General features: G+C 62.9%; 54 protein-coding genes, 4 tRNA genes and 1 other RNA gene (1 of these 59 cut by a window edge). 22 read left to right on the forward strand and 37 right to left on the reverse strand.

The window, feature by feature from the left end; translation table 11 throughout:
* Positions 1–1,431 (forward strand): hypothetical protein (locus K3152_RS05305; protein ID WP_221573102.1); only part of this gene is annotated, 1,431 nt, incomplete at its 5' end.
* A 66-nt stretch (positions 1,432–1,497) separates the two neighbouring features.
* Here the strand turns inward: K3152_RS05305 and K3152_RS05310 are convergent.
* The 5 genes from K3152_RS05310 to efp all read right to left on the reverse strand — a co-directional run bounded on the left by K3152_RS05310 (position 1,498) and on the right by efp (position 4,069).
* The gene (locus tag K3152_RS05310) at positions 1,498–2,091 is read right to left on the reverse strand and encodes a hypothetical protein (protein WP_221573103.1); all 594 of its coding nucleotides are present in this window, start codon (positions 2,089–2,091) and stop codon (positions 1,498–1,500) included.
* Between the two features lie 92 nt (positions 2,092–2,183).
* Positions 2,184–2,268: transfer RNA gene (locus K3152_RS05315), tRNA-Leu, on the reverse strand.
* 40 nt (positions 2,269–2,308) lie between these two features.
* On the reverse strand, positions 2,309–3,130 hold the full coding sequence (locus K3152_RS05320) for an inositol monophosphatase family protein (protein ID WP_221573104.1): 822 nt from the start codon (positions 3,128–3,130) through the stop codon (positions 2,309–2,311).
* 10 nt (positions 3,131–3,140) lie between these two features.
* On the reverse strand, positions 3,141–3,494 hold the full coding sequence (locus tag K3152_RS05325) for a hypothetical protein (protein ID WP_221573105.1): 354 nt from the start codon (positions 3,492–3,494) through the stop codon (positions 3,141–3,143).
* Positions 3,495–3,505: 11 nt separating this feature from the next.
* On the reverse strand, positions 3,506–4,069 hold the full coding sequence (efp, locus tag K3152_RS05330; protein WP_040965963.1) for an elongation factor P: 564 nt from the start codon (positions 4,067–4,069) through the stop codon (positions 3,506–3,508).
* Positions 4,070–4,210: 141 nt separating this feature from the next.
* Here efp and K3152_RS05335 point away from each other — a divergent pair, with 141 nt between their 5' ends.
* Positions 4,211–4,573, forward strand: coding sequence for a hypothetical protein (locus K3152_RS05335; protein WP_345719767.1), 363 nt, complete (start codon positions 4,211–4,213; stop codon positions 4,571–4,573).
* A gap of 3 nt (positions 4,574–4,576) precedes the next feature.
* On the opposite strand, the gene K3152_RS05340 is transcribed toward K3152_RS05335, so the two are convergent.
* From K3152_RS05340 to thiE, 4 genes are all read right to left on the reverse strand, one after another.
* Positions 4,577–5,278, reverse strand: coding sequence for a M23 family metallopeptidase (locus K3152_RS05340; RefSeq protein WP_221573106.1), 702 nt, complete (start codon positions 5,276–5,278; stop codon positions 4,577–4,579).
* 18 nt (positions 5,279–5,296) lie between these two features.
* Positions 5,297–6,523 carry a L,D-transpeptidase family protein gene (locus tag K3152_RS05345; RefSeq protein WP_247713237.1) on the reverse strand — a complete coding sequence of 409 codons (1,227 nt, stop codon included), beginning with the start codon at positions 6,521–6,523 and terminating at the stop codon, positions 5,297–5,299.
* A gap of 93 nt (positions 6,524–6,616) precedes the next feature.
* Complete coding sequence (locus K3152_RS05350; RefSeq protein WP_221573107.1) at positions 6,617–7,189, reverse strand: YdcF family protein; 573 nt, start codon at positions 7,187–7,189, stop codon at positions 6,617–6,619.
* Positions 7,186–7,809, reverse strand: coding sequence for a thiamine phosphate synthase (thiE, locus tag K3152_RS05355; protein ID WP_221573108.1), 624 nt, complete (start codon positions 7,807–7,809; stop codon positions 7,186–7,188). The genes K3152_RS05350 and thiE overlap by 4 nt, the downstream gene beginning before the upstream one ends.
* 106 nt (positions 7,810–7,915) lie before the next feature.
* Here thiE and K3152_RS05360 point away from each other — a divergent pair, with 106 nt between their 5' ends.
* On the forward strand, positions 7,916–8,986 hold the full coding sequence (locus K3152_RS05360; RefSeq protein WP_221573109.1) for a leucine-rich repeat domain-containing protein: 1,071 nt from the start codon (positions 7,916–7,918) through the stop codon (positions 8,984–8,986).
* A 9-nt stretch (positions 8,987–8,995) separates the two neighbouring features.
* Here K3152_RS05360 and K3152_RS05365 read toward each other — a convergent pair whose 3' ends face one another.
* Complete coding sequence (locus K3152_RS05365; RefSeq protein WP_221573110.1) at positions 8,996–9,883, reverse strand: fructose bisphosphate aldolase; 888 nt, start codon at positions 9,881–9,883, stop codon at positions 8,996–8,998.
* A 123-nt stretch (positions 9,884–10,006) separates the two neighbouring features.
* On the opposite strand from K3152_RS05365, the gene K3152_RS05370 reads away from it, so the two are divergent.
* Entirely contained in the window at positions 10,007–10,765 is a 759-nt protein-coding gene (locus K3152_RS05370; RefSeq protein WP_221573111.1) for a flavodoxin family protein, read from the forward strand.
* Here the strand turns inward: K3152_RS05370 and K3152_RS05375 are convergent.
* Genes K3152_RS05375 through tkt form a run of 4 tightly spaced genes read right to left on the reverse strand, consistent with a single transcriptional unit; the run spans position 10,762 to position 15,620 of the window.
* Positions 10,762–11,400 (reverse strand): 2OG-Fe(II) oxygenase family protein, encoded by a 639-nt coding sequence (locus K3152_RS05375; protein WP_221573112.1) that lies wholly within the window; start codon positions 11,398–11,400, stop codon positions 10,762–10,764. The two genes, K3152_RS05370 and K3152_RS05375, sit on opposite strands and share 4 nt — an antisense overlap.
* 4 nt (positions 11,401–11,404) lie before the next feature.
* Positions 11,405–12,604 carry a phosphoglycerate kinase gene (locus tag K3152_RS05380; RefSeq protein ID WP_221573113.1) on the reverse strand — a complete coding sequence of 400 codons (1,200 nt, stop codon included), beginning with the start codon at positions 12,602–12,604 and terminating at the stop codon, positions 11,405–11,407.
* 13 nt (positions 12,605–12,617) lie between these two features.
* Complete coding sequence (gene gap / locus K3152_RS05385) at positions 12,618–13,625, reverse strand: type I glyceraldehyde-3-phosphate dehydrogenase (protein ID WP_221573114.1); 1,008 nt, start codon at positions 13,623–13,625, stop codon at positions 12,618–12,620.
* A 15-nt stretch (positions 13,626–13,640) separates the two neighbouring features.
* Positions 13,641–15,620 carry a transketolase gene (gene tkt / locus K3152_RS05390; protein ID WP_221573115.1) on the reverse strand — a complete coding sequence of 660 codons (1,980 nt, stop codon included), beginning with the start codon at positions 15,618–15,620 and terminating at the stop codon, positions 13,641–13,643.
* Between the two features lie 183 nt (positions 15,621–15,803).
* Here tkt and K3152_RS05395 point away from each other — a divergent pair, with 183 nt between their 5' ends.
* The 6 genes from K3152_RS05395 to K3152_RS05415 all read left to right on the forward strand — a co-directional run bounded on the left by K3152_RS05395 (position 15,804) and on the right by K3152_RS05415 (position 18,918).
* The gene (locus tag K3152_RS05395; RefSeq protein ID WP_221573116.1) at positions 15,804–15,986 is read left to right on the forward strand and encodes a hypothetical protein; all 183 of its coding nucleotides are present in this window, start codon (positions 15,804–15,806) and stop codon (positions 15,984–15,986) included.
* Positions 15,983–16,318 carry a cell division protein ZapA gene (locus K3152_RS05400; protein ID WP_221573117.1) on the forward strand — a complete coding sequence of 112 codons (336 nt, stop codon included), beginning with the start codon at positions 15,983–15,985 and terminating at the stop codon, positions 16,316–16,318. The genes K3152_RS05395 and K3152_RS05400 overlap by 4 nt, the downstream gene beginning before the upstream one ends.
* 10 nt (positions 16,319–16,328) lie before the next feature.
* Positions 16,329–16,496: non-coding RNA, 6S RNA (ssrS, locus tag K3152_RS14380), on the forward strand.
* A gap of 150 nt (positions 16,497–16,646) precedes the next feature.
* Positions 16,647–17,219, forward strand: coding sequence for a 5-formyltetrahydrofolate cyclo-ligase (locus K3152_RS05405; protein WP_221573118.1), 573 nt, complete (start codon positions 16,647–16,649; stop codon positions 17,217–17,219).
* Positions 17,216–17,431, forward strand: coding sequence for a DUF2842 domain-containing protein (locus tag K3152_RS05410; protein WP_221573119.1), 216 nt, complete (start codon positions 17,216–17,218; stop codon positions 17,429–17,431). The genes K3152_RS05405 and K3152_RS05410 overlap by 4 nt, the downstream gene beginning before the upstream one ends.
* Positions 17,432–17,481: 50 nt before the next feature.
* On the forward strand, positions 17,482–18,918 hold the full coding sequence (locus tag K3152_RS05415) for an MFS transporter (protein WP_221573120.1): 1,437 nt from the start codon (positions 17,482–17,484) through the stop codon (positions 18,916–18,918).
* Between the two features lie 54 nt (positions 18,919–18,972).
* Here the strand turns inward: K3152_RS05415 and K3152_RS05420 are convergent.
* Positions 18,973–19,049 (reverse strand) — tRNA-Asp (locus K3152_RS05420).
* Between the two features lie 190 nt (positions 19,050–19,239).
* Between K3152_RS05420 and K3152_RS05425 the strand changes: the two genes are divergently transcribed.
* On the forward strand, positions 19,240–19,392 hold the full coding sequence (locus K3152_RS05425; protein WP_221573121.1) for a hypothetical protein: 153 nt from the start codon (positions 19,240–19,242) through the stop codon (positions 19,390–19,392).
* Positions 19,393–19,404: 12 nt separating this feature from the next.
* On the opposite strand, the gene K3152_RS05430 is transcribed toward K3152_RS05425, so the two are convergent.
* The 6 genes from K3152_RS05430 to thyA form a co-directional block, all read right to left on the reverse strand.
* Positions 19,405–19,983: a YdeI/OmpD-associated family protein gene (locus K3152_RS05430; RefSeq protein WP_221573122.1), complete on the reverse strand. Its 579-nt coding sequence runs from the start codon at positions 19,981–19,983 to the stop codon at positions 19,405–19,407.
* Between the two features lie 17 nt (positions 19,984–20,000).
* A complete protein-coding gene (locus K3152_RS05435; RefSeq protein WP_221573123.1) occupies positions 20,001–21,299 on the reverse strand; it encodes a dihydrolipoamide acetyltransferase family protein in 1,299 nt (432 codons plus the stop codon).
* 5 nt (positions 21,300–21,304) lie between these two features.
* A complete protein-coding gene (locus tag K3152_RS05440; RefSeq protein ID WP_221573124.1) occupies positions 21,305–22,366 on the reverse strand; it encodes an alpha-ketoacid dehydrogenase subunit beta in 1,062 nt (353 codons plus the stop codon).
* Complete coding sequence (locus tag K3152_RS05445) at positions 22,363–23,196, reverse strand: alpha/beta hydrolase family protein (RefSeq protein ID WP_221573125.1); 834 nt, start codon at positions 23,194–23,196, stop codon at positions 22,363–22,365. The genes K3152_RS05440 and K3152_RS05445 overlap by 4 nt, the downstream gene beginning before the upstream one ends.
* The gene (locus K3152_RS05450; RefSeq protein WP_221573126.1) at positions 23,193–24,509 is read right to left on the reverse strand and encodes a 3-methyl-2-oxobutanoate dehydrogenase (2-methylpropanoyl-transferring) subunit alpha; all 1,317 of its coding nucleotides are present in this window, start codon (positions 24,507–24,509) and stop codon (positions 23,193–23,195) included. The genes K3152_RS05445 and K3152_RS05450 overlap by 4 nt, the downstream gene beginning before the upstream one ends.
* A gap of 103 nt (positions 24,510–24,612) precedes the next feature.
* On the reverse strand, positions 24,613–25,575 hold the full coding sequence (gene thyA, locus K3152_RS05455; protein WP_221573127.1) for a thymidylate synthase: 963 nt from the start codon (positions 25,573–25,575) through the stop codon (positions 24,613–24,615).
* 113 nt (positions 25,576–25,688) lie between these two features.
* Here thyA and K3152_RS05460 point away from each other — a divergent pair.
* Positions 25,689–25,765, forward strand: a tRNA-Pro gene (locus tag K3152_RS05460).
* A 19-nt stretch (positions 25,766–25,784) separates the two neighbouring features.
* On the opposite strand, the gene K3152_RS05465 is transcribed toward K3152_RS05460, so the two are convergent.
* The 5 genes from K3152_RS05465 to K3152_RS05485 all read right to left on the reverse strand — a co-directional run bounded on the left by K3152_RS05465 (position 25,785) and on the right by K3152_RS05485 (position 31,406).
* Entirely contained in the window at positions 25,785–26,165 is a 381-nt protein-coding gene (locus K3152_RS05465) for a GtrA family protein (RefSeq protein WP_221573128.1), read from the reverse strand.
* 1 nt (position 26,166) lies between these two features.
* Positions 26,167–26,901, reverse strand: coding sequence for a class I SAM-dependent methyltransferase (locus K3152_RS05470; protein ID WP_247713238.1), 735 nt, complete (start codon positions 26,899–26,901; stop codon positions 26,167–26,169).
* Between the two features lie 4 nt (positions 26,902–26,905).
* Positions 26,906–27,892: a glycosyltransferase family 2 protein gene (locus tag K3152_RS05475; RefSeq protein ID WP_247713239.1), complete on the reverse strand. Its 987-nt coding sequence runs from the start codon at positions 27,890–27,892 to the stop codon at positions 26,906–26,908.
* A gap of 119 nt (positions 27,893–28,011) precedes the next feature.
* A complete protein-coding gene (locus K3152_RS05480) occupies positions 28,012–29,883 on the reverse strand; it encodes a glycosyltransferase family 39 protein (protein WP_221573129.1) in 1,872 nt (623 codons plus the stop codon).
* Positions 29,880–31,406: an AEC family transporter gene (locus K3152_RS05485; protein ID WP_221573130.1), complete on the reverse strand. Its 1,527-nt coding sequence runs from the start codon at positions 31,404–31,406 to the stop codon at positions 29,880–29,882. Before K3152_RS05485 ends, K3152_RS05480 begins: the two co-directional genes overlap by 4 nt.
* Before the next feature lie 130 nt (positions 31,407–31,536).
* Between K3152_RS05485 and K3152_RS05490 the strand changes: the two genes are divergently transcribed.
* Positions 31,537–32,886, forward strand: coding sequence for an oligosaccharide flippase family protein (locus K3152_RS05490; RefSeq protein WP_221573131.1), 1,350 nt, complete (start codon positions 31,537–31,539; stop codon positions 32,884–32,886).
* On the opposite strand, the gene K3152_RS05495 is transcribed toward K3152_RS05490, so the two are convergent.
* On the reverse strand, positions 32,859–33,923 hold the full coding sequence (locus K3152_RS05495) for a polysaccharide pyruvyl transferase family protein (RefSeq protein WP_221573132.1): 1,065 nt from the start codon (positions 33,921–33,923) through the stop codon (positions 32,859–32,861). The two genes, K3152_RS05490 and K3152_RS05495, sit on opposite strands and share 28 nt — an antisense overlap.
* A complete protein-coding gene (locus K3152_RS05500) occupies positions 33,920–34,825 on the reverse strand; it encodes a glycosyltransferase family 2 protein (RefSeq protein WP_221573133.1) in 906 nt (301 codons plus the stop codon). Before K3152_RS05500 ends, K3152_RS05495 begins: the two co-directional genes overlap by 4 nt.
* 92 nt (positions 34,826–34,917) lie before the next feature.
* On the opposite strand from K3152_RS05500, the gene K3152_RS05505 reads away from it, so the two are divergent.
* Positions 34,918–35,952 (forward strand): glycosyltransferase family 2 protein, encoded by a 1,035-nt coding sequence (locus tag K3152_RS05505; protein ID WP_221573134.1) that lies wholly within the window; start codon positions 34,918–34,920, stop codon positions 35,950–35,952.
* On the opposite strand, the gene K3152_RS05510 is transcribed toward K3152_RS05505, so the two are convergent.
* Entirely contained in the window at positions 35,949–36,830 is an 882-nt protein-coding gene (locus tag K3152_RS05510) for a glycosyltransferase family 2 protein (protein WP_221573135.1), read from the reverse strand. The two genes, K3152_RS05505 and K3152_RS05510, sit on opposite strands and share 4 nt — an antisense overlap.
* A 94-nt stretch (positions 36,831–36,924) precedes the next feature.
* Between K3152_RS05510 and K3152_RS05515 the strand changes: the two genes are divergently transcribed.
* Positions 36,925–37,956 carry a DUF354 domain-containing protein gene (locus K3152_RS05515; RefSeq protein WP_221573136.1) on the forward strand — a complete coding sequence of 344 codons (1,032 nt, stop codon included), beginning with the start codon at positions 36,925–36,927 and terminating at the stop codon, positions 37,954–37,956.
* On the opposite strand, the gene K3152_RS05520 is transcribed toward K3152_RS05515, so the two are convergent.
* The gene (locus K3152_RS05520) at positions 37,953–38,909 is read right to left on the reverse strand and encodes a glycosyltransferase family 2 protein (protein ID WP_221573137.1); all 957 of its coding nucleotides are present in this window, start codon (positions 38,907–38,909) and stop codon (positions 37,953–37,955) included. The genes K3152_RS05515 and K3152_RS05520 overlap by 4 nt on opposite strands.
* 107 nt (positions 38,910–39,016) lie before the next feature.
* Positions 39,017–39,970 carry a sulfotransferase gene (locus tag K3152_RS05525; protein WP_221573138.1) on the reverse strand — a complete coding sequence of 318 codons (954 nt, stop codon included), beginning with the start codon at positions 39,968–39,970 and terminating at the stop codon, positions 39,017–39,019.
* An 89-nt stretch (positions 39,971–40,059) separates the two neighbouring features.
* Here K3152_RS05525 and K3152_RS05530 point away from each other — a divergent pair, with 89 nt between their 5' ends.
* Complete coding sequence (locus tag K3152_RS05530) at positions 40,060–40,533, forward strand: low molecular weight protein-tyrosine-phosphatase (protein WP_221573139.1); 474 nt, start codon at positions 40,060–40,062, stop codon at positions 40,531–40,533.
* Positions 40,520–41,326, forward strand: coding sequence for a fructosamine kinase family protein (locus K3152_RS05535; RefSeq protein ID WP_221573140.1), 807 nt, complete (start codon positions 40,520–40,522; stop codon positions 41,324–41,326). Before K3152_RS05530 ends, K3152_RS05535 begins: the two co-directional genes overlap by 14 nt.
* On the opposite strand, the gene K3152_RS05540 is transcribed toward K3152_RS05535, so the two are convergent.
* Together K3152_RS05540 and recG are read right to left on the reverse strand one after the other, a co-directional pair.
* Positions 41,323–42,000: a hypothetical protein gene (locus tag K3152_RS05540; RefSeq protein ID WP_221573141.1), complete on the reverse strand. Its 678-nt coding sequence runs from the start codon at positions 41,998–42,000 to the stop codon at positions 41,323–41,325. The two genes, K3152_RS05535 and K3152_RS05540, sit on opposite strands and share 4 nt — an antisense overlap.
* Before the next feature lie 52 nt (positions 42,001–42,052).
* Positions 42,053–44,116, reverse strand: a complete 2,064-nt coding sequence (gene recG, locus K3152_RS05545) for an ATP-dependent DNA helicase RecG (RefSeq protein WP_221573142.1) — start codon at positions 44,114–44,116, stop codon at positions 42,053–42,055.
* Between the two features lie 174 nt (positions 44,117–44,290).
* Between recG and K3152_RS05550 the strand changes: the two genes are divergently transcribed.
* From K3152_RS05550 to mfd, 3 genes are all read left to right on the forward strand, one after another.
* The gene (locus tag K3152_RS05550) at positions 44,291–44,713 is read left to right on the forward strand and encodes a hypothetical protein (RefSeq protein ID WP_221573143.1); all 423 of its coding nucleotides are present in this window, start codon (positions 44,291–44,293) and stop codon (positions 44,711–44,713) included.
* A gap of 85 nt (positions 44,714–44,798) precedes the next feature.
* Positions 44,799–45,068, forward strand: coding sequence for an FAD assembly factor SdhE (locus K3152_RS05555; RefSeq protein WP_221573690.1), 270 nt, complete (start codon positions 44,799–44,801; stop codon positions 45,066–45,068).
* Between the two features lie 55 nt (positions 45,069–45,123).
* Positions 45,124–48,615: a transcription-repair coupling factor gene (mfd, locus tag K3152_RS05560; protein ID WP_221573144.1), complete on the forward strand. Its 3,492-nt coding sequence runs from the start codon at positions 45,124–45,126 to the stop codon at positions 48,613–48,615.
* On the opposite strand, the gene K3152_RS05565 is transcribed toward mfd, so the two are convergent.
* Positions 48,612–49,931, reverse strand: a complete 1,320-nt coding sequence (locus K3152_RS05565) for a bifunctional diguanylate cyclase/phosphodiesterase (protein WP_221573145.1) — start codon at positions 49,929–49,931, stop codon at positions 48,612–48,614. The two genes, mfd and K3152_RS05565, sit on opposite strands and share 4 nt — an antisense overlap.
* A 128-nt stretch (positions 49,932–50,059) precedes the next feature.
* Here K3152_RS05565 and K3152_RS05570 point away from each other — a divergent pair, with 128 nt between their 5' ends.
* Together K3152_RS05570 and K3152_RS05575 are read left to right on the forward strand one after the other, a co-directional pair.
* Entirely contained in the window at positions 50,060–50,842 is a 783-nt protein-coding gene (locus K3152_RS05570) for an NAD kinase (protein WP_221573146.1), read from the forward strand.
* 96 nt (positions 50,843–50,938) lie between these two features.
* Positions 50,939–51,013: transfer RNA gene (locus K3152_RS05575), tRNA-Asn, on the forward strand.
* 9 nt (positions 51,014–51,022) lie between these two features.
* Here K3152_RS05575 and K3152_RS05580 read toward each other — a convergent pair.
* From K3152_RS05580 to secA, 3 genes are all read right to left on the reverse strand, one after another.
* Entirely contained in the window at positions 51,023–52,006 is a 984-nt protein-coding gene (locus tag K3152_RS05580) for an acyltransferase family protein (RefSeq protein ID WP_221573147.1), read from the reverse strand.
* 71 nt (positions 52,007–52,077) lie between these two features.
* Entirely contained in the window at positions 52,078–52,809 is a 732-nt protein-coding gene (locus tag K3152_RS05585) for a sulfite exporter TauE/SafE family protein (RefSeq protein ID WP_221573148.1), read from the reverse strand.
* A gap of 45 nt (positions 52,810–52,854) precedes the next feature.
* Positions 52,855–55,177: the 3' portion of a preprotein translocase subunit SecA gene (gene secA / locus K3152_RS05590; protein WP_221573149.1), read on the reverse strand. The gene runs 476 nt beyond the window's last position; 2,323 of the gene's 2,799 nt are visible here — the last part of the coding sequence; its start codon lies beyond the right edge, outside the window; its stop codon occupies positions 52,855–52,857.

Below are 55,177 nucleotides of genomic sequence, written 5' to 3' on the forward strand. Positions count from 1 at the left end.
GACATGATCAACAGCGGTTCGACCGTCACCAATACGGCGACCGCCAACGGTAATGCGGTCGGCTCCGACGTCGCGGCTGCCGAAGTGGAAGACGACGCCAGCATCGACGTGTGCCAGACTCCCGGCATCGACGTCGAGAAATACGTCTCGGTCGACAGCGGGGCGGGTTACATCCCCTGGGCTGATGCCGACATGGCAACCGGACCGGTTGCAGCGCTCCAGAGCGATGCCGAATTCTGGGTCACGGTCGAGAACACCGGCAACATGACGCTTACGGGCGTGCAGCTGGTCGACACGGTGAACCCCGAAGTGGGCGACGACTATTTCGTCGATTACCTCGCCAATGCGGTGGTCGATATCGACAACAATGGTTCGATCGACATGACCTTCGCGGAATTCGACCTCGCCAGCGACGGCGTGGCAGACGGCCTGTTCACGCTCAATGTCGAGCAGACCATCGGCATCTACTACGACCTGCCCTTCGCCCACGGCCAACACGAGAACATCGTGGTGGCGACGACCGACCAGGACGTCGGCGACAGCGATGCGGCCTATTACTACGGCCTCGTCAACGACGGTCCGGGCGTGCGTACGCCGGGCTTCTGGCAGAACCCGAACAATGGCCTGCAGTTCTGGGATGGCGACCCTGCCATTCCGCACACGGGCGATTACTTCCCCGAGGAAGACCTGCTCTATGCCGTCGACAGCAATGGTGATGGGATCATCAATTACGATCCTGACGCTGAAGCGCCCGTAGACGAAATCGGCCTGCTTATCGGCGACTGGAACCGCAATGGCCTGGTCGATGAAGGCGAGGATGCGATATTCATCGCGTTCGACGACGCATTGGCAGCGCTCAACCACTCCGAACAGAAGGGTGTCGACGGCGGCGAGAAGATCGCGCGCGATCTCTCGGCAAGCTGGCTCAATTATCTCGCCGGCAACAATGTCGATCCGACTTCGAGCGATCAGGGCAATATCGACAACGCCCCGAGAGAATGGATCCAGGACGGCATCAACTGGCTGCAGCGCTGGTCGGGCGAAAGCGATCCGATGGATGCGAGCAAGAACACCGAAACGTTCGATGTCTACGATCCGGACGACCGCATCTGGAACAAGGGCTATCCGTGGAACGACGGCATCTTCATCGACGACCCGTCGGGCAAGGAAATCCATGAAGCGCTCGACAGCTACAACAACAACGGCAGCATCAACGGCTATTCCTATGCCGGCGATGTCGGCACGGAGGGCTTCATGGCTGCCCTGACGCAAATTCGCGAGGCACAAGATACCTCCGCCCAGCTGGTGACCGACAAACCGGTCGTGTTCGAAGCCGCCCCAACCAAGGATGCTGCTCCGGAACCGCTGATGGTGGAACCCATCGATCACAATCCGGACATGATCTACACCGACCCCCTGTTGATCGCCTGAGGCGACTACAGCGAGGCGGGGCGGGAGACGAGAGACTCCCGTCCCGTTTTCGTGTGCGCCTCGAACTCAGGCGTCGTGAACGGGCGGAGCGAGAAAGAGGAGGAGGCCGACAAAGGCGGTCGCTGCCGTGCCCGCTGCTCCAGCGGCAAATCTCCAGCTCTCCGCGTCGACCATGGCGAGGAGCGCGAGGATGACCGACGAGGCACCCGCAAGCACCGCAATACCGCCTGCCCCTTTCGCCAGAGTGCCACTGCTAAGGACTGCATGAAGCCCGAGGAGGATTGCCGCCACTCCCAGCAGCAACTTGGCCAGGAAATAAAAGAAGAAGGCGCCTGCCAAGACGGCCGCGAAAAGTTGCGGCACTGCGTCCGACGCCTCCATTGCCGGACCGAACATCGAAAGCCCCATCCCCACCTGGATGATGTTGACGAGGCCGGCGATTGCTATGGTCGCCCAAATCACGCCCTGCGAAGGCCGCCGGGTGGCCAGAGCCAATGCGAAGACCGCCGAGGCCGTGAACGCAAACAGTTCGGTGAACCACGTCAATGGCCGCAACGCTTCATTGGCGGAGCCGCTGACCACGGTGATGTAGAAAACCTGGCTGGCCACCGTGATAAGCAAAACGGCGGCGAGTCCGCGCAAGAGGCTGCGGTCGGTCATGATGTGTCCCCAGGGTAACTGCGGTGCGGATAGCACCCTTGCGACCCAGTTCGAAAGAGGGCGCGAAAAGTTACACTGGAGAGGATTTGCGGTGGTACCCCCGGCCGGACTCGAACCGGCACTTCGTAAGAAACTCGATTTTGAGTCGAGCGCGTCTACCAATTCCGCCACGGAGGCCCATGTGGAGCGCGGGGGTTAGCCGCGCTCCGCCAAGTCATCAAGCCTTGAGTGCTCCGGCGAGCAGCTTGTGCAGGCGCGAGTGCAGCTGGTCGTTGGCCGCCAACACCTGCTTGGAATGGATGGGCTGCGAACGGCCGCGGAAATCGGAGACGAAGCCGCCAGCTTCGCGCACGATGAGGCAGCCTGCCGCCGTATCCCAATCGTTGAGGCCGCTTTCCCAGAAGCCGTCGTAACGGCCCGCAGCCAGCCATGCGAGGTCGAGCGAGGCCGCGCCGAACCGGCGGATGCCCGCGACATTGGGACCGATCGCGTTGAAGATCTTCGACCATTCGGCGAAATCGCCATGCCCTGCGAAGGGAATGCCGGTGGCAATCAGCGCTTCGGAAGGGTTACGGCGCGAGGAGACGCGCAGGCGGCCGTCATGCAGCCATGCACCGCGGCTCTTCTCAGCCCAGAACGTCTCGTCGGTGACGGGATTGTAGACCACCGCCGCAGTCACATCGCCCCAATCGTCGCTGCCGAGCTTGCGCTCCTGCACGGCGATGCTGATGGCGAAATGTGGGATGCCGTGAAGGAAGTTGCTGGTCCCGTCGAGCGGGTCGACAATCCAGCGCGGGGCGTCGTCTGCGCCCTCGATGGTGCCCGCCTCTTCCATCTCGAAGCCCCAGTCGGGGCGCGCGGCAAGGAGCTCGTCGTAAATCGTGCGCTCGGCGCGAAGGTCGGCTTTCGACACGAAGTCGGCCGGGCCCTTGCGACTCGCCTGGAGGTGTTCGACTTCGCCAAAGTCGCGGCGCAGGCGGCCACCCGCCTTGCGAGCGGCCTTCTCCATCACGCGGATAATTCCGGAAATTGCGGCCATTACTGATTCTCTACTCGGTGAGGACGCGGATCGAACGGGCGGCGAGGTGGATGTCGCCCCACTCGCATTCCATGTCGAACTTCGTGCCCTCGATGTTGAATTTCTCGATTGCGAAACGGCGCTGCATTGTGTCGCTGGCCGCATCGCGGCGGTCGAGCTGCAGCTTGCTGATACCGGCGAACTTGAGCATGCCGGGATGCCAGCAGCAGTCTTCGCCCTCGAGCGGGGTTTCGTAATCCTCGTGGTCGGGCTCGAGGCAGAAATCCATCTCCAGCGTCAGCTCGTCGTCATTGATGATGACGGCGCGCAGCGTGCTCTTGGCGATGTCGATGTTGTCGAAACGGCTGGCGATGGATTTGCCCATGGTGCGACCCCTTAGTTAGCCTTGCCGACGTAGCTCTGCTCGTAAACGTCGACCACGATGCGCGTGCCGCTTTCGATGTGCGGCGGGACCATGATGCGAACGCCATTGTCGAGCACGGCGGGCTTGTAGCTGGACGAAGCGGTCTGCCCCTTCACCACGGCATCGGCCTCGACGATCTCGGCTTCGATGTGCTGCGGCAGCTCGACCGAGATGGGCTTTTCTTCCCACAGTTCGAGCTTCACCTGCATGCCGTCCTGCAGGAACGGGCGGGCATCGCCCAGAAGGTCGGACGGAAGGGTGATCTGTTCGTACGTGTTCTGGTCCATGAAGACGAGCATGTCGCCGTCCTCGTAGAGGAACTGGTAATCCTGCGTATCGAGGCGCACCTTCTCGACCGTGTCGGCGCTGCGGAAGCGGACGTTGGTCTTGCGGCCATCCTGCAGGTTCTTCATCTCGACCTGCATGTAGGCCCCGCCCTTGCCGGGCTGGGTGTGCTGAATCTTGGCGACCTTCCAGATGCCGCCTTCATATTCGATGATGTTGCCCGGACGGATGTCCACGCCGCTGATTTTCATGGGAGTTTGCCTCGATGTGAAAGAGCGCCGCCCCCAGCGGGACGGTCGGTTGCTGCGCCCTTACAAGCTGCGGGCAGCTACGGCAAGGAGGTGGAAATTTTGGGTGCCTGTCGCTATATGCAGGACCTGGAGGGCATAATCGTGAAACGCTTGAGTTACCCTATCCTCGCTGTTGCGGCGCTGGCCGCTGCGCCCTCGCTTGCGCAAGGCCGCCTCGGCCTTTTGCCGCAGGGCGAATATGTCTGCGCGCTACCCGGAAACGCCGGCGGCGCTGCATGGAACGAGGTCCAGGGACGCAATTTCGCGATTACCGGCGCATCCAGCTACAGGGCCGGCAACGGCTCGGGCACCTACCTTCTCGAGGGCAAGCGCGTCACTTTCACCCGCGGCCCCATGAAGGGCATGAAGATGATGCGCGTTTCTTCCGGCATGCTGCAGGAAGTCGGACGCGACGGGAAACTGGGTCGCATGCGCTGCCACCGCGCAGGACCGGTGCTCGATTAAGGCTTACCTGTTTTTCAACAGCGGATAGGGATTCACGGCGTTGGCCGGCTCCCACCATTCGGCATCGGGCGTGGTCTGCAAGATCGCAAAGTGGAGATGCGGCGCGTCGGGTGATGCGTTCCCACTGGATCCAACCGTGCCCAGCCGCTGTCCGCGGCGGACTTTCTGCCCTTCCTTGAGGCCTTGCGCATACTCATCGAGGTGGGCGTAGTAATGGATCGTGCGGCCATCGTTGGAACGGACGTAAATTGTAAGCCCGCCGGCATCGGAGCTGAACAGCTTCTCAACCTCACCCGGTCCGGCGGCGACCACGCTCGTCCCGGCCGGCGCCATGATGTCGATGGCCTCGTGCAGCCGCGCTCCGCCGGAGCGGGAATCGGTAAACGTGTCCGTCAGATCACCAGGCCGCACATTGAGGACGGGGATCATGATCTCGCCGGGCTTCCCGGTCTCGGCCGGTCGGACAAAGTCGGTATCGAGCGGCTCGGACCTGCGCGCTTCTTCGGAAACGGGGATGTCCAAGGGATTATCTCCCGGCGCGGCCAACGAAGGCGACGGACTGGGCGCGGCCTCGGCAGGCCGCGTGCTGTCACGCTGGCCATCGCTCGACGCATTTTCGATAAGACTGCCCCCTGCCACGATCCAGATTGCGCTGGTAATCGTCGCGGTGATGACGATGGTGAGCAGTCTGTCTACGAAACCCATGTTCCCTCCCCTAGCCTATCAGGCCTCGAAAATCACCTCGGTCGACTGGCTGACCATCCCGGCGAGGCGCGCAGCATCCCAGTTCGTCAGGCGAACGCAGCCGCTCGACTGTGCCCTGCCGATGGTTTCCGGGTCGGGCGTGCCATGAATGCCGTAGTGCTCCTTGGAAAGATCGATCCACACCACACCTACCGGTGAGTTCGGCCCCGGCGGCAGGGTGTATTCCTGTCCGTCCTCCTTGCCACCAGAGAGCACCTCGGGATCGTAGCTATAGGGCGGATTGTATGCCTCACCCACGATATCCCATTCACCCAGGGGTAGCGGGAATTCGCTGGAGCCGGAGCTGACGGTAAACAGCGCCACCAGTTTTTCGCCCTGATAGGCTTTCAGCGTCTTGCCAGCCTTGCTGACGACGATGCGGTCGACCTCGGGCTGGTCGCTGCCGACGCCCAGACTGGCAAGCGTCTGCTGCCACCCGCGATCCTCGATCGAGCCCTTCTCGATGCGGTCCGCGCCGATATTGGGGACGCGGATCTGCTGGCCTGCCGCGAAGTAGCTGGTGGTCTTGCCCTTCGACTGCTCCTTGTCGGGCGTCGGAGTGGCAGCGGTCCTGTCCCCTTCCGGAGCATCCATCCCAGCAGGACGGCCATTGGGGTTAAGCTGCTTCAGCACATCGACTGTCGTGTGGAAACGCTCGGCCAGCCGTTCGTCGAGCGATTTATAGCCCATGCGTTCAAGCTTCGCCTTGGCTGCCGTGTCTTCGGGAATGTCGGTATATTCGGCATCCGACCAGCTAGCAGGAATAGTCACGACGCGCGTCGCGGGGATGGAATCCCAGTCGGACAGTGCTGTCTTGGTGGCTTCGTCGAGCTCGCCGGTGACTTCGAGGTCATTCGCTTCCTGGAAGCCGTTGAGCGCGTTTTCGGTGCTCATGCCCATCTTGCCGTCGATGACGCCCGGGCCGAAGCCGATACGGTCCAGTACGACCTGCGCCTGCATAATCGGGCGCTCCTCGCTGTCTGGAATGTCGGCATCTTCGTTCGCGACACTGTCGCCCATGCCATAGGCATCGTCGTTCGACGCCATCGAGTCGGCGAGATTGTTCTCGTCGTAGGTCTCGTAACCGTAATCCTCTGCAGGCTCAGCCTGTGCGGTGGTGTCGGTATCGGTTTCGTCCTCCGCACCGTTCATGCCGCAAGCGGCAAGGGCGAGCGAGGATACGGCGACGAAAAGCAGGTTGCGCATGAGGGACCTCTCCTGGAAATTTCGGGGAGGCGACCCGCCCCGTTCAGGATAGACAACTCACGGCTCTCGCATTTGCTCCACGAAGGCAGGAGCTTACTGGTCGAAGAGCCAGGAATGATGGACGAAATAGACCTCGCGCAGAAGGAACGGCACCTTGGTCTGCCAACTGCGATAGCGTGTGTGCGGAGTGGCCGAAGGTTGCGCTTCCAGCCCTAACGATTGCGCCATCTGCATTGCCCTTCGCAGGTGCAGAGGGTCCGAGACGACGAGCGCGGTTTCGACGCCCTCGCCCTTCATCACGCGCTGCGCCTCGAGGAGATTCTGACGGGTTGTGCGCGAATTTTCGTCGATCAGGATGTCGTCGGCAGCAACGCCCCGTGCAATCGCATATTCCCTGCCCGCCGCTGCTTCCGACAGGCTGTACTCATCCGACCTGCCACCGGTGAGCATAAGCTTGGCGACGCGGCCTTCCTTGTAGAGGGCGATTGCGTGGTCGAGCCTCGCGGCGAAGACCGGACTCGGGGTGTCAGAATCGACTGCCGCCCCGAGGACCAGAGCCACATCGGCACTTGCGCCGTCATTCTCCTCCGGTACCGTCGCAATCCAGATTGCGATGCCGGCAAGCCATAAAGCCGCCAGCAGCAGGAGAAGGCGAAGCGCCTTCACGCCATCGCTTTGGCGAAGGACTCGATTGCCGTCACCTCGTCACCCGACCAGACCGCGCCGGACACCGCGAGGAAATCCGCACCGGCATCGACCAGCGGCCGACAGTTCTCGGGCGTGATGCCGCCAATGGCGACGCTCGGGATTTCGACCATCTCGTGCCACCATTCGAGAAGCTCGGTCTCGGCGCGGTGTTCGGTTTCCTTGGTTTCGCTCGGAAAGAAAGCTCCGAAGGCGACATAGTCCGCACCGGCCTCGCCCGCTTCCAAGGCAAGGTGGCGCGAGGCGTGGCAAGTGACGCCGATTTGCGCGTCCTTACCCAGTTCGTCGCGCGCTTCGCGGACATCGCCATCCTTTTGTCCCAGATGCACACCGTCCGCGCCCAGCCGCTTGGCGAGCGCGATGGAATCGTTGACGATGAATGCCACCTCGCGCGCGGCGCAAATCTCTTGCAGCGGTTCGGCCAATGCCGCTGCTTCGTGCTGGTCCAGTCCCTTCACCCGGAACTGGAAGGCGGTGACGAGCCCCTTGCCTGCTTCGAGTGCTTTTTCGAGCCGTTGCGGGAAATCGCCCGAGACGTCGAGCGGCGAGATCAGGTAGAGCTGGGTTGGAACGTCGTTCATGCAAACGCTCAATAATGGACGTTTTGCATTAGGCAATGCACCTGTTTCGCCCGGCCCCGAAGCGGCATTTACTCCGTGCTAATCGCTCCATACTAGCTACACGGCCATGACCGAGCCGTACACAATGTTCGACCCGCGATGGGTTGTCGAGAACTGGGACGTCCCCGAAAGCTTCGGGTTCAACATCCCCGAGTGGCGCGGTTCAGGCGAAGTTGTGCTGCACCGGATCAACAATGAAGGCGAGACCACCTCGCTCGAAACGGTCAGCTCGGAAACCTTTGTCGGCCTGCTTAACGAAGCCTGCGAGGCGCTGGGCGAGAGGCTGTGCCTCTATTTCTATTCACAGCCGCTCGATGGCAGATTGCTCCACACCTTCCCCCGGGTCCAGAATTTGCAGGTTTCGGCTTTCGATTTCGAGCATCCCGAAGTCGTGGGCGAGCTCGAGCACCTGAAAGTCTTCTGCCACGATGTCGCCTTTTGCGACGATGCGAAGCGGCTGGAAAAGATCGGTGTCGACCGGCTCAAGCGGCTGACGCTCGTCGAGACACCCGACCGCAAGCTCGACCTGTCCCCCCTTGCGGGCGCAAGCGAGCTCGAAACGCTGCGGCTGATGGGCCAATATCGCAATGTCGCGGCGATTGGCGCGCTCGAAAGCTTGCGCGAGCTGGTGCTTTACCCGGCCAAGAAGCTGGACCTCGGTTTCATAGAGGATATGCGCGGGCTCGAAGTGCTCAAATTCGCCGTCGGTGCGATGGAAAGCCTCGAAAGCCTGAAGGGCCATGCGAACCTGCGCGACCTGTCCTTCGAATGGGTGCGCTTCCTGTCGGAGTTGGGCGATTTGCAGCGCTTTCCTGCGCTCGAGCGGTTTCGCATGTCCGACCAGTCGCGCGTCGAGGAGCTGGTGACCGGTGCCAGGAATGCGGCGCTGCGCCACATCTGGCTGGGCGGCACGGCAAAGCTGGAGAAAATCCGCGGGCTTGGCGAGCTACCGGCCTTGGAAAGCTTCTTTGCGCACAGCACCGGGCTGCAGCTCGACCAGCTCGATCTGCCCGCCTCGCTCGCCTATCTCCAGATTGTTCCGAAGCGGATGAAGGAACGTCCGGCGGCCGAAGCTGCGATACGCGAGCTCGGCCTGCGCTTCGAAGAGCACCCGGACGCTAACTTCTTCTATAAGTAGGTGTTTTGATCAGGCCACGCTGGCAGCGTGAATCTGGTCGATGGCCGCGCCCAGCGTGCCGTCGAATTCGTCATCACCCTGCTGCTTGCGAAGGTCCTGCAAGAGGCCGCGGCTGAAGCTGGCAATCATGCCCGGGTTCTTCGCAAGTTCGCTGCACGCCTCGTCGGTCGAGTAACCACCCGACAGGGCTACGACGCGCAGCACCTTGGGATGCTTCACGAGACCCGCATAAAGGCCCGCTTCCTTCGGGATGGAAAGCTTGAGCATGACCTGCTGGCCCTGCGGCAGCGCGTCGAGGCCTTCGAGGATGGCGTCGAGCATGATTTTCTCGCCCTCGGCGCGGTCTTCGGCGGTGATGTCGTATTCGGGTTCGAGCATGGGCATCAGGCCGCAGGCGAGGATGCGGGCACCGTCGGCGAACTGCTGGCGGACTGCTTCCTTTATGCCGACCGGATTGGCCGACTTGATGACGCTGCGCATCTTGGTGCCGAAGACGCCCAGTTCCTTCGCGCGGGCGCACATGGCTTCGAGGTTCGGGTTGGGCTTCATCAGCTGCGAACCGTCACGCTCTTCCTCGAGGCCCTTGTCGACCTTCAGGAAAGGCACGATGCCGCGTTCTTTCAGGCGCGCAGGCACACTCATGCCGCCGCTTGTCCCTTCCATGGTCTTCTCGAACAGGATGGCGCCGATGACCTTGCCATTGCCGAAGCAGGGAGCCTCGATGATGCGCTGGCGCATTTCGTGGATTTGCGCGAACATCTGGTCGTCGCCGTCCCACTCGTGGTCTTCCACGCCGTAGCCGCGCAGGGCCTTGGGGGTCGAGCCGCCCGACTGGTCGAGGGCTGCGATAAAGCCCTGTCCGTGTGCAATCCGCTCGCGCATTTCATCGAAAGTCATATGGCCATCCCGTGTTGGTGCAATCGTATGCGCCGCCAATAGCCGCGCCCCTACTCACCCGCAACAGCGCGGCGGTAACATTTCGCCTAGCGAGACGTATTGGTCACATATCAGGAGAGAAACATGCTGGACCTCACGCAGGAAAGGCTCTGCGACGAGAACGAAACGGACTTTTCCGACCTCAAGGCACTGACCATCAATTGCACGCTGAAGCGCAGCCCCAAAGGCTCGCATACGGACAAGCTGCTGGGCGTGGTCGAGACTATCCTCGTGAGGAATAACGTATCGCTAGAGCAGGTCCGGCTGGTCGACCACCACATCGCTCCTGGCGTCTATCCCGACATGACCGAGCACGGCGCGGACAAGGACGACTGGCCCGACATCTGGGAGAAGGTGCAGGCGGCGGATATCCTCGTGGTCGGCACACCCATCTGGCTGGGCGAGAAAAGCTCTGTCTGCCAGCGCCTCGTCGAGCGGCTCTACGGCCACTCCGGCCAGACAAACGATGCTGGCCAATACGTTTTCTACGGCAAGGTCGGCGGTTGCATCGTCACGGGCAACGAGGACGGCATCAAGCACGTCGGCATGGGCGTGCTCTATTCGCTCCAGCATGTCGGCTACACCATCCCGCCGCAGGCCGATGCCGGGTGGATTGGCGAGGCAGGCCCCGGCCCCAGCTATGGCGACGAGAAGGAAGACGGTTCGGGCCGCGTCGGCTTCGACAACGACTTCACCCGCCGCAACACCACCTTCATGACCTGGAACCTGATGCACATGGCGCGCACGCTGAAGGATTCAGGCGGCATCCCCGCATGGGGCAATTCGGTCGACCTGTGGAACGAGGGCCGCCGCTTCGACGCGCCGAACCCGGAGTATCGCTAGCCACGCTGCTTGAGGATGGCCACGAGGTTGATCGCGACAGACACGCGCTGGCCCTCGCCGTGGAAGGGCCGCACTGCGTGCTGAAGCCAGCTCGGGAACATCACGATGAGGCCCGTCGTGGGCCGCAGCAAGACCTCGGTGTGCATCGGCTGGCCATTGGCTTCCTTCAGCCGCAAATCGGGCGCGGCCATGCGTACCATGGGCATGCGCGGGTCCTGCAATTGCAGCTCGCCGCCGAGCTTCGGACTGTCGTCGCCCGCATAGCCATCGTCGAGATAGGCGACAGCCGACCAGAAGCTGCCCGGGTGGAAATGATACTGGTTGGCGTGCCCCTTGCCGCTGACATTGGCCCACATGTCGGCGCGCCAGGTAAAGCGGCTGTCCTTTGGGCTGCGCGAATCGAGTGTCTGCGCATCGGCGAGCGCATTCGCCTTCGCGGCGAGCGCCTTGGCCGGCTCCCCTCCCCACTCGAGCATCGCGGTGTTCGAATGCCAGCCGCCGAGGTTGGAAATCTGAACGCCTTCGCCATCGCGTGCCCGCTCGGTTTCGATGGCGGAGACCAGCGCTTCGAGGTCGATGCCCTCCAGCCGATCGGTGATGAACGGCGTGGAGAAGAGGTGGCGCGTGTTGGCCAAGAGTTTACGCCTTCAGCGCGGCGACACCCGGAAGGTCCTTGCCTTCCATCCATTCGAGGAAGGCACCGCCCGCGGTCGAAACGAAGGTGAAGTCGTCCTTCACACGTGCGTGGGCGAGTGCAGCGACCGTATCGCCGCCGCCAGCAACCGAGGTCAGCGAGCCTCCCTCGGTCAGCGCCGCCGCTGTCTTGGCGAGCGCCACGGTGGCGGCATCGAAGGGTTCGGTCTCGAAGGCACCCATCGGGCCGTTCCACACCAGCGTCCTGCAGGTCTTGAGGACATCACCGAGCGCTTCGACGGCCTGCGGGCCGACGTCGAGAATCATCTCGTCCGCAGCAACCTCGTGAACATTGCAGACCCGCATGCTGGGCGGGTTCGCGGCGAATTCCTTCGCCACCACGACGTCATACGGAAGGTGGACCGTGCAACCGGCGTGGTCGGCTTGGTCCATGATGCGGTTGGCGGTGTCGGTGAGGTCGTGCTCGCACAGCGACTTGCCGACATCGACCCCGCGCGCGGCGAGGAAGGTGTTGGCCATGCCGCCGCCGATGATGAGGTGCTGGACCTTGCCGACGAGGTTTTCGAGCACGTCGAGCTTGGTCGAGACCTTTGCCCCGCCAACCACGGCCGCAACCGGCTGTTCGGGATTGCCGAGCGCGGCGTCGAGGGCCTTGAGTTCAGCTTCCATCGCGCGCCCCGCATAAGCGGGGAGATGGTGCGCCAGCCCTTCGGTCGAGGCATGCGCGCGGTGCGCGGCGGAGAAGGCATCGTTGACGTAAAAATCGCCATGAGCGGCCATGCCGCGCGCGAATTCCGGGTCATTCGCCTCTTCACCGGGCCAGAAGCGGACGTTGTCGAGCAGGCCGATGTCGCCGTCGGACAGGATGCCGATGCTCTGCTCGACCACGGGTCCCATGACCTCGGGGATGAACATGATTTCCTTGCCCAGCACCTTCTCGACGTCGCCCTGCACGAAGCTGGTCGACATGGTCGAGTGGCGCTGGCCCTTGGGACGGCCGAAATGGGCGAGCAACAGGACCTTGGCGCCCTTGTCCGCGAGTTCGAGGATGGTGGGTTTCACCGCCTCGACACGGGTGACGTCGGTGGCCGAACCTTCCTTCATCGGAAGGTTCAGATCGACGCGCACCAGCGCGACCTTGCCGGTCACATCGCCGAGGTCGTCCAGAGTCCTGAAGCTGCTCATCGTCGAATGTCCTTTAGAGGAACTTCGCCATCACGCCGGCGGTGTCGATCATGCGGTTGGAGAAGCCCCACTCGTTGTCATACCAGCTGACGACGCGGGCAAGCTTGCCTTCCATCACGCTGGTTTCGAGGCTGTCGATGGTCGAGCTGGCCGGATAGTGGTTGAAGTCGCTGCTGACGAGCGGCTGGTCGGTGTAGTCGAGCACGCCCTTCATCGGGCCTTCCGAAGCGGCCTTGAGCGCAGCGTTCAGTTCCTCGGCGCTGGTGTCGCGGCCGGGGGTGAAGACGAGGTCGACGAGACTGACGTTCGGGGTCGGCACGCGGACCGAGCTGCCGTCGAGCTTGCCGGCCAGTTCGGGCAGGACGAGGCCGACCGCACGGGCAGCGCCGGTGGTGGTCGGGATCATGTTCTGCGCACCGCCGCGGGCACGGCGCATGTCGCCATGCATCTGGTCGAGCATGCGCTGGTCGTTGGTGTAGCTGTGGATGGTGGTCATGAAACCACGCTCGATGCCCACCGTGTCGTGCAGCACCTTCGCCATCGGCGAGAGGCAGTTGGTGGTGCAGCTGGCGTTCGAGACAATCACGTCTTCGGCGGTCAGCACATCGTGGTTCACACCATAAACGATGGTCGCCGAAACGCCCTTGGCCGGAGCCGAAATCAGCACGCGCTTGGCGCCTGCATCGAGGTGCGGGCGGCAGGCTTCGTCGGACTGGAAGAAACCGGTGCATTCGAGCACGATGTCCACGCCCTGTTCGCCGTGCGGCAGCTTGCCGGGTTCGCGCTCGCTGGTCACGGCGATCGACTTGCCGTTCACGATGATGGCGTTGTCGCCGACTTCGACCGTGCCGGGGAAGCGGCCATGCGTGCTGTCGTACTGGAACAGCAGCGCGTTCGACTTGGTGTCGGCGAGGTCGTTGATGGAAACGAGTTCGAGGTCGTGGTCGTCACGCTCGAGAATGGCGCGCGCGACGAGGCGGCCGATGCGTCCGAAACCGTTGATTGCAACCTTGGTAGCCATGCGAAGAGCTCCTGCTTAACCGTTTAGTTTGTTCATGATTTGCGGCACGATGGCGTCCGCAGTGAAACCGAATTTCTTGAAGAGGTCGCCTGCCGGCGCGCTGGCGCCGAAGCGGTCGAGACCGATGTTGAGACCATTCTCGCCGGTGTAGCGTTCCCAGCCGAAGGTCGTGCCTGCCTCGATGCTGACGCGCAGGCTCGAAGCCGGGATCATGTCCTTGCGATAGGCCTCGTCCTGCTCGTCGAAGAGCTGGGTGCAGACCATCGAGACGACGCTGGCGCCCACGCCCTGCTTTTCAAGCTCGTCGGCACAGGCGAGCGCGAGGTGCACTTCCGAACCGCTGGCGATGAGCGTGACCTTGTGCGCATTGCCCGCTTTCTTGAGGCGATAGGCGCCCTTCGAGCACATATCCGTCTCTTCGGGATGGTTGCGCACCTGGGGCAGGCCCTGGCGGGTCAGAGCGAGAACCGCCGGACGGTCCTTGCTGCGCAGCGCGATGTCCCAGCACTCGGCCGTTTCGACTGCGTCGGCGGGGCGCATCACGAGCAGGTTTGGGATCATGCGCAGGGACTGCACATGTTCGACCGGCTGGTGGGTCGGACCGTCTTCGCCGAGGCCGATGCTGTCATGCGTCATCACGTAGATGGCACGGGTCTGCTGGAGCGCGGAAAGGCGGATGGCGGCGCGGCAATAGTCGGTGAAGACGAGGAAGGTGCCGCCATAGGGAATGACACCGCCGTGCAGCGCCATACCGTTCATGGCCGCGGCCATGCCGAATTCGCGGATGCCGTAATAGATGTAACGGCCCGAGTAATCGTCAGCCGTGAAGGGTCCGATGCCGCCCGCCTTGGTGTTGTTCGAGCCGGTGAGGTCGGCGCTGCCGCCCATGGTGTCGGGCAGCATGGCGTTGATTTGCTCGAGCGCCATTTCGCTCGCCTTGCGGGTGGCGACCTTGACCGGGTCCTTCATCAGCGACTGGATGTAAGTGTCGAGGCTGAACTTGGCCGGAAGGTCACCCGACATGCGGCGCTCGAAATCGGCGCGGCGGCCATCGTTTGCGAGGCGGTCCTGCCAGCCCTTGTGCTCGGCCTGCCCGCTTTCCGCAGTGCCGCGCCAGTCGGAGAGCACCTGCTCGGGAATTTCGAACGGCTTGTAATCCCAGCCCAGCACGTCGCGCGCGGCCGAGATTTCCTCGTCACCCAGCGGCGCGCCGTGGGTGGCACTTGTGCCCTGCTTATTGGGCGCGCCCTTGCCGATGACGGTCCGGCAGGCAATCAGCGAGGGACGCTCGTCGGCCTGCGCTTCGTCCATGGCGCGGCGAATGTCGTCGAAATCGTGACCGTCGCAGCTGGTGACGTGCCAGCCGGTCGCTTCGTAGCGGGCCTTGATATCCTCGCTGGTCGACAGATCGGTCGAACCGTCGATGGTGATCTGGTTATCGTCCCACAGCACGTTCATGCGGCCGAGCTTGAGGTGGCCTGCAAGCCCGATGGCCTCGTGGTTGATGCCTTCCATCAGGCAGCCGTCACCGGCGATGACCCAGGTCTTGTGGTCGACGATATCGCTGCCGAAATCGGCGTTGAGCTTGCGCTCGGCAATCGCCATGCCGACGGCCATCGCGAGGCCCTGACCCAGCGGGCCGGTGGTGCATTCCACACCGTCGAGAAGGAAGTTTTCCGGGTGGCCGGCGCAGGGGCTGCCGAGCTGGCGGAAGTTGCGAATGTCGTCCATTGTCGGATGGGCATAGCCCGACAGGTGCAGCAGGCTGTAGATCAGCATCGAACCATGACCCGCCGACAGCACGAAACGGTCGCGGTCGGCCCAGTCGGGCGCGCTGGGGTCATGCTTAAGATATTCGCTGAACAGCACGGTCGCGACATCGGCCATGCCCATCGGCATGCCGGGATGCCCCGAGTTCGCCGCTTGCACCGCATCCATCGAAAGCGCCCTGATGGCATTGGCCATCTGGACCATGCGTGCGGTGTCGAGACTCATGGGGTTCGTTCTCCGGCAAAAATGTACGCGATTCGAGGCGCGCGCACCCTTTGCGGACGCCCGCTCGCGAGGTCAACCCGAGCATAGGCGCAATGCGATGCCAAGTGCTGTTTGGAGGATTTATCAACAGGTGCGCCCAAGCCTTTGCCTATGCGGGTCAATATCGTTAATTCGGTCCACACTATGAGCGCACAACGCATTTCCGTGGCTGTCGACAGGATTGAACGCGCACTGGCGCGCATCGAAGCGCAGGCGGGCCAGCCCCGCGGCGATGGCGAGGCCGCAGCCAGGCTCGAGGCCCTGAAGTCGCGTGTCGCCGCCAGCCTGACCGAGCTCGACCAGCTTATCGAAAGCCTCGAACAATGAGCGAGGTAAAACTTCAGGTCGGTGGCCGGTCCTACAAAGTCTCCGTCGCCGACGGGCAGGAGGACAATCTCCGCAATCTTGCCGCTGCGGTGGATGCAAAGCTTGCCGGAATGGGCAAGAATGTCTCCAGCAACGAGGCGAAGAACCTGCTCTTCGCCGCGATCCTGCTGGCGGACGAGTTGGACGAGGCGAAAAAGAAGGCGTCTGCGCCCCCACCCCCGCCTCCCGCGCCCGAAATCGACACCGGCGAAGTGGCAGACAAGCTGGAACGCCTTGCTGTTGCGCTCGAAAATGCCGCATCGAGGCTTGAGGGCGGGCCGCAGGGCTCCTAAATAGGCGGCGACGGGGCTGCCCGGCACGAGCCGCATGAACATCCCTGAGGCTATAAGCAATCCAAGGGAGCTGTCCCTACCGGGTTGGCGGGTTCGTCCCGGCGATTCGGATATACGGCGCCCACCTGACGTGAAGGCGTCAGAGGATTTTCCGGCAACGACCCATGGTGGTCCCGTCACGTTGTTTTTTGCGCCTCAGGCGCCGGCGTTCGCGTCCGCTCACTTGGCTATCCTCGCTCACACGGCCTGAAGGCCGCGTCGCTGCGGGCGGCCGGTCGGCCTTGCGGGCCTCCGGCCCGAATTGCGCCAGGCAAGCTCAGGGACGCGCGTGACCAAGGACGAACTTCGCAAACAGCTTCGCACCGCACGGCGCGACCATGTCGCAGCGCTGCCGGACAGCATGAGGGGACTTGTCTTCCACCGCCCGCCTGCGCCGCTGCTCGACCTTGTGCCCGAAGGCGCCGTGGTCGGCCTGTACCGCGCCAATCCGTTCGAGGCGCCTGCGGCTTCCTACGCCAAGTTCTTCCTCGATCGTGGTCACGAAATCGCCCTCCCCCGCTTTGCCAGCCGCAATGCGCCGATGGAGTTCGCGCGCCATTCGGACCCCTATGAAGAGGAAGACCTCGAAGTCGGACCCTTCGGCCTGCTCCAGCCCTTCGAAGACGCGCCCGTGCTCGAACCCGACGTACTGTTCGTGCCCCTCATCGGCTTCACCGACAGCGGAGCGCGTCTGGGACAGGGGGGCGGGCATTACGACCGTTGGCTGGCGGACCGTCCTCAGGCGACACCCATCGGGCTCGCCTGGGATTGCCAGCTCGCCGAAACTCTGCCGACCGAAGAGCACGACCAGCCACTTCGCGCGGTCGTCACCCCCACCCGCCTTTACGGACCTTTCGCATGAGAACCGAACCCACCTGGCGCATTCCGGTCGGCCTTCTTGGCTTGCTCATCGGCCTCGCCATCTACGGCATCGTCATTGCGCGCTACCTGCCGGACCTTATCGGCGACTGGCCGACGCTCGCGCAGACCGTGATTTATGTGTTCCTCGGCCTTGTCTGGCTGCTCCCGCTCGGCCGCTTCCTAAAGTGGATGGAAACGGGCAACTGGCGCTGATTGCCAAGGTCGCCAAGCTACCCTAGCCTCCCTTTTCTTAGGGAGAGGATATGGCGACCACTGCCACGATGCCCGACAAGCCGTCGGTCGGTCTGAAACTCGCGCACGGTTTCGGCGCCGCCGCCTTCGGCATCAAGAACAACGGCTTCGACTATTTCCTGCTGCTGTTCTACGGCACGGTCATCGGACTGGAGCCGGGCCTTGTCGGCCTCGCAATCTTCATCGCGCTTTCGTTCGACGCCCTGTCCGACCCGCTGGTCGGCTACTGGTCCGACAATTTCCACAGCAAGTGGGGTCGCCGCCACCCCTTCATGTATGCCGCCGCGCTGCCCGTGGCGCTGAGCTATTTCCTGCTGTGGAACCCGCCCGATTGGGGCCAGACGGGCCTGTTTCTCTACCTCACAGGCCTCGCGGTGCTGATCCGCACATTCATCACCTTTTACGAGACTCCCAGTTCCGCGCTCATTCCCGAACTCACCAGCGATTACGAGGAGCGCACCAGCCTCCAGTCCTATCGCCTGTTCTTCGCGTGGTCGGGCGGCAATTTGATGAGCATCATCATGTTCGGCGCGCTGGCGACAGGCCCGCTCGGCCTGATGGACCGCGCGGCCTATACGACCTACGGTATCATCGGCTCGCTTCTGATTTTCGCTGCCATCATGGTTTCCGCCGTGGGCACTCACCACCGCATACCTCACCTACACCGCCCGGTTGCGACCGGGGAGAAGTTCGGCGTGCGGCGGATTTTCCGCGAGATGGTGGAGGTACTGAGTGAGAAAAGCTTCATCGCCCTGTTCTTCACCACCGTTCTCTTCGCAATCGCTACCGGCCTTGCCGCGGCGCTGACGTTTCTCATGCTCCGCTATTTCTGGGAGTTCAGCGAATTCCAGATCTTCCTGTGGACCTGTACAGTCTTCTTCTCGGCGCTGTTAGGCTTCCTGCTGGCACCTTTTGCCGTCAGGCGACTGGGCAAGAAGCAGGCGGTCATCGTGCTCGGCCTGCTCGCCTTCACCATCCAGCCCGCGCCCGTCTTGCTGCGGCTTGCAGGGCTGATGCCCGAGAACGGCGATCCCGTGCTCTTCCCGCTGGTGGTCGGCATCAATGTAATCGACCTGGCGCTGATCATCGCGACACAGGCAGTGGCTTATTCGATGATCGCCGACCTCGTCGAAGCTAATCAGGTGAAGACGGGGAGACGCAATGAAGGCGTTTATTACGCGGCGACCACCTTCACGCGGAAGGTGACGCAAGGGATCGGCGTGGCGGCGGCCGGGGCGATCCTGTCCCTCGTGGAATTCCCCGACAATGCCGAGCCTGGGAGCGTCCCGGAGGATACGCTGTGGCAATTGGGCGCCTTCTACGGTCCGTCCCTGCTGCTGCTCTATCTAGGCGCGCTCTACTGCATCTCGCGCTACCGGATCGACAAGACGGGGCACGAGGAAAACCTGCGCCGCCTGAACGAGGCGAGCGGCCAGCAACAGGCATGAAAAAAGCCGCCCGGAGGCGGCCTAATCATCTGAAATCAGAGAAATATCCCAAGGTGGCGCGAGTGACGGGACTCGAACCCGCGACCCTCGGCGTGACAGGCCGATACTCTAACCAACTGAGCTACACCCGCGCATTGCGCTGTAGCGCCCCCTTGGGAGCCGCGCATCTAAGGGAGGCTCCGATTCCTGTCAACGCATATTCAGCCGCTTTTTTCGTACTTTTTTGCCTTTCTGCTCATGCTGTTGAAATTTACCCGAAATTTACCTTTGAGGCAGAGTCTTGTCGCTGAATCCACGTGGGGCAAACGGGGGAATTCGCATATGTTCAGGACTGCATTTCTCTTGGCATCGCTCGCCATGCTCGGCGGCGGCGCACTGGCGGCAAAGTCGGCTATCGACATCCAGTATTCGGTAACGCTCGATCCGCCGCCCTATTCCTATGACGGCGAAAGCACCCTCTTGGCGGCGCGCTGACCGCCCACTGCTTCAGCAGTTTTCGTATTTCCAGTTCCGGCGCTTGCCCTCGGCAATCCATTCGGTCGCCGTCGCAATCCGCTTGGCGCGGGTTTCCTCGCGCTTGGCCGAGACAATCCAGTCGAGATAATCGCGCCGCTGGGCGTCGGTGAACGCGGCCCAGGTCTCGACCGCCGCAGGTGAAGCTTGCAGGGCATCGGTGAAATCGTCGGGTACCGGGATAGGTTCCTTCGCCGCTGCGCGTGCGAGGGGCTTGCCACTTTCGAGCAATTCTATTCGCGATGCCAGCAAGCGTTTCAACGCGGCGGCATCGGGGCAATCCGCGACCGAAGTGAGCCTGCCGAAGCGGTCCCAATCGGCTTTCTCGTCTTCCTCGATCGCGCCATGCGGGAAAATCCGCACATGCGCCTTGAAGGCCGAGATACCCGCAAGGTTGCGGCCGCCCACCACCCAATGGGGCGCACCCCACTTGATGTCTTCCTCCGCATTGGGAACGACTTCGGCCATGAGTGCGCGCAGCCGCTCGAGAATTGGCTGCGCGAACTCTTCCTTGTCCGCAATGTAATCGTCGATTCGGCTGTCGTGTTTCATGCGACAGCCATAGCAAATCAGTCGACGAGAATAAGGGCAGGCGTTTCGAGCAGCTTTTTCAGCGCCTGGATGAAGCTCGCCGCATCCCAGCCATCGACCACACGGTGGTCGCAGCTGATCGAGATATTCATCAGCTTGCGCTTCTCGATCCGTTCGACACCGTCGCTGCCCTTCACATACATCGGACGTTCGATGATGCGGTTGGGGCCGATGATGGCGACTTCGGGACGGTTGATGACCGGAGTGGTCGCCACGCCGCCAAGCGGGCCGAGCGAGGTCACGGTCAGCGTGCCGCCTTCCATTTCTTCCTTCTTCGCCGTGCCGTTGCGGGCGGCATCGGCGAGGCGCGAGATTTCGCTGGCGAGCTGCCACAGGTTCCGGGCCTGCGCATCCTTGATGACCGGGACCATCAGCCCCGCATCGGTCTGCGCCGCCATGCCCATGTTGACCGAGCCGTGGCGCGTCACCACGCCCGCTTCGTCGTCATAGCGCGCGTTGATCATCGGGAAGTCGGGCAGCGTCTTGCAGATCGCGGTGATCAGCAGTGGCAGGATCGTCAGCTTCGGCTTGTCGCCGCGGCTGTCGTTCAATTGCGCACGCAGCACCTCGAGGTCGGTGACATCGCATTCCTCGACATAGGAGAAATGCGGAATGTTGCGCTTCGAGGCGGCCATGTTCTCAGCGATGCGGCGACGCATGCCGATGACCTTCTTTTCCTCGTCCTCGCGGGTCTTGGCCGCAGCCGAATAGCCCGAGTTGTAGGACAGGAACTGGTCGAGATCGCCGTGACGGATGCGGCCTTCTTCGCTCGGCTTCACCTGCGAAAGGTCGACACCGAGGTCCTTCGCACGCTTGCGCACTGCCGGGGTTGCGAGGACCTTGGCCGAGGGTGCCGGCTCGGGAGCAGGCGTCGGCGTGGGTGTAGGAGGCGGCGTCGGATCGGCAGCCATCGCATCGTCGGCATCGCTCGCATCGGAGGTTTCGACTTCGATACGCTCTTCGACTTCCTTAGCCTTGGGAGCGGGAGCGGGAGCCGGAGCAGCAGCTTCCTCGGCAACGTCTTCGGGCACTTCACCCTCGACCTCGATCACGACCAGCATCGAACCGATCGAGACCATGTCGCCTTCCTCACCGGCAATCTCGAGAATCTTGCCGTCGACCGGGCTTTCCATCGGGACGGTCGCCTTGTCGGTCATCATGTCGACGAATTCCTCGTCTTCCTTGACCGTGTCGCCGACCTTCTTGTGCCACTGGACGATTTCCGCCTCGGCAATGCCTTCGCCGATGTCGGGCATGTTGAAAATGAACTTTGCCATGTCGGTTACTCGCTGAGAATCTTGTCGAGGGCCTCGCCGATACGGATCGGGCCGGGGAAATAGGCCCATTCGAGGCTGTGGGGATAGGGCGTGTCGAAGCCGGTCACGCGTTCGACCGGGGCTTCGAGGTGGTAGAAGCAGCGTTCGGTCACCAGCGCGCTGAGTTCCGCGCCGAAACCGGCAGTGCGGGTCGCTTCGTGGACGATGAGGCAGCGGCCGGTCTTCTTGACCGATTCCTCGATCGTTTCGATGTCGACCGGAACGATGGTGCGCAGGTCGACGATGTCGGCCTCCACGCCCTTCTCGCGGCAGACCGCTTCGACCACGTGGACCATGGTGCCATAGGCGAGGATGGTGAGTTCATCGCCTTCGGTCGCATAGCGCGCCTTGCCGAGCGGAATCTTGTAATGCCCCTCGGGCACCACGCTCGCATCGAAGCGCTTCCACGGTTCGACCGGCTTGTCGTAATAGCCCGAGAACGGGCCGTTGTAGATGCGCTTGGGCTCGAAGAAGATGACCGGGTCATTGTCTTCGATGGCGCTGATGAGAAGGCCCTTGGCGTCATAGGGCGTCGCGGGAATGACCGTCTTCAGGCCGGAAACATGGGCGAAAATCGCCTCGGGGCTCTGGCTGTGGGTCTGGCCGCCGAAGATGCCGCCACCGAAGGGGCTGCGCACGGTGATCGGCGCGATATATTCAGCCGCCGAACGATAACGCAGACGCGCCGCTTCGGAGATGAGCTGGTCGAGGCCGGGATAGATGTAATCGGCAAACTGAATTTCCGGCACGGGGCGCAGGCCATAGGCCCCCATCCCCACCGCCGCGGCGATGATGCCGCATTCGGAAATCGGCGTGTCGAATACGCGGGTCTTGCCGTATTTCTGCTGGAGGCCGGCAGTGCAGCGGAACACGCCGCCGAAATAGCCGACGTCCTCGCCCATGATCACGATGTTCTCGTCGCGGCCCATGGTCACGTCGAGCGCGTCGTTGATCGCCTCGATCATGTTGAGGCGGCGTTCTGCGGGCGCTTCGCTTTCGCTGGCGGCCATGTCTTTAAGCTCGGTCATTCTGCGTCCCCCTGCGTCGCGGTGGAGGGCTTATCGAGTGCGAATTGCGTGAGAGCGGGTGTTTCTGCCTCGCCCAGTGTGTGCGTGGCGATAAAGCCCGACACGGCCGGCCAGACCTGCGAAATCATGGCATCGTCGCCCACGAGGTCATGATCGCCGCCCTCGACCGAGACGAGGTAGGACGGCCCTGCCACGCGCTCGGCGTAAATGCGGTGGTCGGCGGGGTCGGCAACGACCCCAGGGACAAGGTCGCTGTCCCCGGTCACCAGCATCGTCGGCAGAACGACGCTCGAGAATGCGTCATCACCAATCAGGCCGGGAATTTTGCCCGGGCTGGAGAAAGCCAGGATAGCGGAAACCCTGTCGTCCGTCGGGGCATCGAAGCCAGCCAGTCCGCCTGCGCGCACCATGGCATCGAGCGTGCCGAAAGAATGTCCTACGGCCAGCACCGGCAGCCCTTCGAAGCGCTCGCTCACGAGGTCCGAAGTGAGTGCCATGTCGATCATACGCGATGCAAAAGCCTGCTGCGGTGCAATCTTACCCTCGACCGACGAGCGCATCGAATCGGGGTGAAGCGGTGCGACCACTGCGAAGCCTTCGCCCGTGAGCCGCTCGACAAGCGCTTCGTAGGCTGCGGGCCATGAATTATAGCCGTGCGAGAACAGCGCGACACCGCGTTTCTCGCTTTCCGGCAGCCACACGCGAACGGGCAAGGCACGCTTGTCGGGCGTGGCAATCTCTACCGTTTCCGGCTCGGAGAGGGGGCCGGCAAGCGCCGGTTGGGCAGCCAGCGTCAGCGCCGCGAGGCCGAGTGCGAATGCGGACCTCATGCGCCCTTCCCTCCGTTCGGGAGTCCTTCGGGGAACTTGGTCTCACGTTCACGGATCGCCTGCTCGGCCTGCTCCTTGAGATGCCAGGGCAGTTCTTCGAACACGTCCTCGAACATGGTGCGGAACGGGTGGTGGAGGCCGTGGCCGAGGATGCCATTCTCTTCGGCTTCCTTGGTCGTCTTCTTGACGTATTCGGCCGCTTCGAGGTCCATTTTTTCCTGACGCTCCTCGTCCCACTCGCCGATTTCGATGAGGTGGTTCTTGAGGCGCATGACAGGGTCGCCGAGCGGCCATTCGTCACGCTCCTGCGCGCTGCGATATCCAGAAGGATCGTCGGACGTGGAGTGCCCTTCGGCGCGGTAGCTGAAGAATTCAATCAGCGTCGGCCCGGCATTGGCGCGGGCACGGTTGGCAGCCCATTGCTCTGCCGCATAGCAGGCGAGCGGGTCGTTGCCGTCCACGCGCAGCGAAGCGATCCCATAGCCGACACCCCGTGCGGCGAAGGTCGCGCGCTCGGCACCCGCAAAACCGCTGAAGCTGGAAATCGCCCACTGATTATTGACTACGTTGAGGATAACCGGCGCGTTGTAGACGGTCGCAAAGAGGCAGGCGGAGTGGAAGTCGCCTTCCGCGGTGCTGCCCTCGCCCACCCAGGTCGCGGCAATGCGGCTGTCGCCCTTGATCGCCGACGCCATCGCCCAGCCGACCGCCTGCGGGGTCTGCGTGGCGAGGTTGCCCGAAATGGTGAAGAAGCTGTGCTCCTTCGAGGAATACATGATGGGCAGCTGGCGGCCCTTCAGCTTGTCGCCTCGGTTCGAGTAGATCTGGTTGATCATCTCGATCATCGGGTAGCCGCGCTGGATCAGGATGCCCTGCTGGCGATAGCTCGGGAAGACCATGTCGTCCGCCGCGAGCGCCATCGAGGCCGAGACGCTGGTTGCCTCTTCACCGGTACACTTCATGTAAAACGAAGTCTTGCCCTGCCGCTGGCCGCGGAACATGCGCTCGTCGAAAGCGCGCGTCATGGCCATGTGGCCGAGCATGGTGCGCAGCGTCTCGGGGTCGAGCTTCGGGTCCCAGGCCCCGTGCGCCTTGTTGTCCTCGCCCAGAACGCGGATGAGGCCATGCGCGAAATCGAGCATGTCTTCCGGCTTGGTGGTCTCGTCGGGGCGCGGCTGCGCGCCAGCCTTCGGCACCTGGATGTGCGAGAAATCGACCGCATCACCGGGGCGGAACTTCGGTTCGGGTACGTGAAGCGACAGCTTCGGGCGGTTGTCGCCCAGATTCGCATCACCTTGAGGCCTGTCGGCCATAGAATCGTCTCCCAGACGTAATCTTACGCTTGTGCGTTATTTTATTTCACGACGCGGAGACGGTCAAGGTAGGCTGTGCATACGATTTCGGTCACGCCGCGCCTTATACAGCAACGGGGGCCTTGATGGGCCCGTGCGGCGTGTAGTCGTGAACCGCGAAATCCTCAATCCGGTAGTCGAAGATAGTCGGCGGACGCCGCACAATCTCAAGCGCCGGCTGTCCTACCGGTTCCCGCGAAAGCTGCTGTTTCACGAGATGTTCGTGGTTGAGATAGAGATGCGTGTCGCCGCCCATCCACACGAATTCGCCCGGCTCCATGCCTACCTGCTGGGCCAGCATGCGCAGCAGCAGCGCGCCCGACCACAGGTTGAACGGCAAGCCAAGCGCCACATCGCAGCTGCGCTGGTAGAGGATGCCGTTGAGGCGCGGCTCGCCGTCGATGCCGGTCGAGACATGGTACTGGTAGGTCTTGTGGCACGGCGGGAGTGCCATGCGCGGCACTTCGGCGACGTTCCAGCCCTCGATGATGTGGCGGCGGCTGCCCGGATTCTCGCGCAGCGATTCGACCACCTCGGCGACCTGGTTGATGCCGCGTCCTTTGCGAAACAGCCCGCCCTTCACCGGCTGGTAGGTCGGCCAGTCGACCCATTGCTTGCCATAGACCGGCCCGAGGTCACCCCACATGGCGGCGAATTGCTCGTCATCGGCGATTTTCTGGACGAAATCGTCGAGCGAGATGTCCTCGCCCGTTTCCTCGACATAGCGCGCATGCGGCCACTCGTTCCAGATTTTAACGCCCTGCAGCACCAGCGGACGGATGTTCGTATTGCCGGTGAGAAACCACAGCAATTCGCGCGTGGCGGTCTTCCAGTAGACCCGCTTTGTGGTCACCAGCGGCATCGCGCCATCGGACAGGTCGAACCGCAGCTGCGCACCGAAAATCGAGCGCGTGCCGACGCCCGTACGGTCGCTGCGCTCGTCGCCCTCGAGCCAGATGAGGCGCATGAGGTCGAGATATTGCTGTTCGAAATGGACTTCGGGCACGTCGGGATTTTCGCTTTTCATTGTCCGTGCGACCCTAAGCGGAAATTTAGGCAAAAGCCCGCTTGCGTGCAAGGCAATCCACACCTATAGGGCGCGCCTGCCTCGCGGGGGACCTCCCCCGCAACGCATCCGGTCGGGGAGTAGCTCAGCCTGGTAGAGCACTGTCTTCGGGAGGCAGGGGCCGGAGGTTCGAATCCTCTCTCCCCGACCATTTTACTGCCGCACGGGCCTCATGTGCGGCGCGCGAACACCCAGAATTTCGACAGCAGGAAAGTCAGCGGTGGCACGATCGCCAGCGTGGCGAGGACGTATGTCCAATGGGGCAGCGCCCGCGCTTCGACCACTGCGAGGATAGCCGTGGTCAGTCCAAGGCTGGTCAGCGAGACCACGGCGAAACGGGCCAATGCGGGCCACCACGCCTCGCTGTAAGCGAAGGTCACGCGGGCATTGCCGACAAAGGAAATGCCGACCGCGCTCAGGAAGCCTGCGAGATTTGCCGCATAAGGGTTGATGCTGGTCGCCGTCAGTAGTGCATAGGCAACCGCGACATGCGCCAGCGTTGCCAGCATGCCGACCGAGCCGAAGGACAGCAATTGCCGCACGAGCCGCATGTCAGCGTCCGGGCTTTTCCACGATGGCATAGGCCGACAGGCCGAAGGGCAGGCCGAATTTCCCGGCCATTGCGCTTTCCACCGAGAATACCCCGCCGAGCGCCTTGTTCACCGGCTTGGGCGGCATGTCATCGCCTACTGCCGGGCTGTTCGAAGCACGGGTAGCGATACGCTGCGCCACGGCGAGCGGGAACAGCAGGCTGTTGAAATAGCCGGTCTTCACCGGGCTTAGACCAGCAGCCCGAATCACGGTCTCCAACGACTTGCGCGAGTAACGGCGTTTGTGATGGTGCAATTCGTCATGCTTCGACCAGAGCCACTGGAAGGCGGGCACGGTGATGAGCATGCGGCCATTCTCGGCCAGCCCCCTGCCGAGCGTTTCCAGCGAGGCGCGGTCATCATCGATATGTTCAAGCACATCGAGCAATGCGATGAGGTCGTAGGTGCGCCCGCCGAAGTCGACACCATGGGGCAATGCGCCCGGCATGACGGCGATTCCAGACTGCGCAGTCGAATAGGCGCGCGCCTCTTCCGAATATTCGAATGCGGAAACGCGGCCGAATTCCTCGAGCAGCGGCAAGTTTCCGCCGAAACCGCAACCAGCCTCGAAAATTCGCGCATCGGGGCCGAGATTGCCGTGGCGCTGGATGAGCTGGCGCAGGAACTTGCGGCGCCCGACGAACCACCAGTGTTCGTCCTGCAAATCGCGCATGGAGTGATAGGCGGCGACGTCCATGGCGTCAGAACCCTTCCCGGCTCTCGACCACATAGAGCGGGCGTCCGCGAACCTGGATGGCCACGCGGCCAAGATATTCGCCGATGAGGCCAAGCGAGAGCAGGTTGAGCCCGCCCAGCATCAGCACGGTAATCATGATGGAGGCATAGCCCGGCACGTCCGCACCCTGCGTCAACGTGTAAACCAGCAGGAAGCCGGCATAGGCCACCGCGCCCAGCGAAATCAGCGCGCCGATGATGGTCCAGATGCGCAGCGGCAACGTTGTCGAGGACACGATACCGTCGAGGGCAAGGTTGAGCAGTTTAAGCGTGCGCCACTTGCTCGTGCCTACCTCGCGCTCGGGGCGGACATATTCGACCGTCTCGGTGGTAAACCCGATCCACGAGAACAGGCCCTTGTTGAAGCGCGTGTGCTCGGTCATCTGCTTGAGCACTTCGATGGCATCGCGGTCGAGCAGGCGGAAATCGCCCACATCGTCGGCAATCTTGTGGTCGGCCACCATGTTGATGGTGCGATAGAAAAGGCGCGAGGTGCTGCGCTTGAACATTGTATCCGCACTGCGGTCGCAGCGGCGCGCGTTGACCACCTTGGCGCCGCCGAGCCATTTCTCCACCATCGGGCGGATGACTTCGGGCGGGTCCTGCAGGTCGACGTCCATCGGAATGGCGGCATCACCGGTGGCTGCATCGAGCCCGGCGCTGAGCGCTGCTTCCTTGCCGAAATTGCGCGACAGGGTGAGCAGCTTGATGCGGGCATCGCCCTTGCGCAGCGTGCGCACGATGGTGGAAGTGCCGTCGCTGCTGCCGTCGTCGACGAAGATGATTTCGAGGCGGGGCGCGATTTGCGGCTCGGGCCAGCTGGCCGACATGGCCTTGTCGACCGCGAAAATGAATTCGCGAATGCCGTCCGCCTCGTTGAAAACGGGCACGACAAGCGACAACAGGGTCTCGCCCAGATTGCCGATATCCTTGTCGAAGGTCTGATTTTCCAACACCTTGCGCAATACCCCCGCAGTGCAGCTTGCCCGCTGCCTGCCGTTTTATCGCGTCAAAGCGTTAAATAAGTCTTTACCATGTTTGGCGCGAACACCGGTTGGACCCGGGGGGAAGGTCACGGCTCCCGAGCGGTAGAGGATACGATTTCGAAAAGCCTCGCCTCTTCCATCCCGATATCCGTCAACACCAGGTCGAAACGCGCGTCGCTCTCGAGTTGTTCATTGATGTACTGCGGCCAGATGAAAACGCGATAGCCCTGCGCCAGGGCGCTCTCGAGCAATGCCATGTCTATCTTCCCGCTTTGCTCGTGCGGCAGCGCGGCGAAGTGGCCCCCCCGCAGCGCCCAGCCTATCAGGTAACGCGAGGGCACATATGCCACGGCACGATCGGGCAGGCCGGAATGGGCCCGGCTGTATTCAACCGCGTCCTGACGGGTAAGTTGGGCGTTGCGATAATCCTGCAGGGCAAGCGCCGATGCCAGCGCGGCGGACAAGGCCCCTGCCAGCAGCAGACCTTGCGAAAGGAGTCTGGGCTTTTTGGACCCATGCCAGGCCAGGGACAGCGCCGCGGTCCCCAGAAGGATCCATGTCGGCAGCATCTGGTGCGCTCCCCCCTGCCCCGACGGCATGAATTTGGACCACGCCACCAATATGACAAAACCTGCGAACAGGCCGCTCAGCACCCAGATGCGCGGCTGCTTCGCACGTTGCCACAGATCGACCAAAACCGGTGCGGCCGAGGCGCAGAAAAAGGGAACCAGCGGCAGGAGGTAACGCATGTTGCTGCCAAGGCCCCCGTGCCAGTCCTTGGGAAAGAACGGCAAGCTCCAGACAAGGAACAGCAGCAGCAGCGTTACGCGGGTGCGACCGGTCAGATAACCCCTGCCAATCAGGGCGGGCAAGGCGAGCGCCATCCAGGGCAGGCTCTGCCCGAGCGCCTTCTTCCAGAAGCCCCAGAACAGCTGGGTGCCATTGTCGAGCGCAACCACACCGGAGCGCGGATCGGCGAGCGCTTTTGCATCGACCATCAGGGCCCAGAAGCCGTGGAGATAAGCGCCTGCGAACTGGTAGCCGACAGCCAGGGTGACAAGCACGGCCAGTGCGCATCCTACGACCAGCTTGCGGCGGTAACGCTCCTCGCCCAGCATTTTCTTGAAGACGAAAGCGCCGAGCGCGAGCACCACCAGCACGACAAGCATGACGAGATGAGCCGAAAGGCTGGTCCCGCCACCGTTGCTCTGCCCGTATGTCGCGGGATTGAGCGTGCCGAACTTGACCCAATTGATAAGCGATGCTGCGATGCCGAACGGAAGGAAACCAAGCCCGATCAGCAAGAGCGGCCTGACAGGCCGTGCGTGAAGCAGGAAGATCGCGATGCCGATAGCAGCACCTGCAAGGACGACACTGAGGCGGAAATGCAGCCCGAGGCCCAGCGCCACCCCTGCCAGCACGCAGTGCCATGCCTGCGGCTTTTGCGCATGGATGATATCGAGCGCGAGACTGGCGGCGACCAGCACTGCCAGCATTTCCACCGTATGAGGCCAGACCGCGAAGGCATATTCGAGGAAAAAGCTGCAACAGAGCAAGAGCAGGCAGGCGACGATGGCCGCGCTCTGTCCGCCGAAGTGGCGAGTAGTCATGCGATAGAGGACGAAAACCGCGGCCAGCGCGGCGACCGCATTTGCCAGCATCAGCCCCTTCGTACCCAGCAAAGCCAGCAGGGGCGCTCCGACTATGGCCGACCCGGCGGGATATTGCGGGGTGTAACCGTTCTCGCCGAGGATCAGGATCCACAGCCGCAACTGGCCCGATTGCAATTCGGGTGTGCCGTTCTGGACGAAAAACCCATGTCCGCGCGCCATTGCGTCGGCTCCGGCGAAAAGGACAAATTCGTCGATCGTGAAGAGCCCCGGCGATGCCGACAGGCCAAGCACGATGAAAAGGCCGAGGACGCCCAGCACTGCGACAGTCTTGTGGAACTTGCTCACTCGGCCCCCTCGCGCCGGCGCCAGACTGCATAGGCTTCGCCTACACGGCCCACCATCCGATACTGCAGCCACGCCTGCCTGAACCGAGGATCTTCACCCTGGAAAGCAAGATAATCGAAGTGCTCTCCGTGAAAATAGCTCTTATCTTCGCGGATATCGACGAAGACCACGTCCGGGCGATATCGCAGGAAGTCCTCGGTATTTGCCGAGCGGGCGTTGGCCAGGATCGCTTCATATTCGCCGCATCCGTCACGCTTATCGAGACAAGTACCGCGCCGGGTGGCGATAAGTGCACCCGGGATGGTCCATTGCGCCGGATAACGGCTCGCCCAGCGTCCGCCGACAGCGTTCACGAACGGGAAGGAGGCATAGACGTTGGTCGAATAGACCATGATCGTCTCGCCTTCATTTTGGACGAAAGGCGTGAAGGCATCGACCGAAGCCGGCCGATAGGGCCCCTCGGCCAGTTCCTTACCGAAAGTGAAACAGGCAATCAGCAGGACGAGCACGGCCGGAGCAACCTCCCGCCGGGCGAAAATCCCCTTCTCGACTGCCAGCCACCCTGCCCCGGCCATGAGGAAATAGGACAAGGGCAGGATTTGGTAGTCCCATCCCTTGAACTGGATGAGATAGCTGACAAGCGCGCCTGCCCCCGCACCGACATAACGCAGGCTGACCGGGTCACCGGCGAAGCCGCGATGGAAGAGCAGCAGGGTGAACAGGAACAATCCGACCGTTTCGAGCCGGAAAAGTACGCGCGTGGAGTCTTCGCCATAGACCCAGTAGATTTTCCGGGCGACATCGAGGATGTCGGAGAAAAACTCGGGGTGGACGATGATCGTGAACGCGGCAAAGCAGACCAGCCCCGTTGCAAGCCCCAGATTGGCTGGCTCGAATGATCTCCTGATCACCCCCTTGAATGGCCCCGCCAATACGATTCCGGCAGCGATGAGCAGGAAATAGGGCTTGAGCGCGAAACCGAGCGTGGCGACGAGACCGAGAAGGAAGGCCTCGGCCTTGCCGATACCGATCCGCTCGCGTCCGATGATCGCGTAGGTGAGGTAGGGCATGCCGAATATCAGCAGCATGTGCTCACGCTGGGCGAGTTCGCCAATCGGCAGGAGGAACAATCCGCCAAGGCATGTAGCAAAGGTAACGCCTTGCGCTGCCAGCTGCAGGTTGGATTTTCGCAACAGGCGCAGGACCCACAGGCCGGAGAGACCGCACAGCATGCAGGTCTGGAGGACGAGCGCCACGGTGTCGCTGAGCCCGGTCAGGTCAGCGAACAGGAGCGCGGGTGCAGTCAGGTAGAAATTGAGCGGAGGATTGACCTCCATGATGTCGACATAGAGTTGCTGGCCATCAAGGAACTTGCGCGTGGCGACAAGATACCAGCTGTCGTCATGGCTCAGCCAGAACCGACTGTAGAATGCCGCCGCCAGCGCCGCGACCAGCACCGGAAGGGCGTAGAGAACCACTGGCAAGCGGTGCGCAGAGTCGGTGCTGGTGTCGGTGGATGCCATGGGAAATGCCGGGTGGTTCGTGAAAGCGCTTGAGGCTATGGGTAATCGAACGGTAGGAACCTTAGGAATAGTCCGGCGCGGTTCATCCCCCGCCATGCGGCTTTCCTACGGGGGTATGGTTAATAATTTCGTGACAAGACTCTCGAGCCTCTGGAATGCGGGCGTGAACCTCTCGCGCGGTCCGATTGCACGGGCGAGTGCGCTCAGCCTCGGCATCAGGCTGACAGGCCTTGCGCTGCTGTTTGCCCAGGCGGTGCTCACCGCGCGGCTCCTGGGTCCGGCAGGCTACGGAACCATCGCCACCGTTCTCGCGATAGCCCAGGTGCTGGCGATGCTGGCCGTATTCGGCCTCGGGCCGATGGCGGTGCGCGAGGTGCCTTCGCGCCTTGCGGGCGGCGAACTGGCCGCCCTGGCCAGATTGTGGCGGCTATCCTTGCGGATAGTCCTGCTGCTTTCGATCCTGTTTGCAGCTGTAGCAGTCCTCGTCGCGATACCCGCATTTGCTGGACAGCATACAGCCGGCGAAAGACTTGCGTTCGGGGGCCTTCTTGTGGTCCCCCTTGCGCTGGTCGGCCTGCTGCGCGGCTGGGCCCAGGGCTTCGACAGGATGTGGAATGCCCAGCTTCCCTCGGAGGTTATGAGGCCGGCCCTCATGGTCGCGGCCATGCTGGTCGTGGCGCTTGGCGGACTCGCTTTTTCGCCGCGGGATTATGTCATGCTCGCCCTGATCGGGACCGTGCTGGCAGCCGCCGCATCCTTTGCGATGCTGTGGCACAGCAATTTGCGCAAGCTGCCGAAGGACGCAGAAAAACCAGCCGCCAAGGCGACAGCCATGGCATCGCTTCCCTTTCTTGGCCTGGGCATAACCGTCATCCTCCAGGGCGAACTCAATACCCTTCTTTTGGCCAGCCTCGCGGGCCCCGAGGAAACCGGTCTCTTCCAGCCGGTAGCGCGCGTGGCCCCGCTTCTCGCCCTTCCGGTGCAGGCTGCAGGCATGCGATTTGCGCCAAAAATCGCCGAATTCTGGCGCAAGGGCGACATCGAGCGTGTGCGTTCGCTGACACGCACCTTCACCTGGACGACCAGCCTGCTCACTGCGCTTATAGCGATTGCTATCGCGGCAGCCGGCCCTTGGATCTTCGCTCTTTTCGGCAAGGAGTTCATCGCGAGCGCGCCCCTTCTCTGGGTAATGGCCGCAGCCTATGTGATTAGCGCGGCGGGCGGGCCGGCGGGGGTCATCTTCGCGATGGCCCGGCGCACCGGAACGGCCGCCATGGGGCAGATCGCCGGCCTCGCGGTCAATCTGGCTATCGGGGTGTTGCTGATACCCTCTTACGGGGCGGCTGGAGCCGTCATGGCGATGCTGGCGGCCTTCGTGACATGGAACCTCCTGCTGGTCGCCCTCATGCGGCGGCAGCTGGGTATCGACCCTTCGCTGTTCGCTCTGGTTTCTCAACCGCGCGACAGACCCGCGGCATAGGATCGTAATCTCGCACGATAGCCGAGGCAGGCCTCGTGCAGGGCGCGCCCCTTTGCCTCGGGCGCGGAGATTGCCCCATCCAGCTTGCTCCGCAGTTCCTCGCTGCTGAAATCCGCATAGCCCAGGAGATTGTCCTCGGCTTCGATCGAAGCGCAGAAATCGCGGCATTTCCTGCGGTATTCGAGCAGCAGGTTGGGCAGCCCGCACATCGAGGCAAGCACGCTGCCATGGAGCCGCACGCTGACCGACAAACACGCCCTGCGCGCAAATTGCCGATAGGCTTCGAAGGTCGGGGGGCACTGGATGGCCGTTCCGCCAAGACCGGCAGCCGCCAGCACTTTTCCAATGGGTTCGAGATCGTCCGAATGGAAGGCCAGCGGCACGATAGTCCACCCGGCTGCTGCCAGCCGCGCCAGTTCGCTCGCCATCGCCGTATCGAAAGCGGCGAGGCGCGCCTTGTCTTCGGACGTGCGCCCTACGCTGGTATTGAACAGCAGGGTTTTCGAGTTCGGGTCGCAGTCCTGAGCGTCCGGCGTCAGGGCCAGCGCCAGGTCGCCGATGATTTCAGCCTTGTCGACTCCTGCGCGGTGCAATTGCGCAAGCGAGTGCGGACCGCGCACCCCCACCCGTTCGAAGCGTGACAGTGCACGGGCCCAACGCGGGTCGAGTTCCCCCTCACTCCCCGAAAAGCCCGCACTACCGACACCGGTGCCCAGCGTCGCCAAGGGTATGCCAAGGTCGAGACATTGTTCGGCGATGTCGATGTAATTCGCATTCACCAGGGTCCCGCCGCCAAGGAAAGCCAGCTCGAAGCGCGCTGTCCCGCCAAGCGGTGTTCGCGCCAGAAGCCGCTCCCCCCCGGGCGTCGACAGGGTTTCCACCCGCGGTCCCAGCAATGCATGCGCGGCTTCGTACATCGCTTCGTCGCCAAGATTGTCGTGGCCGACAAACCCGATGTAACCGGTCCTGCACCCCGGGCTTGCGATGCGCGCCAGCGCCTTGCGGGCAAGGACGGTAGCGGAGCGAATGTTGCTCATTTTGCGCCCTTTCTCACCCTATAGGTAAATCCGCCCCAGCTTTGGGCCGCCCGGGTCAGGCTTTCGGCAGCACCGCCCCTGCGACCCATGGCCAATCGCAGCCCTGCCTGTCCCATCCATACTGCGGTGCGCCCCGCAGCCTTGGCTGCCTCAAGCGCCCCACCCTTACGCATGGCCGCGGCTCCCCGTCCGATACGGGCGAACCTGCCAAGCTGGAAAGCAAGCTTCATCTCGTCTTGCGAAATGATGTGCTCGACCTTCGCGGCGGGCACGAACCGGAAGGTCGCACCGCGCCGGACGAGGGCGCGTGCCATCATGCTGTCCTCGCCGCCGATCGCCAGTTTTCCCTGCCCGAAATTGACTGCCCCGGTCTCGAACCGCTCGTCGCCCAGAATGTCGCGGCGCACGGCAAAGTTGGCACCCTTGACCTCGTCGGGCGCGATCGGTCCTGCCTCGCGCTCCGGTGCAGTGCAGCCGCAGGCGCGGCCCTTGTCGGCAAGCGCTGCAAGCCATTCCGGCGCCGGTCCGAGCCAGTGCGGTGCGATTGCACCGGCATAGGCACCTGCATCGGGAAAGCTCTCCGCTGCATCAAGGTAGCTGGCCAGCCATTGTTCGGAGGGAATGGCATCGTCGTCGAGGAAGATAAGCAAATCGCCCGTGGCGTTGGCAATGCCAGTGTTGAGCGCGTGCGATTTTCCAGCGCGCGGCTCGTCCAGCACGATAGCGCGGCCACCTGCAGCAAACCGGGCCATCAACGCCTTGGTATCGTCCGTGCTGCCATTGTCGACGAGCAGGATTTCCACGCCGCCTTCGACCCGTTCGAGCTGTGCCAGCGCATCGAGCACCAGCGGCAGCGTGTCCGCGCCATTGCGGCTGGGGAGGATGATGGAACAGCAAACCATGGAAAACCGCTCTATGACGCGCCTTGGGACGACGACAAGCACCAAACCATTGGTTATGGACCGTTTGCAATGACGATGCGCGAACACAGCGAATGACGAGCACACGCCCCCGGCTTTCTGTCGTCATGGCAGTCTGGAACGCAGAGAAGCACCTCGCCGAGGCCATCGACAGCGTGCTCGGCCAGACCATGGGCGACTTCGAATTCATCATCGTCGACGACAACAGCAGCGATTCCACCGCAGACATCCTCGCCGGCTACGCTGCGCGCGATGTACGCGTGGTCATCCTGCGCAACGACGAAAACCTGGGCCCCTACCCCAGCGCCAATCGCGCGCTCGAAGCGGCCAAAGCCCCCTTGATCGCACGGATGGACGGCGACGACATCTGCGAACCCGATCGCTTCGAAAAGCAGCTGGCATTCCTTGATGCCAATCCCGATCACCTGCTGGTCGGCTGCAGCTACATTTCCATCGACGAGGACGGGCACGAACAATTCGTGCGGCGCAATCCGATGGATTGGCGCGTAGCGGGCTGGTTTACGCGGTTCCGGATGCCGATGGTGCACCCCGGCTTCTGTTTTCGAGCGCAGCTGCCCGACGGAACGCCGGTGCGCTATGACACCAGCCTGCGCTATTCGCGCGATTACGAACTTGCAGGAAGGTTGGCGAAAGCAGGAAAGATCGCCCTGCTGCCCGACATACTCGTGCGCTATCGCATGCACTCGAGCAATATCTCGATGAGCGCCCCGGGCGAACAGGACGCCTTCGCTCGCGCGGTCGCGTGGTCGCAGGTGAGCCAGCATTATCCCGAGCCGCTTCACGCCGACCTCGCGCAATTCCTCGATGTGTCCTACCGCCAGCAGGAGCCGACTGTGGAACTCGTGCGGCCAGCCGTCAGGGGGTTGAAGGCTGCGCTCGCCCACGATTTCGGCAGCTGGCACAAAGCGCCTGCCTGGGCAAAGCGGCGGACGGCGGGCATTCTGTCCGAAGCCTTCCTCAGGGGCGGAGGTCCGCGTGCAGCGAAACTGGCGCTTCATATGGCTCTAGAGGCGCCGGAAATGATCGCGCCTTTTGCGATGCGTTTCCTCGAACTTCGCGGTGTAGTGGAGCAACGCCCCGCGCCCTAGACTTTACGCGAGCCCGCGAGTTTGCCCCTGGCCCAACCCAATGCGTAGGGCGGGAGGATGAGGGGCAGTGTCAGCCAGTCGGCCAGCCCCGGCCGTCGCGACGGGGCGGGCGCCCCGCCGACCTGCGAGCGGCCAAGGCCCGCATAGTAGAGCCGGCGCATGACCCATAACAGGCGCGTCCTTTCGCGCGACACCTCATGCGTCACGACCGCGCTGCCGACATAGCGGATCTCGAACCCGCGCTCGACGACGCGGGCGCAGAATTCGCTTTCCTCGCCGCTGAAGAGTTTGCCCTCGCGCCGCCCTAGCGTCGGGTCGAAGCGCATGTCGGGACCGAGCTTGGCCATGTCGAGTCCGAAGGCTGCACCTACTACGCGGTGCCATGGCTTGGTCTCGCTGCCCAGGTCGAGCATGGAATACTGGTCCGACACCACCCGCGCCCTCGCCCACACCGGCGGCTTGCCCGGCCAGCCCGGGACGATGCGGCTGCCAGCGACGGCGACTTTGGGATCGCTGCGCAGGACCTCGGCGAGCCGCGAGGCCCAATCCGGCTCGGCCATGGCATCGGCATCGAGATAGAGCACCAGCGGATAGCGCGCCTCGTCGAGCGCGAGATTGCGTGCGTCGGACAAACCGCCGAGCTTTCGCGCAATCATCCGGAAGGCGAGATTGCCAGCCTCGAACCGAGTTGCATCGAGCGGCTTTTCGACATCCTGCTCGATGAAGAGGACCTCGCCCTCCACGCCTTCCTGCGCCAGCGCGTGACGGATGGCGCGCGAGATCAGCTCGTCACTCTCCGCATAACGGGTGAGCGTAATGGTGACCTGTGGCAGTCCCCTGCTCTCGTCCCCCTGATGCGCTCCCGTATCCATCGCCATTGGGCTTACAAAGCGTGGAGGCGCGTCACAAGGATGTTGTCGGCATCCTCGAAGTTTGCTTTGCAGCCGCAAACGCCAGCGGGCGGAAGGGGCCTTGAAGCTTTTGCGCATTCTCATCGACATCGTGCATCCGGCCGACGTGCTTTTCTTCCTGCGACCCATCCGGTTCTGGCAGGAGCGTGGTGACGAATTACTTGTGCTCTCGCGCCACAAGGATGTGACCTGCGACCTGCTCGACGAATTCGGCATCGCGCATATCCCGGTGACCACGGCGAGCAAGGGCCTGCTCGGCCTCGGGAGCGAACTCCTGAAGCGCAGCTTCGCGACCTGGCAGCACGCGCGGCGCTTCCGCCCGGACGTCATGCTCGGCTTCGGCGGCGTCTCGATCTCGCATGCGGGCAAGCTGCTCGGCGTGCCTGCGCTGTCCTTCTACGACACCGAAAACGCCACCCTGCAGGCAAAGGTGACGTGGCCCTTCATCACCCATGTCTATGTGCCGGAGAATTACACTTCCAACCTGCCGCAAGGTCGCGTCACCAAGCTGCCCGGAGCCAAGGAGCTGTCCTACCTCCACCCCGCCGGTTTCATGCCCGACCGCGAGAAGGCCGTCGCGGCTGGCTTCGACCCCAAGCAGGACAATTACCTCGTCCGGCTGGTCGCGTGGAATGCCAATCACGACATCGGCAAGCAGGGCTGGGACGAGGCGACCTTGCGCGCTGTCATCAAGCAGCTTCCCGGCAAGGTCCACATATCGAGCGAAGTTCCCTTGCCCGCCGACCTGGAACCCCTGCTCTATCGCGGGAAATTCTCCGAAATCCATCACCTGATGGGGTGCTGCCGCCTGTTCGTGGGCGAAAGCGCGAGCATGGCTGCAGAAGCGGCTGTGCTGGGCGTGCCCTCGATTTACGCTGCCGATTTCAGGCTCGGCTACATCGATGAACTCGTGGGAGCCGGGCTGATGCAGCAGGTTCCGGTCGCACAATTGCCCGAGGCTATCGACCGCGGACTGGCGATCGACCCTTCACGGCAGGCGGAAAGGCGGGACACCTATGTCGCGTCCAAGGTGGACTGGGCGAAGGCGGTCATCGAAGCCGCCGATGCCCATGGCGAGGGCGGCAGGACCTAGGGCTTGCCGTCGAGCCGATCTTCCAGCTTGGACACACGCGTCGAGATCTGTTCGAGCAGCTTGCGATTGGCGCTGACCAGGTCGGCGAGAATACCCAGCATGACTGCGAGGAAGCCGAGCACAAGCAGGCCTGTTCCCAGCACCAGAGACTGCAGGTGCCCGTCGCCATTCCCTTCGAGGTAGAAGATGACGAAACGGACAATCGGCACCATTCCGATGAGAGCCAGTACCGCCCCGATCAGCACGAAGACACGCAGCGCATTGTGCATCGCGTAGGCACGCAGGATGGTCGTACCGGTATTGATGATGAACTGCGGGATCGAGTTGAACAGGCGCGAGGGACGGATGGGCCCGTTGGTGCGTACCGGCACCGAGACCACCGCCATGCGCTTGCGCCCGGTCTGGATCAGCATTTCCGTGGTGTAGGAAAAGTCGGTCGTGACATGGATCCGGCTGGCCGCCTCACGCGTCATTGCGCGAAATCCGCTGACCGCATCGGTGATATCGACGCCCGAAAGTTTGCGCACGGTCGAACTGCCGAGCCGCTGGAGCAGCCGCTTCACCGGGCCGAAATGCGCGTTGTCGCCCACCCCGCGGTCGCCGATGACGACGTCCGCCCGTCCTTCGACGATCGGCGCGACCAGCGCGGGGATATCCGCCCCTTCATACTGGTTGTCGGCATCGGTGTTGACGATGACATCGGCGCCTTCGGCCATCGCCTTTTCGAGGCCGCTACGGAAAGCCGCAGCCAGCCCGCGGTTGCGGCGATGGCGTACCACGTGGTGCACACCGTGCTTGCGCGCGACTTCCGAAGTGCCGTCGCTGCTGCCGTCATCGATGACGAGATATTCGACCACATCGATGCCCGGAACGCTCTTCGGCAGGCAGGCAATCGTCTCGGGCAGGTGATCTGCCTCGTTGAATGCCGGAATCTGGATAATCAGTTTGCGCATGAACCCCGTTCGCCCTCGCTGCGTCGGCCCCGTCTAAAGCAAACATGCGGGCCTGTCACAACACGCAACCGCACCTTTCCTGTGTGCTGCCAGCGGGGGCTGCTGCCCTAAGCGCGCCAGACCGACAGGTCGCGGCCCAGAATCTTCTCCAGCCGGTCGATGTCCGCCTCGATTTCGGGCGCAATCAGCGCGCGGTCCTCGGCCGGGATCTTGCCCGGCTTCTCGCCGCCCTTGTAGACCTGTCCGCGCAGCTTGCCGATGACCTTGCGCAAGGGCGCGATGGCCGACTGGGGCAGCACGCTGCGGATGGCACGGCCGATGCGCGCATCATTGAGCAGTTTCGCACCAAGCGTCTTGAGCCTGCCGCGCGGAAGCACGGTCTCGTTCTCGAATTCGAGGTCGATACGGTGGGCATCGAGGCCGAGGAAATCGTAGATCGGCTCGAGCCCGCCCGCGCCGACGATTTCCTCCATCAGCACGACGAGGCGGTCTTCTTCGGGAACGACCTCGAACAGGCGCTCGATCTGCTCGGCATAGAGGCTGGTCGAAAGGTGGCGCCAGCCGTAAACCCAGCCGTCGCGCTTGCCTTCGCGCTCTTCGCGGATGGCATCGGCAAAGGTCGGCGCAGGTTCGCGCAGGCGCGATTGCTGGTAGCGATAGGCCGAATAGGCGCGGTTGTACGGGTTGCGCAGGACGGCGATGAATTTCGCATCGGGGACCATCTCGCGTGCCAGCCGCACGGCATCGGGCGAAGGCATGTACATGGTGCTGGCATCGACGCGCCAGCGGGTGTCCTCGCCCGGCGCGAAGGCCGTTTGGAAGACCTCTTTCTCGAGGTAGTCGTTGGTCTTGTGCGCAGTAACGCTGTCGTAGCTCGACGCATCGGGGCTGAGCATTTCGTTCAGCTTCTCGCGCGATTCCGGACGCTGCGCGAAGAACATCGGTTCCTTCATCGGAATGACAAAGACGTCAGGGTGCTTGCCGAGCGTCGCCGCAAGCGACGTCGTGCTTCCTTTCATGACCCCCGGGATGATGAGGTTCGGCAGGCGATTATTTGTCATTTCCATCCATTCCGATTGCGACCGCGCGCCCCCTAGCAGATTTGCATCGCCTGTCGACACGGGCATGGGCATGCTGTTAGGCGAAATCCATGAGCACCCCGCGCGTTTTGTTCGTTTGCCTCGGCAATATCTGTCGCTCCCCGCTTGCCGAAGCGGCTTTCCGCCATACAGCGGCGGAAGCGGGTATCGAGGTCGAAGTGGATAGTGCGGGAACGGCCGATTACCACGTCGGCGAGCAGCCCGACCCGCGCAGTATCGACGAAGCGCTGAGGCATGGCATCGACATCCGCAGCTATCGCGGCCGGCAATTGCGCGCGCAGGACTTCCACGAATTCGACTACATCCTCGGCATGGACAATTCGAACATGGCCAACATCGCGCGGGTCGACCCGGGTGACGGAAAGGCGAATGTCGCAATGCTGCTCGACATTGTGCCGGGGCAGGAAGGCCGCGAGGTCGGCGACCCCTATTATGGCGGCGCAGACGGGTTCTCCGTCACCTGGAGCGAAGTCTCGGCCGGGGCGAAGGCTCTCGTCGCCATCATGCTCGATGAGCATAGCTGAAGACATCGTCGAGCGGCTGGCAGGTTCGCCGGTCGTCAGCCAGTGTCGCTACGCGGGCGGCGACATTGCCGGTGCGAGCGAAGTGCGGCTGGCCGATGGCCGCGCGCTCGTGGCCAAGCAGGGTCCGGTCGTCGATGTCGAGGCGCGGATGCTGGAGGCGATGGGGCGCAGCGATGCGCCGGTGCCGCAGGTCATCGGCTATGGTAATGATGTTCTGCTCATCGAACGGCTGCCGAACGACGGCGCGCTTTCGGGACGGGCGTGGAGCAGTCTCGCCGCTGCGCTGAATGCGCTGCACGCCGTCACCTCGGATACCTATGGCTGGGACGAGGACTATGCACTTCGTCATGTGAAAGTGCCGAATGCGCGCAAGATGAAATGGGCCGAATTCTGGGGCGAGAACCGCCTGCTATGCCACCTCCCGCATTTACCTCCAGCCCTTGCAAAACGTGTCGAGGCTCTGGCTTCGAACCTGCCTGATATCGTGCCCGGACACCCCAGCGCCTCGCTCGTGCATGGCGACTTGTGGGGTGGCAATGTGCTTATCAGCGGCGACGCGATAAGCGGCTTCATCGACCCTTGCGCTTTCTACGGCGACCGCGAGGTGGATGCGGCATCGCTCACCGTCTTCGACCATCCGCCGCCCGAATTCTTCGAGACGCTCGAACTCGAATCCGGATGGCAGGAACGCCAGCCGGTCTATCGCCTGTGGATGTGGCTGCTCCACGTGCGCCTGTTCGGCAGCGGCTATGTCGCAGCAGTCGACCGCGACCTTGCTTTACTCGGGTTTTAGTTCCGCCTTCCGAAGAACCCGCGTTTGCCTGGCATGGCCCCAGGCACCTCACCGATGACGCCGCGCGAGCGCGTGTCCGGCATGGCATCCGGCTGGCGCTTCGCCACGGGCGTGAGCTCGGGAGCACCTGCCTCGGACGGAAAGGGCGGCTCGTTCGCTCCTTTTTGCCTGTCCGCTTTTAGACCGTTGCGAAGGACGTCGGCCAGCTCCGCGTCGCTCAAGGGGTTCTCGGCGTGATCGCCTTCGAAAGCTGCCAGCAATTCATCATGCAGCGCCTCCAGCGGCCTGTGCTCCTGCCTAAGAAGGCGCTCGTGGATCGATGCCGATCCGAAGACCGAGAAAGGCCCTTCCAGCTTCAGCACCCTGTTGGAGTCCCTGCCGCCTTGTACGGTGATTTTCATGCGCTTCACCTGGCACCAATGCAGCGTTTTACTCCCGAAGACGCCATGGTAGGTGACAAAGGAATGGTCATATTCGAGGACCACGCCGCCAGAAAACAGGTAACGCACCATAGTCGGCAGCCCGAGGACGCCGAATAAGATGAAGACAGCTCCCACGAATGCGTTCTCGCCCCACGGCCTGCCCGCGATGGAGGCGCCGGTGACGATCAAGACAGTGAACACCAGCGCAAGAGCGGCCAGATAAGGTACCGAATAGCGAATTTGTGTAATCATACTCCCTCGTGTCCCGAGGTACTTACCGCGCAAGTCTTGCCAAATTGCTGCGCTACCCGCCGCGCAGGGTCTTCACGCCGAAATCCCGCTCGAAGAGGTACAGCAGCACCCGCGCCGCCTCGCCGCGCTTGCCTTCGAGACCTCCGTCGCGATCCATCAGTAGCCGCGCATCGTCATGCGCCTTGGGCAGCAGTTCGGTAATCTGCTCGAAGCTTGCCACGCTGAAGGGCGTGTCGCCCGATTGCCGTGTGCCGAGCAATTCGCCGCCGCCGCGCAGTTTCAAATCCTCCTCGGCGAGCAGGAAACCGTCCTGGCTCTCACGCATCAGGGCGAGGCGTTTCTGCGCGGTCTCGGACAGGGTCTCGCCGTGCAGCAACACGCAGAAGCTCTTCTCGCTCCCCCGCCCCACGCGGCCACGCAGCTGGTGGAGCTGGGCTAGCCCGAAACGCTCGGCCTGTTCGATGACCATCAGGGTAGCGTTGGGCACGTCGACCCCGACCTCGATAACCGTCGTTGCAACAAGCAGCCGCGCATCACCGCGAGCGAACCGCTCCATCGCGGCATCTTTCTGCTCGGGCGCAAGCTGGCCGTGGACCATCACGACATCGTCGCCAAAACGCTCCTTCAACGAAGCATAGCGTGCCTCGGCAGCGGCAATCTCTTCCGGCCCGTCCATCTCGCGCACCATGGGGCAGACCCAGAAGGCCTGTCGCCCCTCGGCAAATTGCGCCGCAAGCCGCTCGACCAGGGCGGGTATCTTGTCCTGCCCCATCACCACCGTGTCGATGGCCTGCCTGCCGGGCGGAAGTTCGTCGAGCTTGCTGACGTCGAGCTCGCCATATTGCGCCAGCGTGAGCGTGCGCGGGATGGGCGTGGCGGTCATCGCCAGCACATGCGGCGCGCGCTTGCCCTTGCTCGCCAGCATCAGCCGCTGGCCAACCCCAAAGCGGTGCTGCTCGTCGATGACGACCATGGCGAGGTTCCGGTAGGCGACCTTGTCCTGGAAAATCGCGTGTGTGCCGACGACGATATCGATGCTGCCGTCGAGCAGGCCCATCAGCGTGCCCTCGCGCGCCTTGCCCTTGTCGCGGCCCGTCAGCAGCGCGACCTGCGCGCCGGTAGGCTCGGCCATGCGGCGCAGGCTCTCGTAATGCTGGCGGGCGAGGATTTCGGTCGGCGCGAGCAGTGCGGCCTGCGCGCCCGCCTCCACTGCAATCAGCATGGCCTCGAGCGCCACCACGGTCTTGCCCGCCCCCACATCGCCTTGCAGCAGCCGCAGCATCGGCGCTTCCTGCGCCATGTCACCTTCGATTTCGGCAATCGAGCGCTTCTGCGCGCCCGTCAGCGGGAACGGCAGCTCAAGCTTGCCGCGATAGCTGCCATCGCCCTTCAGGGGCTGGCCCTTGCGTTTGCGATTGTCCGCCCGCACCAGCATCAGGGCGAGGGCATTGGCGAGAAGTTCATCATAGGCCAGCCGGTCGCGCGCGGCCTTGTCCTCGCCCTTGTGCGCCTGCACCAGCGCATCACGCCACGCGGGCCAATCAGCCTTCTCGAACTGGGTCGGTTCGATCCATTCGGGAAGCTGCGGCGCTTTCGCCAAGGCCTGCTCCACCAGCCCTGCAATACGCGGCTGCGTCAGCCCCTCGGACAGGCGATAGACCGGTTCGCTAAGCCGCTGGAGCGTATCGCCACCCTCTTCCACCACATGGTCTGGATGGACGATTTGCAGCATGTCGCCATAGCGTTCGAGCTTGCCCGCCACCCAGCGCGTCTCGCCGACGGGCAGCTGCTTCTTTGCGGTATAGGACGCGCGGCCGAAATAGGTCAGCGCGATGATGTTGCCGATACTGTCCTGCGCCAGCACGCGGTAGGGCGCGCGCGCGTTCCTTCCGCCGCGATGCTCGGTGACGGTCAGTTTGAGGACGATATTCTCGCCCTCGCCCGCCTCGTCGACATTGCCGACCGCGCGCCGCGTCACGAAACGTTCGGGAAGGTGGTAGGCAAGGTCCTTGAGCCTCGTCAGCCCCAGCTTGTCGAGCGGCTTCTTCAGTTTCGGCCCGACGCCCTCCAGCGTCTCGGTCTCGGCAAACAGGGGGTTCAGTATATCGGGACGCATGACTGCCAGTCTCCTAACGCGGTCCCGGCAAAATGCGAAGTGTCGTGAAAGCTTGCCATCCCCGAAAAATTGGAGTTTAACTCCACCCAAGGCGGAGTCCCCGAGTAATGGGACAATACAGCCAATCTCTTCGGGACGTCGTGGGTCGTGCACCTAACCTTCTGGGGGATTACCATGCTCAAGAAATTTGCATTCGGCTTTGCCGCCGCTTCGCTTGCCTTCACCGCGCCTGTTATCGCGCAGGAAGAGGAAGAGGCGCGCACCACCTACCGTATCGAATACCTCAACTTTGCGCCGGGCGGTGCGGAGAAATGGAACGAGGCGATGACGACCTATGTGAACCCGGCCCGCGCGGAGCTCGGTTTTCCTTCGCAGGAGGTCCACTGGCTGATGGCCGGAGACTGGGAGATCATGATTGTTACGGAGATGCCCAATGGCCTCGCGGTGCTCGACAAGCACCAGGGCGCGCGCTGGGATGCTCTCGACAAGAATATCGCGGCGCGGATCGGCACCGAAGCCGAAGCGATGGCGTTGAAGGCTGAAATCGACGGCATGATCCAGGGCCGCATGGTCACCTACAGCCACACCCACCCGTAAGCGGGCACAGCCCTTGATCGAGAGGGCCTCATGGGCTTAGGGGGCGCCTTCCCACCACGAAAAGGCGCCCCTTTCCTTGCCCGACATGCTGACCACCGAAGGACGTTTCTCGCGTGCCAAGTTCCGCAGCTGGCACCGCGGCACGCGCGAGGCCGACTACATGATCGGCGGTTTCTTCGACCGCTATCACGAGAGTTGGGGCGAAGAAGAACTCGCGTGGTTCGAGGCCCTGCTCGAGGAAGACGACGTGGACATCATGGCATGGGCGCTTAAGACCCAGCCCACCCCGCCCCGCTTCCAGGGCGAGCTCATCGAAAAAATGCAGAAGCTCGATTACGTCGACATTCCGCGTTGACGGGCCAAAACCGCGTTGACGGGAACGCCGGGAGGCTTACGGCGCTGACGCTGTAATGCCCGACTTCTCCCGTATCCTGAAAGCCGACAAGCAACTCACTCTCGCGCAGGTCGCGCGTGGCGCGCAGCCGCTGGTCATGGCCGACCTTGCCCGCGCCGGCACAGGCCGTGCCGTCTTCATCGCACCCGACGATGCAGCAATGCGCGGCGTTGCGGATGCGGCGCAATTCTTCGCGCCCGAACTGGAGGTCATCGAGTTTCCGGCATGGGATTCGCTGCCCTACGACCGAGCCAGCCCTGCCCTCACCGTAAGCGCAAAGCGGCTGGCCGCGCTCTTCCGCCTGCAGACGGGCAAGGCGAAGGCGCAACTGGTCGTCACCACCGCCAATGCCGTCCTCCAGCGCGTGCTCACCCCTTTCCGCATTCGCGAGAGCGTGCGCGAATTCAAACCGGGCACTGAAATCGGGCGCGAGAGCCTGTCTCTGCTGCTGCAAAAGCAGGGTTACAGCCGCACCGACACGGTCATCGACAAGGGCGAATACGCCATTCGCGGCTCCATCGTCGATGTGTTTCCGAGCGGTCTTGACGAAGCGCTGCGGCTCGATTTCTTCGGCGACGAGTTGGAAAGCCTGCGCAGCTTCGACCCGAATACGCAGATGAGCACCGGCAGGCTCGAAAACCATTTGCTGCTGCCCGCCAGCGAGGCGTTGCTCGACGAGGACAGCATCAAGCGCTTCCGTAGTCGGTACCGCGAAATGTTCGGCGCCAACGCCACGCAGGACCCGCTCTATGAAGCCGTTAGCGAAGGCCGACGGCTTGCGGGGATGGAACACTGGTTGCCGCTGTTCGAGGAGAAGCTGGTCACGTTGTTCGATCACCTCGATGCCAAGGACAGGGTGGTCATCGACAACGCCAGTCTCGCCGCGGCGGACGAGCGCATCAAGGACGTCACCGACTATTACGACCAGCGCAAGGCGGCGAGCGGACAGGCCAAGGGAAGCTACCGCCCGCTGAAGCCGGACGCGCTCTACCTGACCGACGAAGAGTTCAAGTCCGCGCTGGTCGAGGCTCCTGCCCACCGCGCCACGACTTTCGACGAGCCAGAAAGCGAGAGCGTCATCGATTTCGGCTTCCGCTCGGGCCGCGATTTCGCCCCAGAGCGCGCGCGCGGAGACAATGTCTATCCGGTTCTGGCCGACCATCTCAAAGCGCTGGGCAAGGCAGGCAAAAGGCCGCTGCTCGCCGCCTATTCGACCGGCAGCCGCGCGCGTATCGCCTCCATCCTGTCCGAAGCTGGCGCACCTGTGCAACTGGCCGATAGCTGGCAGGAAGCGCTCGGCCTTTCCGCCAAGGGCAAACCGGCGGCGATGGTCCTCCCGCTCGAGGCCAGCTTCGCCAATGACGAGATGGAGCTGCTCACCGAGCAGGACATTCTCGGCGACCGGCTCGTGCGCCGCAAGAAGAAGCGCAAGGATGCCGACGCCTTCCTCGCCGAACTGCAGGCGCTCGCAGTGGGCGACCTCATCGTTCATACCGAGCACGGTATCGGGAAATATCTCGGCCTCGAACCGGTCAGCGTCGGCAAGTCCAAACACGACTGCGTCCAGCTGGAATACAAGGGCGGCGACAAGCTGTTCATCCCGGTCGAAAATATCGACGTGCTCAGCCGCTACGGCTCCTCCGAAGAGGCGGTCATGCTCGACCGGCTCGGCGGCGAGGCATGGCAGAAACGCCGTGCGCGCCTGAAAGAACGCATTCGCGAGATTGCCGGCGAGCTGATGCAGGTCGCAGCGCAGCGCGCGCTCAAGAAGGCGCCGGTGCTCGAGGTGGACGAGCCGACTTACAACCAGTTCCTTGACCGCTTTCAGTATGAGGAAACCGACGACCAGGACCGCGCCATCGCCGATGTCCTTTCCGACCTCGAAAGCGGCAAGCCGATGGACCGGCTGGTCTGCGGCGATGTCGGTTTCGGCAAGACCGAGGTTGCGCTGCGCGCCGCCTTCGTCGCGGCGATGAACGGCGAACAAGTCGCCGTGGTCGCGCCCACCACCCTCCTCGCCCGCCAGCATTTCGAGAACTTCAGCCAGCGCTTCAACGGCTTCCCGCTGAAGGTCGGCCGCCTCTCGCGCCTCGTTTCCGCCAAGGAAATGAAGGAGACGCGCGAAGGCCTCGCCAAGGGCGATGTCGACATCGTCGTCGGCACGCATGCCATCCTGTCGAAGCAGACCAAGTTCAAGAACTTGGGGCTAGTCATCGTCGACGAGGAACAGCGCTTCGGTGTCACGCACAAGGAGAAGCTGAAGCAGCTGCGCGCCGATGTGCACATGCTCACCCTCACCGCCACGCCGATCCCGCGCACGCTGCAGATGGCGATGACGGGCCTGCGCGAACTGTCCACCATCCAGACCCCGCCGGTCGACCGTCTGGCCGTGCGTACCTACGTCATGGAATGGGACGACATGGTGATGCGCGAGGCACTGCTGCGCGAACACCACCGCGGCGGGCAGAGCTTCATCGTCGTGCCGCGCATTTCGGACATGGAGCAGATTTCCGACTGGCTGCACGAGAACGTGCCCGAAGTGAAATTCGTAGCTGCCCACGGCCAGATGGGTGCGGGCGAAATCGAGGAGCGAATGAGCGCCTTCTACGAGGGCAAATACGACGTGCTCCTCGCCACGACCATCGTCGAAAGCGGGCTCGACCTGCCGAGCGCGAACACCATCATCATCCACCGCGCCGACATCTTCGGCCTCGCCCAGCTCTACCAGTTGCGTGGCCGCGTTGGCCGGTCGAAACTGCGCGCCTATGCCTACCTCACTTACGAGAAGGACGTGGCGCTATCCGAAGTGGCAGAGAAGCGCCTCAAGGTGCTCGGCGACCTCGACAGCCTAGGCGCAGGCTTCCAGCTGGCGAGTCACGACCTCGACATTCGCGGCGCAGGCAACCTCCTCGGAGACGAGCAATCGGGCCACATCCGCGAGGTCGGCTTCGAACTCTACCAGTCGATGCTGGAGGACGCGATCCTCGCCGCCAAGGCGGGCGAACTGGGCCTCGAAGCCAAGCGCGAGACCGTGAGCCCGCAGATAACCGTCGATGCGCCGATCATGATCCCCGAGGATTACGTCCCCGACCTCGCCGTGCGCATGGCGCTTTATCGCCGCCTGAACGATGCGGAGAACATGGGCGAAATCGAAGCGCTGGCAGCCGAGATGATCGACCGCTTCGGCCCGCTCCCCTCTGCCACCGAAAACCTCGTCCGACTTATCCAGATCAAGCTTCAGGCGATGGAAGCCAATATCTCCAAGATCGATGTCGGCGCGGCCGGAACTTTGGTTACGTTCCACAATGACGACTTTGCCGACGGACCCGGCCTCATCGCCTACGTCGACAAGCTCAAGGGCACGGCCAAGCTGCGCCCCGACATGAAGCTGGTCATCAACCGCGCATGGAATTCGCCCGAGAGCCGTCTCAACGGCCTGTTCCAGCTGACCAAGGGTCTGTCGGGAATCGTGCGCAAGGCAAAGCGGCGGGAAAAGGCTGCAGCCTAGCGCATCGCGCGGTTCAGGAATGCATGCGGCGCCATGGGCTGCGCGCGCAGGAAGCCCTGGTAATATTCGCAGTCCTCGGCGGCGACGAAATCGCGCTGCTGCTCAGTCTCGATCCCTTCGACCAACACGCGCAGGTCGAGCGCCTTTGCCATGCCCATGATGGCCCGGAAAACAGCGCGGTCGCGTTCATCCTCCAGCACACCATCCACCATCGAACGGTCGAGCTTGATGCAGTCTATCGGAAGCACCTTCAGGTAGCGGAAGTTACAAAAGCCCGCCCCGAAATCGTCGAGCGCGATGCGTGCGTCCAGCACCTTGAGCTGCTGCAGCACGCGGCTGACCCGGTCGAGGTCCGAAAGGAGGACCTGCTCGGTAATCTCCAGGGTGATCCGCGAAAGCGGGAAACCGACCTTGTCGGCGATGCGCGCGAATTCGATGGCGAAATTGTCCACCGCGAGGTCGGAAGGTGTTATGTTGATCGAGAGCCGCAGATGGTCCGGCCAGCTTTTCGCTTCTTCCATCGCGCGCACGGCGATGTGCCGCGAAAGATGGGCGATGTGGTCCGCTCGCTCGGCAATCTGAAACAGCGTACCTGCACCGATGCGACCGACGATGGGATGATGCCAGCGCGCCAGCGCTTCGGCTCCGATGAGCCGGTCGTCGACGAGCGAATATTGCGGCTGGAACAGGATCTCGATTTCCTGACGATCGATGGCGGCAAGAAGATCGCCCTCAAGCTGGATGTTCGTCCGGGCGGCATTCGCGACCGCCCCGCTCGACCAGTCGATACGCCGGCCGGGCGAGGCCCGCATGCGCGCGGTCGTTTCCGAAAGGCGATCGAGCATGGTGTCGATATCGTCGTTCTCGCCCGCACTCATTAGCGCGATCCGCGGCGAAAGGCGCAGGCTGCTGCCGCCAGACGGGTTGGCGATGGGCGAGGCCAATGCGTCCGCCAGCGCTTCCGCGAGCCATTGCCAGCGCTCGCTACTGCTTTCCGCGCGCGATACCAGCATGAAGGTCCCGCCCGAAACACGCGCGGCAAGCCATGGGTGGCTTTCCAGCTCGTCGTTCGCAAAATGGCGGATGCGATGGGCAACCTCGACAAGTGCCCCGTCACCGGCGGTTTCACCAAATGCAACGTTTACGGTGTCGATGCGCCCCAGGGTGATCAGCATCGCATGGAGCGGACAGGGACCTGTGCTTTCCGGCCATTCTGCGCACCATGACGTAACGGTCGCGCGCAGTTGCGCGAGGTCTCCCAACCCCGTCAAAGCGTCTTGCGTATCGCGAATCGTATCCATGGGCACCGTTGCCATTTGTGCACCCTAGCATTGCTTTACTGTTTATTAAGTATGAAATCGACCGTGTTGCCAAACGGGACGCCTGTCCATAGGGATGGCTCCAGAGGCACCAATTTCGCGGTGTCCGGTGGCAGGGACGGGAAATGCCGGAATTCGAGCGACTTGCACTACTCGTCTCCGACTCCGAGCGGGCGCAGGAAGCTGCAGACACCGTCTTTCGTCCCCTTGCCGACTGGGTACCGATGGACGAGGCAGAGGCGGTGGTCGTCATCGGCGGCGACGGATTCATGCTGCAGAGCCTGCACAGCATGCTCGATACCGGCCGTATCCTGCCTGTTTACGGCGTGAACCTCGGCACGGTCGGTTTCCTGATGAACAAGAACCGCCAGCCGGACAAATTGCTGGGACGCATCGCACGGGCCAAACCCCACACCATCACCCCGCTGTCGATGGAAGCGGTGACGGTGGGCGGCGAAACGCACCGGTTCTGCGCCATCAACGAAGTCTCGCTGCTGCGTGAAACCCGCCAGACGGCCAAGATCGAAGTCGCGGTCGATGGCAAGGTTCGCATCAAGGAACTCGTGTGCGACGGCGTGCTGCTGTCGACGCCTGCAGGTTCCACCGCCTACAACCTCTCGGCGGACGGGCCCATCCTGCCGCTGGATTCGCAGCTACTTGCGTTGACCCCGATTTCGGCTTTCCGCCCGCGCCGCTGGAAGGGCGCCATCCTGCCCGACCGCAGCCAGGTCACCTTCCGCGTGATGGAGGCGGACAAGCGCCCGGTCTCGGCGGTTGCCGACCAGCGCGAGATTCGCAATGTCGCCGAAGTGCGCCTCGAAATCGCCCGTGAGAATGGGCTGACGCTCCTGTTCGACCCCGGCCACGCGCTCGACGAACGCATTGTTTTGGAGCAGTTCGTGTTCTGATTTGGGCGGTGTTGCAGCATCGGTGCATTTTTTTCGAAAAGCCCGCTTGCAAAACCCAAATCACGTCCATATACGCGCGGCCTGCCTTCGGGTTGCTCCCCGATAGCTCAGCGGTAGAGTAGGTGACTGTTAATCACTTGGTCGTTGGTTCGAATCCAACTCGGGGAGCCATTTTCCACCCTAATCGCCGGATCTCCCGAAGCCCGACAGCGGGCTCTGCTTGGGGAATCCGAACAAGGCAGCCAATCCCAGCCGCGCCAGCACCACCTGCATCATGAGCGGGCCGATAACGCCCACGGCGATGCTCGCCACCAGCAAGATTGTCGGTTCGAAACCGGGTACGAGCTTTTGCGCGACGATGCGAAAGCCCGACGAGAAGAGGATGTGGGCGACATAAATCGACAGGCTGTTGCGCCCCATGAATGCCAGAGCACCTGTACCGGCCACCCCACCAAGACGCGCCGCAAGCGAAAACAGCAGGTAGATGCCGGAAATGCTTGCGGGCAGGAACATCAGGCTGCGGATGTCGACCTGGTTGGCTGCGGCGTAATAGGCGCTGCCAGCAAGGACCACCAAGGCGGTCACGTCCCACCACCAGCGGGCCTGCGGCAGTTGCTTGTCGGCATAGAGCGCAGCCCCTGCAAGGTAGAAAGCAGTCCAATAGGGAAGCTCGAACATCCAACGTTCGGCCCCGATCGCCTGCAGAACCCCGCTCAGCGCCAGCATGCCAACCGCGCCCAATAGCTTGGGCTTGATGAGGAGGCCCACGAACATGGCGACGACAAGGTAGAGCAGGAACCAGAAGTGCTGGATCGGCACCACCGGTATCATCGCGAGGTCCACCCATGTCAGCGACTTGTTGGTAGCCCCCGCCAGCGCCACCGCTGTGCCGCCAGAAATGAGCGACCAGATAATGTAGGTGCGGTAAAGTTCCCAGCCCTTGCGGAAGGTCTTGGAGGCCACTCCGAAGCCGACCAGCATGCCCGAAATGAGGAAGAATACCTGCACGTGGAAGGAATAGGCCGCCGCATCGAAGGCCTGAAGTGTGAAGGTGTCGGCAATCAGCCCCGCATCGGCAAAGCCGCGTGTGGCGTGAAAAATGACCACGAGGACGATTGCCACGCCCTTCATGATGTCGAGTTCGATATTGCGCGTGGCGGTCACGACCGTCTCCCGGGAGAATTCGCCGTCTGCTAGAACATCACCAAGCGGCTGTCACCCGCCGGTCGCAAGGCTCACAGCATCAGGCGAAAGCCCACCCATCCGGTGAGCAGGGCCGTGCCCCACCTTATCCATCGCTGGGGCAGGAACCGGAGCGCGAGCAGGCTGCCGATCTGGCCGCCGATGGCGACGGCAATGATCAGTGGGAGCCCCGCGTCGACTGCTGCGACAAGGCGCCCTTCCCCGCCTTTCAGGACTTGTCCGAGCAATCCGAATAGCGAGTTTACGAGGATGAACAGGCTTGCCGTGGCAGCAATGGCACGCGCCTCGTTCCAGCGGGCAAGATGCAATAGGGGGGCAAGGAAAATGCCGCCGCCGACACCAACGAGGCCCGCGAGGTAACCCAATGGTGCAGCAGCGACGGGTAGCAGACGAGATGCGGGATGCGGCTCACCGGCGGTGCATGCAACGGGCAGGAACATGGTCAGCGCCGTCAGGACGAGACTTGCGCCAAGAACGCCAAGGAAAGTGCCTTCACCGATAGGTGTCAGGCCGCCGAGGAAGGCGGCCGGCGCGGCAATGGCTGTCAGGAGGAGCGCGCCGCGCCATGGTGTGACACCCGCACGGGCGAAGCGGAACGTGCTTCCCGCGACCACCACGATGTTGCAGCTTAGCGCTATTAGCGGGAGAACGCGGTAATCGACCCCCGACAGCGCCAGAAGCGCGTTGTATGTCGACCCACCGCCGAAGCCGACACTGGCGTACAGCAATGCGGTTACGAAAAAGGCGGCGATGAGCCATATCATGCCCTCGCCGCCTCTCTCATTTCAGCACCTGCGTAAAGGGCGGTCTTACGCCGTGGTGCGGATTGCTCCGTGGCAATGCTTGTACTTGTTGCCCGAGCCGCAGGGGCACGGTTCGTTGCGACTGATCTCCATGCCCGCATAGGGGTTCTCGGTCGCAGAGCCACCCGGCCCGACCGCCGCGCGTGCGCTTCCCGCGAGCGCGCCGAACAGCGCCGCACGATTTTCCGAGCCATCTCCATCGGCCGAATTGTCGAGGCCCGTGAGCGGGTCGATATGGCCGGTGAGGAAATCGGGCAGGTCGGGCAGGTTCATGGCCGGCAGGGGCGCGGGTTCAGCCAGTTCGATCCGCAGGAGCTTCGACGTCACGTCCTCGCGCAGCTTGTCGAGCATACTTTCGAACAGCGCGAAGGCTTCCTGCTTGTATTCGTTGAGCGGCTGCTTCTGGGCATGCGCACGAAGGCCGACGACCTGGCGCAGCGCGTCGAGCGTGGCGAGGTGCTCCTTCCACTGGTGGTCAAGCTCCTGAAGCAGCAGGCTCTTCTCGATCCGGCGCCAGACGCCGGCGTCGGCCTGCGCAATCTTGGCCTCCATGCGGGCATCGGCCTCTTCGCGGATGCGTTCCTCGATGAGTTCAGGCTCGATTGCTTCCTCTTCAAGCCAGTCTTCCATCGGGAAAGACATGCCGAACGCTTCTTCGACGCGCGTCTTGAGGCCTTCGATGTCCCATTGCTCGGGATAGGAGCCTGCGGGGCAATGCTCGGCGACGATGGCGTTGATGGCATCGTGGCGCATGTCGACGACGACATCGTCCACGGCCTCGCTGTCCATGATTTCCGCGCGCTGTTCGTAGATGACCTTGCGCTGGTCGTTCATCACGTCGTCGTACTGGACGACCTGCTTGCGGATCTCGTAGTTGCGCGCCTCGACCTTCTTCTGCGCGGTCTCGATAGCCTTGGAGAGCCACTTGGAACCGATGGCCTCGCCGTCCTGCAGGTTCGAGTTCATCATGCGGGCGAACAGCGTGTCCGGCCCAAAGATGCGCAACAGGTCGTCCTCGAGGCAGAGGTAGAAGCGCGAAAGGCCCGGGTCGCCCTGACGGCCCGAACGGCCGCGCAGCTGGTTGTCGATGCGGCGGCTTTCATGGCGCTCGGTCGCAAGCACGAACAGGCCGCCGGCTTCGAGAACTTTCTGCTTTTCCTCGGCGACTTCGCGCGTGATGCGGCCGATGGCGGCATCACGTTCGGGGCCTTCGGGCATGTCGCGAAGTTCGTCGTCGATGCGGAATTCGAGATTACCGCCGAGCTGGATGTCGGTACCGCGACCGGCCATGTTGGTGGCGATGGTCACTGCCCCGAGGCGGCCTGCCTGCGCCACGATATGCGCTTCGCGTTCGTGCTGGCGGGCGTTGAGGATTTCATGCGCCACGCCTTCCTTGTCGAGGAAGCTGGAGAGCAATTCGCTCTTCTCGATGGAGACCGTGCCGACCAGCACCGGCTGGCCGATCTCGTTCTTCTCCTTGATCGCCTTGGCAATCGCCTGGAACTTGTCCTGCGTATTCTTGTAGAACTCGTCTTCCTCGTCGATGCGCTGCACCGGGACATTGGTCGGGATCTCGACCACGTTCATCTTGTAGATGTCCCAGAATTCCGCGGCTTCGGTGGCCGCGGTGCCGGTCATGCCCGACAGCTTGGGATACATGCGGAAATAGTTCTGGAAGGTGATCGAGGCGAGCGTCTGGTTCTCCGGCTCGATCTTGACGCCTTCCTTGGCCTCGACCGCTTGGTGCAGGCCGTTCGACCAGCGGCGACCGTCCATCATGCGGCCGGTAAACTCATCGATGATGACCACCTTGCCTACGTCACCCATCGTGCCGTCGGGCTGCATCTTTTTCTCGAACTTCACGATGTAATCGGTGTCGCGCTTGAACATGATGTTCGCTTTCAGCGCCTGGTCGAGATGGTGGACGACCTGGGTGTTCTCGACATCGTAAAGATTGTCGGTTTCGAGCAGGCCGGCGTCCTTGAGCATTCGCTCGATTTCGTCGGTGCCCTCTTCGGTCCAGGTGATGTTCTTGGTCTTCTCGTCGGCCTCGTACCACTCGGGTTCGATCTTCTTCACGATCTCGTCGACCGCGACATAGAGATCGGACTTGTCCTCGGTCGGGCCCGAGATGATGAGCGGCGTACGCGCTTCGTCGATCAGGATGGAGTCGACCTCGTCGACGATGGCGAAGTTGAAGGGGCGCTGCACCATCTGGCTGCGCTCGTGCTTCATGTTGTCGCGCAGGTAGTCGAAGCCGAACTCGTTGTTCGTGCCGTAGGTGATGTCCGCACCATAGGCGTCGCGCTTCTGCGTTTCGCCCATATTG

This window comes from Qipengyuania polymorpha, assembly GCF_019711435.1.
GTDB lineage: Bacteria > Pseudomonadota > Alphaproteobacteria > Sphingomonadales > Sphingomonadaceae > Qipengyuania > Qipengyuania polymorpha.

What these genes read in the sequence shown, in the direction of transcription:
- K3152_RS05500 (WP_221573133.1), bottom strand. Translation starts at nt 34,825, where the DNA reads ATGGTTTGCTGTTCCATCATCCTCCCCAGCCGCAATGGCGCGGACACG.
- mfd (WP_221573144.1), top strand. Translation starts at nt 45,124, where the DNA reads ATGCCCGACTTCTCCCGTATCCTGAAAGCCGACAAGCAACTCACTCTC.
- K3152_RS05570 (WP_221573146.1), top strand. Translation starts at nt 50,060, where the DNA reads ATGCCGGAATTCGAGCGACTTGCACTACTCGTCTCCGACTCCGAGCGG.
- K3152_RS05495 (WP_221573132.1), bottom strand. Translation starts at nt 33,923, where the DNA reads ATGAGCAACATTCGCTCCGCTACCGTCCTTGCCCGCAAGGCGCTGGCG.
- recG (WP_221573142.1), bottom strand. Translation starts at nt 44,116, where the DNA reads ATGCGTCCCGATATACTGAACCCCCTGTTTGCCGAGACCGAGACGCTG.
- thyA (WP_221573127.1), bottom strand. Translation starts at nt 25,575, where the DNA reads ATGAAAAGCGAAAATCCCGACGTGCCCGAAGTCCATTTCGAACAGCAA.
- K3152_RS05470 (WP_247713238.1), bottom strand. Translation starts at nt 26,901, where the DNA reads ATGGACGTCGCCGCCTATCACTCCATGCGCGATTTGCAGGACGAACAC.
- K3152_RS05450 (WP_221573126.1), bottom strand. Translation starts at nt 24,509, where the DNA reads ATGGCCGACAGGCCTCAAGGTGATGCGAATCTGGGCGACAACCGCCCG.
- tkt (WP_221573115.1), bottom strand. Translation starts at nt 15,620, where the DNA reads ATGAGTCTCGACACCGCACGCATGGTCCAGATGGCCAATGCCATCAGG.
- K3152_RS05410 (WP_221573119.1), top strand. Translation starts at nt 17,216, where the DNA reads ATGAGAACCGAACCCACCTGGCGCATTCCGGTCGGCCTTCTTGGCTTG.
- K3152_RS05445 (WP_221573125.1), bottom strand. Translation starts at nt 23,196, where the DNA reads ATGAGGTCCGCATTCGCACTCGGCCTCGCGGCGCTGACGCTGGCTGCC.
- K3152_RS05320 (WP_221573104.1), bottom strand. Translation starts at nt 3,130, where the DNA reads ATGGCCGCAATTTCCGGAATTATCCGCGTGATGGAGAAGGCCGCTCGC.
- K3152_RS05525 (WP_221573138.1), bottom strand. Translation starts at nt 39,970, where the DNA reads ATGACAAATAATCGCCTGCCGAACCTCATCATCCCGGGGGTCATGAAA.
- K3152_RS05360 (WP_221573109.1), top strand. Translation starts at nt 7,916, where the DNA reads ATGACCGAGCCGTACACAATGTTCGACCCGCGATGGGTTGTCGAGAAC.
- efp (WP_040965963.1), bottom strand. Translation starts at nt 4,069, where the DNA reads ATGAAAATCAGCGGCGTGGACATCCGTCCGGGCAACATCATCGAATAT.
- K3152_RS05365 (WP_221573110.1), bottom strand. Translation starts at nt 9,883, where the DNA reads ATGACTTTCGATGAAATGCGCGAGCGGATTGCACACGGACAGGGCTTT.
- K3152_RS05565 (WP_221573145.1), bottom strand. Translation starts at nt 49,931, where the DNA reads ATGGCAACGGTGCCCATGGATACGATTCGCGATACGCAAGACGCTTTG.
- K3152_RS05425 (WP_221573121.1), top strand. Translation starts at nt 19,240, where the DNA reads ATGTTCAGGACTGCATTTCTCTTGGCATCGCTCGCCATGCTCGGCGGC.
- K3152_RS05345 (WP_247713237.1), bottom strand. Translation starts at nt 6,523, where the DNA reads ATGCGCAACCTGCTTTTCGTCGCCGTATCCTCGCTCGCCCTTGCCGCT.
- K3152_RS05530 (WP_221573139.1), top strand. Translation starts at nt 40,060, where the DNA reads ATGAGCACCCCGCGCGTTTTGTTCGTTTGCCTCGGCAATATCTGTCGC.
- K3152_RS05440 (WP_221573124.1), bottom strand. Translation starts at nt 22,366, where the DNA reads ATGACCGAGCTTAAAGACATGGCCGCCAGCGAAAGCGAAGCGCCCGCA.
- K3152_RS05505 (WP_221573134.1), top strand. Translation starts at nt 34,918, where the DNA reads ATGACGAGCACACGCCCCCGGCTTTCTGTCGTCATGGCAGTCTGGAAC.
- K3152_RS05380 (WP_221573113.1), bottom strand. Translation starts at nt 12,604, where the DNA reads ATGAGCAGCTTCAGGACTCTGGACGACCTCGGCGATGTGACCGGCAAG.
- thiE (WP_221573108.1), bottom strand. Translation starts at nt 7,809, where the DNA reads ATGAACGACGTTCCAACCCAGCTCTACCTGATCTCGCCGCTCGACGTC.
- K3152_RS05435 (WP_221573123.1), bottom strand. Translation starts at nt 21,299, where the DNA reads ATGGCAAAGTTCATTTTCAACATGCCCGACATCGGCGAAGGCATTGCC.
- K3152_RS05370 (WP_221573111.1), top strand. Translation starts at nt 10,007, where the DNA reads ATGCTGGACCTCACGCAGGAAAGGCTCTGCGACGAGAACGAAACGGAC.
- gap (WP_221573114.1), bottom strand. Translation starts at nt 13,625, where the DNA reads ATGGCTACCAAGGTTGCAATCAACGGTTTCGGACGCATCGGCCGCCTC.
- K3152_RS05520 (WP_221573137.1), bottom strand. Translation starts at nt 38,909, where the DNA reads ATGCGCAAACTGATTATCCAGATTCCGGCATTCAACGAGGCAGATCAC.
- K3152_RS05415 (WP_221573120.1), top strand. Translation starts at nt 17,482, where the DNA reads ATGGCGACCACTGCCACGATGCCCGACAAGCCGTCGGTCGGTCTGAAA.
- K3152_RS05555 (WP_221573690.1), top strand. Translation starts at nt 44,799, where the DNA reads ATGCTGACCACCGAAGGACGTTTCTCGCGTGCCAAGTTCCGCAGCTGG.
- K3152_RS05465 (WP_221573128.1), bottom strand. Translation starts at nt 26,165, where the DNA reads ATGCGGCTCGTGCGGCAATTGCTGTCCTTCGGCTCGGTCGGCATGCTG.
- K3152_RS05400 (WP_221573117.1), top strand. Translation starts at nt 15,983, where the DNA reads ATGAGCGAGGTAAAACTTCAGGTCGGTGGCCGGTCCTACAAAGTCTCC.
- K3152_RS05485 (WP_221573130.1), bottom strand. Translation starts at nt 31,406, where the DNA reads ATGGCATCCACCGACACCAGCACCGACTCTGCGCACCGCTTGCCAGTG.
- K3152_RS05535 (WP_221573140.1), top strand. Translation starts at nt 40,520, where the DNA reads ATGAGCATAGCTGAAGACATCGTCGAGCGGCTGGCAGGTTCGCCGGTC.
- K3152_RS05430 (WP_221573122.1), bottom strand. Translation starts at nt 19,983, where the DNA reads ATGAAACACGACAGCCGAATCGACGATTACATTGCGGACAAGGAAGAG.
- K3152_RS05325 (WP_221573105.1), bottom strand. Translation starts at nt 3,494, where the DNA reads ATGGGCAAATCCATCGCCAGCCGTTTCGACAACATCGACATCGCCAAG.
- K3152_RS05550 (WP_221573143.1), top strand. Translation starts at nt 44,291, where the DNA reads ATGCTCAAGAAATTTGCATTCGGCTTTGCCGCCGCTTCGCTTGCCTTC.
- K3152_RS05510 (WP_221573135.1), bottom strand. Translation starts at nt 36,830, where the DNA reads ATGGCGATGGATACGGGAGCGCATCAGGGGGACGAGAGCAGGGGACTG.
- K3152_RS05540 (WP_221573141.1), bottom strand. Translation starts at nt 42,000, where the DNA reads ATGATTACACAAATTCGCTATTCGGTACCTTATCTGGCCGCTCTTGCG.
- K3152_RS05395 (WP_221573116.1), top strand. Translation starts at nt 15,804, where the DNA reads ATGAGCGCACAACGCATTTCCGTGGCTGTCGACAGGATTGAACGCGCA.
- K3152_RS05585 (WP_221573148.1), bottom strand. Translation starts at nt 52,809, where the DNA reads ATGATATGGCTCATCGCCGCCTTTTTCGTAACCGCATTGCTGTACGCC.
- K3152_RS05310 (WP_221573103.1), bottom strand. Translation starts at nt 2,091, where the DNA reads ATGACCGACCGCAGCCTCTTGCGCGGACTCGCCGCCGTTTTGCTTATC.
- K3152_RS05340 (WP_221573106.1), bottom strand. Translation starts at nt 5,278, where the DNA reads ATGGGTTTCGTAGACAGACTGCTCACCATCGTCATCACCGCGACGATT.